This is a genomic window from Streptomyces sp. NPDC058665, assembly GCF_042714995.1.
Classification (GTDB): Bacteria; Actinomycetota; Actinomycetes; order Streptomycetales; family Streptomycetaceae; genus Streptomyces.
Genome location: NZ_JBHXRX010000001.1, coordinates 176,260 through 232,623 on the forward strand (window position 1 = coordinate 176,260; position 56,364 = coordinate 232,623).

Annotated in this window: 55 protein-coding genes and 3 pseudogenes (2 of these 58 cut by a window edge); 48 read left to right on the plus strand and 10 right to left on the minus strand. The window is 68.2% G+C overall.

The window, feature by feature from the left end:
• From fusA to ACFWV8_RS00900, 7 genes are all read left to right on the plus strand, one after another.
• Positions 1–1,440, plus strand: the 3' portion of a protein-coding gene (gene fusA, locus ACFWV8_RS00870; protein ID WP_384196773.1) for an elongation factor G. It extends 690 nt beyond the left edge of the window; only the last 1,440 of its 2,130 coding nucleotides appear in the window; its start codon lies off the left edge, out of view; its stop codon occupies positions 1,438–1,440.
• A 165-nt stretch (positions 1,441–1,605) separates the two neighbouring features.
• Complete coding sequence (tuf, locus tag ACFWV8_RS00875) at positions 1,606–2,799, plus strand: elongation factor Tu (RefSeq protein ID WP_189107662.1); 1,194 nt, start codon at positions 1,606–1,608, stop codon at positions 2,797–2,799.
• A gap of 364 nt (positions 2,800–3,163) precedes the next feature.
• On the plus strand, positions 3,164–7,345 hold the full coding sequence (locus tag ACFWV8_RS00880) for a LamG-like jellyroll fold domain-containing protein (protein WP_384196908.1): 4,182 nt from the start codon (positions 3,164–3,166) through the stop codon (positions 7,343–7,345).
• Between the two features lie 294 nt (positions 7,346–7,639).
• Positions 7,640–14,338 carry an RHS repeat-associated core domain-containing protein gene (locus ACFWV8_RS00885; protein WP_384196775.1) on the plus strand — a complete coding sequence of 2,233 codons (6,699 nt, stop codon included), beginning with the start codon at positions 7,640–7,642 and terminating at the stop codon, positions 14,336–14,338.
• A gap of 33 nt (positions 14,339–14,371) precedes the next feature.
• A complete protein-coding gene (locus ACFWV8_RS00890; protein ID WP_384196776.1) occupies positions 14,372–14,788 on the plus strand; it encodes a DUF2750 domain-containing protein in 417 nt (138 codons plus the stop codon).
• Positions 14,789–15,155: 367 nt separating this feature from the next.
• Positions 15,156–16,862: an RNA ligase family protein gene (locus ACFWV8_RS00895; RefSeq protein ID WP_384196778.1), complete on the plus strand. Its 1,707-nt coding sequence runs from the start codon at positions 15,156–15,158 to the stop codon at positions 16,860–16,862.
• Positions 16,862–19,672: a poly(A) polymerase gene (locus ACFWV8_RS00900; RefSeq protein WP_384196780.1), complete on the plus strand. Its 2,811-nt coding sequence runs from the start codon at positions 16,862–16,864 to the stop codon at positions 19,670–19,672. Before ACFWV8_RS00895 ends, ACFWV8_RS00900 begins: the two co-directional genes overlap by 1 nt.
• A gap of 20 nt (positions 19,673–19,692) precedes the next feature.
• On the opposite strand, the pseudogene ACFWV8_RS00905 reads toward ACFWV8_RS00900, so the two are convergent.
• Positions 19,693–20,517 (minus strand): annotated as a pseudogene (locus ACFWV8_RS00905) (helix-turn-helix domain-containing protein); the annotation flags it as partial.
• Between the two features lie 382 nt (positions 20,518–20,899).
• Here ACFWV8_RS00905 and ACFWV8_RS00910 point away from each other — a divergent pair.
• Both ACFWV8_RS00910 and ACFWV8_RS00915 read left to right on the plus strand, forming a co-directional pair.
• A complete protein-coding gene (locus ACFWV8_RS00910; protein ID WP_384196781.1) occupies positions 20,900–21,583 on the plus strand; it encodes a GPP34 family phosphoprotein in 684 nt (227 codons plus the stop codon).
• 97 nt (positions 21,584–21,680) lie between these two features.
• Positions 21,681–22,298 (plus strand): hypothetical protein, encoded by a 618-nt coding sequence (locus tag ACFWV8_RS00915; protein WP_384196783.1) that lies wholly within the window; start codon positions 21,681–21,683, stop codon positions 22,296–22,298.
• A 36-nt stretch (positions 22,299–22,334) separates the two neighbouring features.
• Here ACFWV8_RS00915 and ACFWV8_RS00920 read toward each other — a convergent pair whose 3' ends face one another.
• From ACFWV8_RS00920 to ACFWV8_RS00930, 3 genes and pseudogenes are all read right to left on the minus strand, one after another.
• The gene (locus ACFWV8_RS00920; protein ID WP_384196785.1) at positions 22,335–22,982 is read right to left on the minus strand and encodes an HD domain-containing protein; all 648 of its coding nucleotides are present in this window, start codon (positions 22,980–22,982) and stop codon (positions 22,335–22,337) included.
• 117 nt (positions 22,983–23,099) lie between these two features.
• The gene (locus ACFWV8_RS00925; protein WP_384196787.1) at positions 23,100–23,984 is read right to left on the minus strand and encodes a hypothetical protein; all 885 of its coding nucleotides are present in this window, start codon (positions 23,982–23,984) and stop codon (positions 23,100–23,102) included.
• 133 nt (positions 23,985–24,117) lie between these two features.
• Positions 24,118–24,552: pseudogene (locus tag ACFWV8_RS00930) on the minus strand (ATP-binding protein); the annotation flags it as partial.
• A 91-nt stretch (positions 24,553–24,643) separates the two neighbouring features.
• On the opposite strand from ACFWV8_RS00930, the pseudogene ACFWV8_RS00935 reads away from it, so the two are divergent.
• The 3 genes and pseudogenes from ACFWV8_RS00935 (at position 24,644) to ACFWV8_RS00945 (ending at position 25,928) form a co-directional block, all read left to right on the plus strand.
• A pseudogene (locus tag ACFWV8_RS00935) lies at positions 24,644–25,531 on the plus strand (helix-turn-helix domain-containing protein).
• A complete protein-coding gene (locus ACFWV8_RS00940) occupies positions 25,528–25,737 on the plus strand; it encodes a DUF397 domain-containing protein (RefSeq protein WP_384196789.1) in 210 nt (69 codons plus the stop codon). Before ACFWV8_RS00935 ends, ACFWV8_RS00940 begins: the two are co-directional and overlap by 4 nt.
• A 5-nt stretch (positions 25,738–25,742) precedes the next feature.
• Positions 25,743–25,928, plus strand: coding sequence for a DUF397 domain-containing protein (locus ACFWV8_RS00945; RefSeq protein WP_384196791.1), 186 nt, complete (start codon positions 25,743–25,745; stop codon positions 25,926–25,928).
• Here ACFWV8_RS00945 and ACFWV8_RS00950 read toward each other — a convergent pair.
• Together ACFWV8_RS00950 and ACFWV8_RS00955 are read right to left on the minus strand one after the other, a co-directional pair.
• Positions 25,906–26,619 (minus strand): class I SAM-dependent methyltransferase, encoded by a 714-nt coding sequence (locus ACFWV8_RS00950; RefSeq protein ID WP_384196792.1) that lies wholly within the window; start codon positions 26,617–26,619, stop codon positions 25,906–25,908. The genes ACFWV8_RS00945 and ACFWV8_RS00950 overlap by 23 nt on opposite strands.
• A 73-nt stretch (positions 26,620–26,692) precedes the next feature.
• Positions 26,693–26,884, minus strand: a complete 192-nt coding sequence (locus ACFWV8_RS00955) for a DUF1059 domain-containing protein (RefSeq protein WP_329383134.1) — start codon at positions 26,882–26,884, stop codon at positions 26,693–26,695.
• 684 nt (positions 26,885–27,568) lie between these two features.
• Here ACFWV8_RS00955 and rpsJ point away from each other — a divergent pair.
• The 31 genes from rpsJ to truA all read left to right on the plus strand — a co-directional run bounded on the left by rpsJ (position 27,569) and on the right by truA (position 45,003).
• Positions 27,569–27,877, plus strand: a complete 309-nt coding sequence (gene rpsJ / locus ACFWV8_RS00960) for a 30S ribosomal protein S10 (RefSeq protein ID WP_003948644.1) — start codon at positions 27,569–27,571, stop codon at positions 27,875–27,877.
• A gap of 14 nt (positions 27,878–27,891) precedes the next feature.
• Complete coding sequence (gene rplC / locus ACFWV8_RS00965) at positions 27,892–28,536, plus strand: 50S ribosomal protein L3 (protein ID WP_384196794.1); 645 nt, start codon at positions 27,892–27,894, stop codon at positions 28,534–28,536.
• Between the two features lie 4 nt (positions 28,537–28,540).
• Positions 28,541–29,203 carry a 50S ribosomal protein L4 gene (gene rplD / locus ACFWV8_RS00970; protein ID WP_384196796.1) on the plus strand — a complete coding sequence of 221 codons (663 nt, stop codon included), beginning with the start codon at positions 28,541–28,543 and terminating at the stop codon, positions 29,201–29,203.
• A complete protein-coding gene (gene rplW / locus ACFWV8_RS00975; protein ID WP_078075546.1) occupies positions 29,203–29,520 on the plus strand; it encodes a 50S ribosomal protein L23 in 318 nt (105 codons plus the stop codon). The genes rplD and rplW overlap by 1 nt, the downstream gene beginning before the upstream one ends.
• Positions 29,521–29,567: 47 nt before the next feature.
• Complete coding sequence (gene rplB, locus ACFWV8_RS00980) at positions 29,568–30,404, plus strand: 50S ribosomal protein L2 (RefSeq protein WP_329383126.1); 837 nt, start codon at positions 29,568–29,570, stop codon at positions 30,402–30,404.
• Between the two features lie 14 nt (positions 30,405–30,418).
• Entirely contained in the window at positions 30,419–30,700 is a 282-nt protein-coding gene (rpsS, locus tag ACFWV8_RS00985; protein WP_003966956.1) for a 30S ribosomal protein S19, read from the plus strand.
• A 43-nt stretch (positions 30,701–30,743) separates the two neighbouring features.
• A complete protein-coding gene (gene rplV / locus ACFWV8_RS00990) occupies positions 30,744–31,091 on the plus strand; it encodes a 50S ribosomal protein L22 (RefSeq protein WP_189107821.1) in 348 nt (115 codons plus the stop codon).
• Complete coding sequence (rpsC, locus tag ACFWV8_RS00995) at positions 31,091–31,951, plus strand: 30S ribosomal protein S3 (protein WP_329383124.1); 861 nt, start codon at positions 31,091–31,093, stop codon at positions 31,949–31,951. The genes rplV and rpsC overlap by 1 nt, the downstream gene beginning before the upstream one ends.
• A gap of 5 nt (positions 31,952–31,956) precedes the next feature.
• Positions 31,957–32,376, plus strand: coding sequence for a 50S ribosomal protein L16 (gene rplP, locus ACFWV8_RS01000; RefSeq protein ID WP_023539339.1), 420 nt, complete (start codon positions 31,957–31,959; stop codon positions 32,374–32,376).
• Positions 32,376–32,600, plus strand: coding sequence for a 50S ribosomal protein L29 (rpmC, locus tag ACFWV8_RS01005; protein WP_031230018.1), 225 nt, complete (start codon positions 32,376–32,378; stop codon positions 32,598–32,600). Before rplP ends, rpmC begins: the two co-directional genes overlap by 1 nt.
• Complete coding sequence (rpsQ, locus tag ACFWV8_RS01010) at positions 32,600–32,890, plus strand: 30S ribosomal protein S17 (protein ID WP_329383121.1); 291 nt, start codon at positions 32,600–32,602, stop codon at positions 32,888–32,890. The genes rpmC and rpsQ overlap by 1 nt, the downstream gene beginning before the upstream one ends.
• Before the next feature lie 79 nt (positions 32,891–32,969).
• Positions 32,970–33,338: a 50S ribosomal protein L14 gene (gene rplN, locus ACFWV8_RS01015; RefSeq protein WP_023539336.1), complete on the plus strand. Its 369-nt coding sequence runs from the start codon at positions 32,970–32,972 to the stop codon at positions 33,336–33,338.
• A 2-nt stretch (positions 33,339–33,340) separates the two neighbouring features.
• A complete protein-coding gene (rplX, locus tag ACFWV8_RS01020; RefSeq protein WP_114659657.1) occupies positions 33,341–33,664 on the plus strand; it encodes a 50S ribosomal protein L24 in 324 nt (107 codons plus the stop codon).
• Entirely contained in the window at positions 33,664–34,221 is a 558-nt protein-coding gene (gene rplE / locus ACFWV8_RS01025; RefSeq protein ID WP_384196798.1) for a 50S ribosomal protein L5, read from the plus strand. The genes rplX and rplE overlap by 1 nt, the downstream gene beginning before the upstream one ends.
• A gap of 2 nt (positions 34,222–34,223) precedes the next feature.
• Entirely contained in the window at positions 34,224–34,409 is a 186-nt protein-coding gene (locus ACFWV8_RS01030) for a type Z 30S ribosomal protein S14 (protein ID WP_003948630.1), read from the plus strand.
• A gap of 208 nt (positions 34,410–34,617) precedes the next feature.
• The gene (rpsH, locus tag ACFWV8_RS01035; RefSeq protein WP_023539333.1) at positions 34,618–35,016 is read left to right on the plus strand and encodes a 30S ribosomal protein S8; all 399 of its coding nucleotides are present in this window, start codon (positions 34,618–34,620) and stop codon (positions 35,014–35,016) included.
• A gap of 21 nt (positions 35,017–35,037) precedes the next feature.
• Entirely contained in the window at positions 35,038–35,577 is a 540-nt protein-coding gene (rplF, locus tag ACFWV8_RS01040) for a 50S ribosomal protein L6 (protein WP_329383113.1), read from the plus strand.
• 2 nt (positions 35,578–35,579) lie between these two features.
• Positions 35,580–35,963 (plus strand): 50S ribosomal protein L18, encoded by a 384-nt coding sequence (rplR, locus tag ACFWV8_RS01045; RefSeq protein ID WP_329383110.1) that lies wholly within the window; start codon positions 35,580–35,582, stop codon positions 35,961–35,963.
• Positions 35,964–36,009: 46 nt separating this feature from the next.
• Positions 36,010–36,612, plus strand: a complete 603-nt coding sequence (gene rpsE / locus ACFWV8_RS01050) for a 30S ribosomal protein S5 (RefSeq protein ID WP_023539330.1) — start codon at positions 36,010–36,012, stop codon at positions 36,610–36,612.
• Positions 36,612–36,794, plus strand: coding sequence for a 50S ribosomal protein L30 (gene rpmD / locus ACFWV8_RS01055; RefSeq protein ID WP_329383108.1), 183 nt, complete (start codon positions 36,612–36,614; stop codon positions 36,792–36,794). The genes rpsE and rpmD overlap by 1 nt, the downstream gene beginning before the upstream one ends.
• A gap of 1 nt (position 36,795) precedes the next feature.
• A complete protein-coding gene (rplO, locus tag ACFWV8_RS01060; RefSeq protein WP_023539328.1) occupies positions 36,796–37,251 on the plus strand; it encodes a 50S ribosomal protein L15 in 456 nt (151 codons plus the stop codon).
• A 265-nt stretch (positions 37,252–37,516) separates the two neighbouring features.
• Complete coding sequence (gene secY, locus ACFWV8_RS01065; protein ID WP_078075536.1) at positions 37,517–38,836, plus strand: preprotein translocase subunit SecY; 1,320 nt, start codon at positions 37,517–37,519, stop codon at positions 38,834–38,836.
• Positions 38,836–39,498: an adenylate kinase gene (locus ACFWV8_RS01070; protein ID WP_384196801.1), complete on the plus strand. Its 663-nt coding sequence runs from the start codon at positions 38,836–38,838 to the stop codon at positions 39,496–39,498. Before secY ends, ACFWV8_RS01070 begins: the two co-directional genes overlap by 1 nt.
• A gap of 168 nt (positions 39,499–39,666) precedes the next feature.
• Complete coding sequence (map, locus tag ACFWV8_RS01075) at positions 39,667–40,503, plus strand: type I methionyl aminopeptidase (RefSeq protein ID WP_384196910.1); 837 nt, start codon at positions 39,667–39,669, stop codon at positions 40,501–40,503.
• A gap of 343 nt (positions 40,504–40,846) precedes the next feature.
• A complete protein-coding gene (gene infA, locus ACFWV8_RS01080) occupies positions 40,847–41,068 on the plus strand; it encodes a translation initiation factor IF-1 (protein WP_003956442.1) in 222 nt (73 codons plus the stop codon).
• Between the two features lie 55 nt (positions 41,069–41,123).
• Complete coding sequence (gene rpmJ / locus ACFWV8_RS01085; protein WP_003956441.1) at positions 41,124–41,237, plus strand: 50S ribosomal protein L36; 114 nt, start codon at positions 41,124–41,126, stop codon at positions 41,235–41,237.
• 188 nt (positions 41,238–41,425) lie between these two features.
• Complete coding sequence (gene rpsM / locus ACFWV8_RS01090) at positions 41,426–41,806, plus strand: 30S ribosomal protein S13 (RefSeq protein WP_384196802.1); 381 nt, start codon at positions 41,426–41,428, stop codon at positions 41,804–41,806.
• Between the two features lie 64 nt (positions 41,807–41,870).
• Positions 41,871–42,275, plus strand: a complete 405-nt coding sequence (gene rpsK / locus ACFWV8_RS01095) for a 30S ribosomal protein S11 (protein WP_003956432.1) — start codon at positions 41,871–41,873, stop codon at positions 42,273–42,275.
• A gap of 116 nt (positions 42,276–42,391) precedes the next feature.
• Positions 42,392–43,414, plus strand: a complete 1,023-nt coding sequence (locus ACFWV8_RS01100; RefSeq protein ID WP_003956430.1) for a DNA-directed RNA polymerase subunit alpha — start codon at positions 42,392–42,394, stop codon at positions 43,412–43,414.
• Between the two features lie 81 nt (positions 43,415–43,495).
• Positions 43,496–44,011 carry a 50S ribosomal protein L17 gene (gene rplQ / locus ACFWV8_RS01105; RefSeq protein WP_384196803.1) on the plus strand — a complete coding sequence of 172 codons (516 nt, stop codon included), beginning with the start codon at positions 43,496–43,498 and terminating at the stop codon, positions 44,009–44,011.
• A gap of 83 nt (positions 44,012–44,094) precedes the next feature.
• The gene (gene truA, locus ACFWV8_RS01110; RefSeq protein ID WP_384196805.1) at positions 44,095–45,003 is read left to right on the plus strand and encodes a tRNA pseudouridine(38-40) synthase TruA; all 909 of its coding nucleotides are present in this window, start codon (positions 44,095–44,097) and stop codon (positions 45,001–45,003) included.
• Here the strand turns inward: truA and ACFWV8_RS01115 are convergent.
• A complete protein-coding gene (locus ACFWV8_RS01115; protein WP_329383096.1) occupies positions 44,971–45,852 on the minus strand; it encodes a hypothetical protein in 882 nt (293 codons plus the stop codon). The two genes, truA and ACFWV8_RS01115, sit on opposite strands and share 33 nt — an antisense overlap.
• Positions 45,853–45,927: 75 nt before the next feature.
• Between ACFWV8_RS01115 and ACFWV8_RS01120 the strand changes: the two genes are divergently transcribed.
• The 4 genes from ACFWV8_RS01120 to glmM all read left to right on the plus strand — a co-directional run bounded on the left by ACFWV8_RS01120 (position 45,928) and on the right by glmM (position 50,505).
• Positions 45,928–47,559: an ABC-F family ATP-binding cassette domain-containing protein gene (locus ACFWV8_RS01120; RefSeq protein ID WP_384196806.1), complete on the plus strand. Its 1,632-nt coding sequence runs from the start codon at positions 45,928–45,930 to the stop codon at positions 47,557–47,559.
• A 345-nt stretch (positions 47,560–47,904) separates the two neighbouring features.
• Positions 47,905–48,348: a 50S ribosomal protein L13 gene (rplM, locus tag ACFWV8_RS01125; protein WP_189107638.1), complete on the plus strand. Its 444-nt coding sequence runs from the start codon at positions 47,905–47,907 to the stop codon at positions 48,346–48,348.
• Positions 48,349–48,390: 42 nt separating this feature from the next.
• The gene (gene rpsI / locus ACFWV8_RS01130; protein WP_384196809.1) at positions 48,391–48,918 is read left to right on the plus strand and encodes a 30S ribosomal protein S9; all 528 of its coding nucleotides are present in this window, start codon (positions 48,391–48,393) and stop codon (positions 48,916–48,918) included.
• A gap of 219 nt (positions 48,919–49,137) precedes the next feature.
• Positions 49,138–50,505, plus strand: a complete 1,368-nt coding sequence (gene glmM, locus ACFWV8_RS01135; RefSeq protein ID WP_384196811.1) for a phosphoglucosamine mutase — start codon at positions 49,138–49,140, stop codon at positions 50,503–50,505.
• 18 nt (positions 50,506–50,523) lie between these two features.
• On the opposite strand, the gene ACFWV8_RS01140 is transcribed toward glmM, so the two are convergent.
• The 3 genes from ACFWV8_RS01140 to ACFWV8_RS01150 all read right to left on the minus strand — a co-directional run bounded on the left by ACFWV8_RS01140 (position 50,524) and on the right by ACFWV8_RS01150 (position 54,481).
• Complete coding sequence (locus ACFWV8_RS01140) at positions 50,524–51,480, minus strand: DUF389 domain-containing protein (protein WP_384196813.1); 957 nt, start codon at positions 51,478–51,480, stop codon at positions 50,524–50,526.
• Positions 51,481–51,507: 27 nt separating this feature from the next.
• On the minus strand, positions 51,508–52,515 hold the full coding sequence (gene coaA / locus ACFWV8_RS01145) for a type I pantothenate kinase (RefSeq protein WP_384196815.1): 1,008 nt from the start codon (positions 52,513–52,515) through the stop codon (positions 51,508–51,510).
• Positions 52,516–52,603: 88 nt separating this feature from the next.
• Positions 52,604–54,481 (minus strand): hypothetical protein, encoded by a 1,878-nt coding sequence (locus ACFWV8_RS01150; protein ID WP_384196912.1) that lies wholly within the window; start codon positions 54,479–54,481, stop codon positions 52,604–52,606.
• Between the two features lie 187 nt (positions 54,482–54,668).
• Here ACFWV8_RS01150 and glmS point away from each other — a divergent pair, with 187 nt between their 5' ends.
• Positions 54,669–56,364, plus strand: the 5' portion of a protein-coding gene (glmS, locus tag ACFWV8_RS01155) for a glutamine--fructose-6-phosphate transaminase (isomerizing) (RefSeq protein WP_384196817.1). The gene runs 152 nt beyond the window's last position; 1,696 of the gene's 1,848 nt are visible here — the first part of the coding sequence; the start codon lies at positions 54,669–54,671; the stop codon falls past the right edge of the window.

Below are 56,364 nucleotides of genomic sequence, written 5' to 3' on the forward strand. Positions count from 1 at the left end.
GAGATGATGGAGCTGTACCTGGAGGGCCAGGAGCCCACCGAGGAGCAGCTGCACGCGGCGATCCGCCGTATCACCCTCGCTTCCAAGGGCGCGGCCGACTCCGTCACCGTCACGCCCGTGTTCTGCGGTACCGCGTTCAAGAACAAGGGCGTTCAGCCCCTGCTCGACGCGGTCGTGCGCTACCTGCCCTCCCCCCTCGACGTCGACGCCATCGAAGGCCACGACGTCAAGGACCCGGAGCAGGTCATCAAGCGCAAGCCGTCCGACGACGAGCCCTTCGCCGGGCTCGCCTTCAAGATCGCGAGCGACCCGCACCTGGGCAAGCTCACCTTCGTCCGGATCTACTCCGGTCGCCTGACGGCCGGCACCGCGGTGCTGAACTCCGTGAAGGGCAAGAAGGAGCGCATCGGCAAGATCTACCGTATGCACGCGAACAAGCGTGAGGAGATCGAGTCGGTGGGCGCCGGTGACATCGTCGCCGTCATGGGCCTGAAGCAGACCACCACCGGTGAGACGCTGAGCGACGACAAGAACCCGGTGATCCTGGAGTCCATGGACTTCCCGGCGCCGGTCATCCAGGTCGCGATCGAGCCCAAGTCCAAGGGTGACCAGGAGCGTCTGGGTGTCGCCATCCAGCGCCTCGCGGAGGAGGACCCCTCCTTCCAGGTTCACTCGGACGAGGAGACCGGCCAGACCATCATCGGTGGTATGGGCGAGCTTCACCTCGAAGTGCTTGTCGACCGCATGAAGCGCGAGTTCCGCGTGGAGGCGAATGTCGGTAAGCCGCAGGTCGCTTACCGTGAGACGATCCGCAAGGCCGTCGAGCGTATCGACTACACGCACAAGAAGCAGACCGGTGGTACCGGCCAGTTCGCGAAGGTGCAGATCGCGCTTGAGCCCATCGAGGGCGGCGACGCGACCTACGAGTTCGTGAACAAGGTGACCGGTGGCCGTATCCCCCGTGAGTACATCCCCTCGGTGGACGCGGGCGCGCAGGAGGCCATGCAGTTCGGCATCCTCGCCGGCTACGAGATGGTGGGCGTGCGCGTCACCCTTCTCGACGGTGGCTACCACGAGGTCGACTCCTCCGAGCTCGCCTTCAAGATCGCCGGTTCGCAGGCGTTCAAGGACGGCGCCCGGCGGGCGTCTCCCGTGCTTCTCGAACCGATGATGGCCGTCGAGGTCACCACGCCCGAGGACTACATGGGCGATGTCATCGGCGACCTCAACTCCCGCCGTGGCCAGATCCAGGCCATGGAGGAGCGCAGCGGCGCTCGCGTCGTGAAGGGCCTCGTGCCCCTCTCGGAGATGTTCGGCTACGTCGGAGACCTCCGCAGCAAGACGTCGGGTCGCGCAAGCTACTCGATGCAGTTCGACTCCTACGCCGAGGTTCCCCGGAACGTCGCCGAGGAGATCATCGCGAAGGCCAAGGGCGAGTAGCTCGTCCCGAGCACGCTTTAGGCTTGTCACCGGCAAGCCCTGGGGCCGCCGGACAACGCGTACGGGAGACCGTGCGAGTGTCCGGTGCCCCGGGCCCCGGCATCCCAGCAAAGATCACCTGGCGCCGATGAGTAAGGCGTACAGAACCACTCCAGGAGGACCCCAGTGGCGAAGGCGAAGTTCGAGCGGACTAAGCCGCACGTCAACATCGGCACCATCGGTCACATCGACCACGGTAAGACGACCCTCACGGCCGCCATTACCAAGGTGCTGCATGACGCGTACCCGGACCTGAACGAGGCCTCGGCCTTCGACCAGATCGACAAGGCTCCCGAGGAGCGCCAGCGCGGTATCACCATCTCCATCGCGCACGTCGAGTACCAGACGGAGTCGCGTCACTACGCGCACGTCGACTGCCCCGGTCACGCGGACTACATCAAGAACATGATCACGGGTGCGGCGCAGATGGACGGCGCCATCCTCGTTGTCGCCGCGACCGACGGCCCGATGCCGCAGACCAAGGAGCACGTGCTCCTGGCCCGCCAGGTCGGCGTGCCGTACATCGTCGTCGCGCTGAACAAGGCCGACATGGTGGACGACGAGGAGATCCTTGAGCTCGTCGAGCTCGAGGTCCGTGAGCTCCTCTCCGAGTACGAGTTCCCGGGCGACGACCTGCCGGTCGTCAAGGTCTCGGCGCTCAAGGCGCTCGAAGGCGACAAGGAGTGGGGCCAGACCGTCCTCGACCTGATGAAGGCCGTCGACGAGTCGATCCCGCAGCCCGAGCGTGACGTCGAGAAGCCGTTCCTCATGCCCATCGAGGACGTCTTCACGATCACCGGCCGTGGCACGGTCGTCACCGGTCGTATCGAGCGTGGTGTGCTCAAGGTCAACGAGACCGTCGACATCGTCGGTATCAAGACCGAGAAGACCACCACCACGGTCACCGGCATCGAGATGTTCCGCAAGCTGCTCGACGAGGGCCAGGCCGGTGAGAACGTCGGTCTGCTCCTCCGTGGCATCAAGCGCGAGGATGTCGAGCGCGGCCAGGTCATCATCAAGCCCGGTTCGGTCACGCCGCACACCGAGTTCGAGGCCCAGGCCTACATCCTGTCGAAGGACGAGGGTGGCCGTCACACCCCCTTCTTCAACAACTACCGCCCGCAGTTCTACTTCCGTACGACTGACGTGACCGGCGTCGTGACCCTCCCCGAGGGCACCGAGATGGTCATGCCGGGCGACAACACCCTCATGACGGTCGCGCTGATCCAGCCGGTCGCCATGGAGGAGGGCCTGAAGTTCGCCATCCGCGAGGGTGGCCGGACCGTGGGCGCCGGCCAGGTCACCAAGATCAGCAAGTAGTCGCTGATCCCGGGGCCGACCGCTCGCCGGTCGGCCGCTGGACCTGGTAGCTCCGACACGAGCACCAAGAAGTGGGCCCCGCACCGAAGTTGGTGCGGGGCCCATTTCTCTTTCCTGCGTGCCGCGTACGGAAGTGACGCGGCACACATGCCGGATCGTGATCAACGTCTTACTTTGTGTCGTTATGGCGATCTGGACCGCCCCTTTGCTCGATGGATACATTCTCCACCATTCATTCATGTGATCTTCATTTTTGTGGGTGGGGTGTGTGGTCGTGTCTGGGGGGCGTATCCGTGTGCGGAGCGTGCGAGGGGCGCTGGGCGTCGCGTTGAGCGTCGGAATGGTGCTCGGGTGGCTCCCCTCCATGGCGTCCGCGTCATCGGTGCACCCCGGTCGGGCAACCGCGACGGCGGAGAAGTCCGACGCCGAGACACCGGCTCTCTCGGAGGCGGACGCGTTCGCGCGGGCCAAGCGGTCGGGTGAGGACGTCGAGGTCGTATCCCTGCGGGGCGAGAGCAGCGAGACGTTCGCGACGCCCGAAGGAAGTCTTGAGGGACGCGAGTACTTGCGCCCCGTCTGGACTCGTGTGGGCGGCGAATGGAAGCCCGTCGACACCGATCTGGCCCCGTCCTCCGACGGCACGGTCCGACCTGGGGCGACGACGGTCGGCCTGGCCTTCTCCGGCGGTGGCGATGGCCCGCTGGTACGGATGGATCGGGCAGGCCGGGCGCTGGCGCTGTCCTGGCCCCTGGGGGATGTGCCCGTACCGGAGACGGACGGTGCGACGGCCATCTACCGGGAGATCCTGCCCGATGTGGATCTGCGCCTCGGTGCGCAGGAGGACGGCTTCACCCAACTGCTGGTGGTCAAATCAGCCGAGGCGGCGCAGACCGAGGCACTCGCGGAACTGAGGCTGTCTCTCGCGACCGCGGGCATGCACGTACGAACGACTGAGTCAGGCGGGCTGGAAGCGGTGGATGCCGGCGCCGCGGGGACCGTCTTCGAGGCCGCGACACCCGTGATGTGGGACTCCAGCCCGAGCGCCGGAGCCGTCGAGACCGCGGCCCCGCGCACGCGTACGGCCGACGAATCGGACGTCGCGGGTCAGGCGGAGCCCGGCCCCGGCGAGTCGGGGAAGCTCGCGCCCGTCGGCGTGGAAGTTACAGCCGACGGCGATGAGTTGTTGCTCAGGCCCGACGCCGATGTCCTCACGGGTGAGGACACGGTGTATCCGGTCTTCATCGATCCGCAGTGGTACTCGCCCAAGGCTTCGGCCTGGACGATGGCCTCCAAGTACTGGGCCTCGTCGCCGCAGTGGAAGTTCAACGGCAAGTCCGACGAGGGTTTGGGCTACTGCGGCTGGGACTACTGCGCACCGCAGGACACGAAGCGGCTCTTCTACCGGATCCCCGTCTCCAAGTTCGCTGGAAAGTCCGTTCTCAGCGCCGAGTTCGTGGTGCGGAACACATGGTCGGCCTCGTGCACGGACCGCAGCGTGGAGCTGTGGCGTACCAAGGACATCTCCTCGTCGACGACATGGAACTCGCAGAATGCCTCTGGCTTTTGGATCAAGGAGCTGAGCGCGAAGTCGTTCGCTTACGGATACGAGGGGTGCGCGGCGAAGGACGCCGAGTTCAGCATCAAGTCGGCGGTGCAGGAGGCTGCGGACAAGAAGTGGTCAACCATGACGTTCGGCCTGCGGGCGGCGAGCGAGGGCGACCGTGTGGCATGGAAGCGCTTCTCGGAGAAGGCGTTTCTGCGGGTTGAGTACAACCGCGCGCCTTCCCAGATCAAGATGTCGCAGTTGGCGATGGAGTACGGAGGCACCTGCAAGAAGCCGGCGACCGCCGCGCGCGTACGCACGCTGGGAAAGATCTACGCGAACAAGGTGACGGACCCCGACGGTGACAGCGTTCGGGTGCAGTTCCAGGCCAAGTGGGACTCCGGCGACGGCAAGGGGCTGATCGCACGCTGGAGCCCGTCACTGACCACCGCGAAGAAGTCGGGCTCGAGCTTCTCGATCACGCTGCCGACCTCGGTGCCGACCAACAAGCAGATCAACTGGTACGCGCGGACCTATGACGGCGCGCAGTACTCGCCTTGGTCGTACTCCGGCGACGACCCGACGGGCTGCTACTTCGTCTACGACACCAGTGTCCCGAAAGCCCCCGCTGTGTCGTCCGGCGAATACCCGGCATCCGACCCCGAGGACCCCGACGACCCGTGGTTCGACGGAGTGGGCAAGTACGGAGCGTTCTCGCTGAAAGCGGCCGACTCCGACGTGACGAAGTACTGGTATGGCGTGAACGGTGACCCGAGTTCGAAGAACACACTGGCCACGTCGGGCGGTGCGGCGAAGAGCGTGCAGGTGCTGCCGCCGGAGCCCGGACTCAATTTCGTCACCGCTCAGGCATTCGACGCCGCAGGCAACGGCAGCGAGATCCGCACCTATCAGTACCGGGTCAAGGCGGGCCAACCGGAGCGCGCCGCCTGGCAGCTCGACGAGAACGCGGGGGCGACGGCTGCGCAAGGCACTTCCGGTGCGAGGGTGGCCGCGTTGCGCGGTGGCGCCGCCACCGGGGTTCCCGGGGTGAAAGGGAGCGCGGCGTCCTTCGACGGGGTGGACGACTATGCCGTCACGGACATTCCCACGGTGAACACAGAGATCGGCTTCTCCGTCTCCGCCTGGGTGAAGTTGTCCAGCGTGCCCGATCACGCGGCGATCGTGGCGGCCCAGCCGGGCAACCACTCACCGGGATTCGAGCTCTACTACTCGCACTCCTACGGCCGTTGGGTGTTCAACCAGTACACCTCGGACACACCCGGTGCCCCGGTCGCGAGGGCGATGGCTGCGCAGCCGGGTGGAGTGGTGGCCGACCGGTGGACACATCTGGTGGGTGTCTACAGCGGGAGTACCGAAGACCTGCATCTCTACGTGGACGGCGCGTTGATGGGCTCGACCCCGTACTCCACTGCCTGGGACGCCCGACGAGGGTTGCAGATCGGCGCCGGTTCCTACAGCGGGAGCCCGGCCTCCTTCCTGCCGGGACAGATCGACGAGATACGGATGTTCGACAAGCCGGTCAGTGCGACCGAGGTGGGGCGTCTGCTCCGTAACGAGTCGATCGGCTCCGGGCGGACCGCTCGTACGGTGTTCCCGCTCGATGAACCCGCCGGTGCCACGGAAGTGACCGGGCACGCTGACACCCAGCCACTCAGCCTCGTGGGCGACGCGCGGCTCGGATCGTCAGGAGTGGCCGGCAAGGCACTGAAACTGGACGGGACCGGGGACTACGCGCACACGGCTGCTCCGCACGTTGATACCCAGCGCCCCTTCACAGTCTCCGCGTGGGCGAAGCTCGACCGAACCCCCGGCCAGGCGGCCACTGTTGTTGCACAACTGGGCCAGAACCGGCCGGGTTTCGAGCTGTACTACTCCAAGACCTTCAACCGCTGGGGCTTCACCCAGTACTCCGGTGACGTTTCGGGCGCCACGCAAGTCCGCGCCGTTCAGCCAGAAGGAACCTCCGCGCGGGTGGGGGAGTGGGTCCATCTCGTAGGCGTGCACGACGCGACCGCCAACATGCTGACCCTGTACGTCAACGGTGTGAAATCCGCCAGTGTCGCTCAGTCCGCCGCCTGGTACGCGGGCGGCCGTGTCCAGGTCGGTGCGCTGACCATCGACGGAGGTGATCTGATCCAGCACTTCCCGGGCACCATCGACGACATCCGCTTCTTCGACCGTCCGGTCGCCGATGACGAAGTACGGCAGATGTTCCAGCAGCGTCCGCTCGTCAAGGCGCGCTGGAAGTTCGATCAGCCCGGAGCGACAACCTCACCGGACGACTCCGGCGAGGGGAACGACCTGAAGCTCGGCGGTGGCACGCAGATCGGGTCCGGGTGGGTGGACGGAGGCCTGGTCCTCGACGGTGTCAACGACTACGCCTCCAGTGCGGCGGCCCCCGTGGACACGAGCACCAGCTTCACCGTGACCGCATGGGCCCAGGCCGCGGCCGTGCCGCAGTCCGGCGTGACGTTGCTGAGTATGCCCGGGACACAGCAGAACGCCTTCGCGGTCCGGTATCTGCCGAGCGCGACACCTGAGACGGATCCGGGACGCTGGCGGATCTCTGTCCCGGATCAGGACGCCACGGGCGCCGGGTCCGCCGATGTCGAGAACGGCCAGTTCTACAGCGCGGCCGACTGGACCCATCTCGCGCTCGTCTACGACGGATTCGCCAAGCGGCTGCAGCTCTACGTGAACGGAGAGCTGGAGGAATCGGCCTGCGTCGATGCCGACGGCAATGGCGAGGGCGATGACGGCGCCTGCCGCGACAGGATCTCGTGGTCCGAGAACGTGATCTCGTTCAAGACCACCCAGCCTCTGCAGATCGGCAGGCTCAAGAGCGGAACGTCCTGGGAGCAGTACTGGCCCGGTGTCCTCTCCGATGTCTGGGCATTCCAAGGCACTTTGACCGCAGAGCAGGTACTTCAGCTTGCGTACGGTATGCCCGGCCTGCCCACGGAAGTCCCTGCGGGCGACTGATCCGTAAGCGTTGTTGAACGGCGCATCTCCCGGTTCGGAACGCCATTCGGAATCTCACCGAATGCCCGTAGTGAGGAATTGATGGACGGCATGGACGGTAGACCGAGCTCACGTTTTCGGCACTGGAGGGGGCGCGTCGCGCTCGCTTCCTCGGTGGTCCTGATCGGAACCCTGCTCCAGGGCGCGGCTCTGCCCGTTGCGGCCGCAGCGGACGACCGCGGTGTGGGGTCGGCCATCCCCGCCTCGGAAAGCCCGATCGAGGGCAGTGCCGGCTCGGTTGAACCACGCACGGCCATGAAGGAGCCGCGGACGCCGAAGAAGCGTCCTAACGAGGCGTGGCCCAAGGCCGCGTCCGATCACCTGAAGCTGCCTGCCGCCTCCAACGGCGCCGCCGTCGCTTCGCCCGCCGGGCTGCCCGTCGCGTTGAGCGTCCCGAAGGGCACGGACGAAGTTACGGCGCGTGGCGAGGTCGAGGTGCGAGTACTGGACCGGAAGACGAGTGAGCGGGCGGGGTTGAACGGACCTCTGTTCGCCCTGCGACCGGTGCCCGGGAAGGCCGGTGGAGCGGTCGAGGACGAACGGGCGACGACATCCCCGGCCGGGGACGTGAAGGCCCGCATCGACTACTCCACCTTCGCCCAGGCCTACGGCGGCGGGTACGCGTCCCGCCTCACCCTCGTCGAACTCCCCGCGTGCGCGGCCTTGACGCCGGAGAAGTCGGAGTGCCGCACCGGCGAAGCGGTGCCAACCGTCAACGACATGGAGAAGCAGACTCTTACCGCAGAGCGTGTCGGCCTCCGGGTCGGCGTACCGACCGTCCTCGCCGCCGTGGCAGACGCGGAAGGCGGGACAGGCACGTACAAGGCCACGCCGCTCTCGCCGTCAGCCACCTGGAACACCAATCTCAACACCGGCGACTTCAACTGGACCCACGACATTCCCGTACCGGACGTGCCGGGCAGCCTGAAGCCCAGCTTCGGACTCTCCTACGCCTCGGGCGCCATCGACGGCCGCACCGGCTCGACGAACAACCAGTCGTCCTGGGTGGGTGACGGATTCGACCTTTCCCCCGGATTCATCGAGCGACGCTACAAACCCTGCGCCGAGGACGGCGTCAAGCACGCGGACGGCAACGAACCCGGCGATCAGTGCTGGGGCTATGACAACGCCTTCATCTCCTTCAACGGCAAGGGTGGTGAGCTTGTCCCGGTGGGCGACGACGCCTGGAAGCTGAAGGGCGACGACGGTACGAAGATCGATCGCCTCACGTCCACCAACCGGGGCAACGGCGACGCCGACGGCGAATACTGGCGGCTGACCGACCCGCAGGGCGTTCGCTACTACTTCGGCTACCACCGGCTGCCCGGCTGGGCCGAGGGCAAGGAAGCCACCGACTCCGCTTGGACCGCGCCGGTGTTCGGCGACGACACGGGTGAGCCCTGCCACGCGGCGACCTTCGCCACCTCTTGGTGCCAGCAGGCCTGGCGGTGGAATCTCGACTACGTGGTGGACACGCGCGGCAACGCCGTCGCGTACTACTACGACAGGGAGGAGAACTCCTACGGCCGTAACCTCGAAGCGGCCGACAACACCCGCTACGCGCGCGGCGGATATCTCGACCGGATCGAGTACGGCCTGAAGTCGTCGTCGATGTACGGGACCAAGGCGCTCGCCAAGGTGGACTTCACCAGTTCCGAGAGGTGCATTCCGAACGAGCAGACGGATTGCGGGTCCATCAGCACGGACTCGGCCCACTGGTACGACACTCCGTGGGATCTGAACTGCGACGCGGGCGAGGAGTGCGACGAAGGCCGTCTGTCCCCGGCCTTCTTCACTCGTAAGCGGCTGACAGCCATCACCACCGAGGTCCTCAAGGCCGGCGCCTACCACAGCGTCGACTCCTGGAAGCTGACCCATCGATGGGGCATGGCCGACATCGACTACCAGTTGCTGCTCGACTCGGTTCAACGCACCGGTCACTCCGCGAGCCCGGCGGTCACGCTTCCCAAGACCACCTTCGCGTACACCCAGCACGCCAACCGTCTCGACAAGGCCGGTGACGGGTACGCCCCGTTCATCAAGAGCCGACTGTCCTCGGTCGATGACCCGACGGGCGGACAGCTTGCCGTCAGCTACACGGCGGCGGCCTGCGACTGGGACGCTCTGCCGACACCTCAGTCGAACACGACACGTTGCTTCCCCCAGTACATCGGCGGCAGTTCCTCCGATGATCCGGAACGCCAGTGGTTCAACAAGTACGTGGTCGACTCCGTCACCTCGTCCGACCGGACCGGTGGTGCGCCGGACCAGGTCACCCGGTACCAGTACCTCGGCAATGCCGCCTGGCACTACGACGATGACGACGGCCTGACAAAAGAGAAGCACAAGACCTGGTCGCAGTGGCGGGGATACGGTCAGGTTCGGGTTCTGACCGGCGGCCAGGGCGGCGCTGACGCGATGAAGTCGCAGCAGGACCACTACTTCCTGCGGGGCATGGACGGTGACCGCAAAGAACCGTCCGGCGGCACGAAGAGTGTGTCCGTCACCCTCGCGGGAGGTGAAGGCGACCCGATCCCCGACCATGAGTCGGCGGCCGGCTTCGCCTACAAGACCGCCACCTACTCCGGACCGGGCGGCAAGATCCTGGCCAAGACGGTCAGCCGGCCGTGGCATCACCAGACCGCCAAGAAGGAACGGGACTGGGGCACCGTCACCGCGAACTTCACAGGGACCACAGCGTCGAAGAAGTGGACATCGCTCGACGACGGAGCGAGCACCGAATGGCGTACGACATCAACGGGCGCGACCTACGACACCGTCGCCGGCCGGGTCACCGAGTCCGACGACTTCGGGGACACCTCGACCTCCGCCGACAACAGATGTGTCCGGACCACCTACGCCACGAACACCGAGAAGAACATACTCTCGCTGCCCTCCCGGTCGGAGACCGTTGCCACTTCCTGCGAAGCCACCGCGGAGCGGCCCACCGATGTGCTCTCCGACTCGCGCACCGCATATGACGGAGGCGCCTACGGCGCAGCACCGGACAAGGGTGATGCCACCGCGACCGCGGTGCTGAAGAAGTACAACGGCGCCGTGCCCGCCTACCTGGAGTCGGGCGCGACATATGACAGTTACGGCCGTGTGCTCACCAGCACCGACATTACGGCCGACGTGACCATGGACTCCTCTGGTGTGGTGGTGAGGACACCACGCACCGACGGCCGGACGACGACCACCCTGCGCACGCCCGCCACGGGCTTCGCGACCGACACCACCGTAACCGGCCCGTCGGCGAAGGCCGGGGACGCGACGACGGCGCAGAAGACGACGAGCACCTTCGAGGTCTCGCGTGGCCTGCCACTGACACAGACCGACACCAATGGAAAGATCGAATCCTTCGCCTACGACGCCCTCGGCCGCTCCACCAAGGTCTGGCTGGCGGACCAGCTGACCGGACAGACCCCGGCGTACGAGTTCACCTACCGCATGGTCGAAGGCCACCCGGTCGCGGTGGGGACGAAACTGCTCGGCAACAGAGGTGTTCAGCGCACCTCCTACACGATCTTCGACGGGCTGATGCGGGAACGCCAGGCGCAGGAGCCGGGCCCAGACGGTGGTCGTATCCTCACCGACGTCTTCTACGACGAACGGGGGCTGACAGCCAAGAGATTCGCGCCCTACTACGTCACGGAACCGCCCACCACCACACTCTTCGAGCCGGACAACGCCCTCTCCGTCGAGACGCAGTCCCGGCACACCTTCGACGGTCTGGGACGTGAGACCGAGGTGCGCCAGATCGCCGGAAACGGTGACGGCGGCGCGGTCGTGAGCACCGCGAGAACCATCTATGGCGGCGACCGCGTCACGGTGATCCCGCCAGCGGGCGGTACGGCCACCACCACCCTGACGGACGCGCGGAACAGAACGACAGAGCTGCGCCAGCATCACCAGCGATCCGCCGGTTCGGCGTACGACACGATGGCGTACCAGTACACGCCGCGCGACGAACTGGCGAAGGTCACCGACGCTGCGGGCAACCGATGGAGCTACACCTACGACATGCTCGGTCGGCAGATTGAGAGCGTCGATCCGGACAAGGGCACCAGCACCAGCACATACGACGACCGCGGCCTGCGTACATGGACCACGGATGCCGAGGACACCACACTCGCATACGTCTACGACGGCCTCGGCCGCCAGACGGAGCTGCGCGAGGGCTCCAACAGCGGTGCCCTGCACGCGAAGTGGGTCTACGACACGATCAGCGGAGCCAAGGGACACCTTTCCGAGTCCATCCGCTACGCGGGCGGCGAGCAGTACACGTCCAAGGTCGTCGCCTACGACCGGCTGTACCGGGTGCAGCGTTCCAGCATCACGATCCCCGGCGCGGAGGACGAGCTGGCAGGCACCTATGTGAGCGGCACCGAGTACAACGTCTCCGGCTCTGTGCAGAGCGTGGGATACCCCAAGGCAGGGGCGTTGGCGCCGGCGGTTGTCGGTTACGCGTACGAGGACGCCACGGAGAGGCTCCTCTCGGTGACTGGTATGGGCGGACTGTCGTCCACCGCGACGTACAGCCTGACCGGCAAGCCGCTTCAGTTCCGGCTCTCCGCCGGAGGCAAGGCCACCCAGGCGACCAACACGTACGAGTGGGGCACCCAGCGGCTGGCGACCTCCCGGGTGGACCGGGAAGACATCGCCGGGGTCGACCAGTTCAGTACCTTCCGCTACGACGAGGCGGGCAACGTCCTGTCGGTCTCGGACACCTCTCGCGCGGGCAACGACACGCAGTGCTTCACGTACGACTACCTGCGCCGCCTGACCGAGGCGTGGGCGCAGGGGCAGTCCACCTGTCCGGCGGAGCCCGCTGGCGGGGCCGCCGGAGGCCCCGCGCCGTACCGGCACTCGTACACGTACGACAAGGTCGGCAACCGCCTGACCGAAACCATCCACGACCCGGCCGGCGACAGCGCCAAGAACACCCGCCGTACGTACGCCTACCCGGAGCCTGGGACCCCTCAGCCGCACAAGCTCACCTCGATCACTCAGACGGGACCGACCGGCACGGCGCGGGACACCTTCGGATACGACGCCAACGGCGGCACCACCAGTCGGACGGTGGCCGGTGACGAACAGACCCTCACCTGGGATGCCGAGGGCCGACTGGCCACGCTGTCCGAGCCCGTCGAGGGCGGACCGGCGAAGGTCACGTCGTATCTGTACGACGCCGACGGCAACCGTCTGATCGGTCGCACCGCGGAAGAGACCAGGCTCTACCTGGGCACCACGGAGATCGTGCTGCCCAAGGGATCGACCACACCGAAGGCGACCCGCTATGTCGACCTCGGCGGCGGCCACCAGGCCGTGCAGCAGAACACCGGAACCATCTCGCTGACGATCGCGGACCACCACGGCACCGCTCAGCTCGCCGTCGACGCGACAACTCAGCAGCTCACGCAGCGCCGCACGCTGCCCTTCGGTGGTAACCGCGGCGAGCCAACGGGGACATGGCCGGGGACCAAGGGATTCGTGGGCGGCACCCTGGACGCCGGCACCGGCCTCACCCACCTGGGCGCCCGGGAGTACGACCCCTCGACGGGCCGCTTCCTGTCGGTCGACCCCGTCATGGACCTCTCCGATCCACAGCAGATCCACGGCTACGCCTATGCCAACAACAACCCACTGACCTGGTCCGACCCGACGGGTCTGTGGTGCGACTCGTGCAACGGCGGTGCGGGATGGCCGTCGGAGGACGGCTACACGGACGAAGTGCCGTACCAACCGAACAATATTCCCAACGTGGGTTCGGGCGGGGGCGGTTCGGGCGGTGGTGGCGGTTCGGGTGGAGGTGGAGGCGGGAGCGGCAAGAAACCGGTGCTGGCCGGCATCGAGATTCCTACAGAGAAGGAACTCCGCGCCTGGACGGGCTATGGAGATCGCAGCTACACACAACTGCTCGTCCTCTGGGGCAATGGTCGGTGCAGCGACGATCCGACCAGTGAGCTCTGCGCCGCGGCGAACGAACTCGGCTGGATAAGTCCCACCAAGGACTTCCTTGAGGTGATCGGAGTCCGTGACGCACAGAGATGCTTCGGGGGGAGTGTCAGCGCGTGCGTCTGGACAGTTGCTGGATTTATCCCGATCGGGAAGATTGGAACCGCCTCCAAGCTTCTGAAGAAGGGCGACAACGCGGGTGCGGCGAGGCTCAGTTGCCCCACGCCGCACAGCTTCCCCCCGGGAACCGGAGTGCTCCTCGCGGACGGCACCGCCAAGCCGATCGAGGACGTCGAACTGGGTGACCTGATTACCGTCACCGATCCGCTGACCGGAGGGACCACGACCCGCCAGGTTGTGGCCACCATCGTCACCGAGGACGACAAACTGTTCGTCGATCTGACGGTGCGCTCGGAGGGCGGTGATTCCTCTCAGCTGATCTCGACGGTGACCCACCCGTTCTGGGTGGAGTCCTCGGACAGTTGGGTCAACGCCGGCGACCTCAAGGCTGGTATGACCCTCCGCACGGCGAACGGCGACACCACCGAGGTGGAGGCGGTACGTTCATTCGACAAGCGGCTGCGGACGTACGACCTGACTGTCCAGGGCATACACACGTACTATGTGCTGGCGGGGGAGACGCCGGTACTCGTTCACAACAGCAACTGCGGTGGGCGTTGGAAATTGGGCGAAGACTATTCCAAGTCCAATAAGAATGGCGATGCGCCATCCTTGTCCACCATGCGTAAGCGATTTTGGAAGAACGAAGCCGCAGAGCCGGGCGTCGCAGACCAATACGGTGCCGCGAATATCGGTCGTATGAAGCGGGGGTCGGCGCCACAGCGACAGCGTACCGACGGATCGTGGGAATCGATGGAGTTGAGCCATGAGCCTATTCCCGAGCGGGATGGTGGTATGTTGCTAACACCGCGATGGCCAGAGGACCATGTAATTATGGATCCTGGCGGATACCGTAGGCTCCCGCCCGGTTATTAACGCTGTGGACGGGTGCGGTGCTAGTGCACTCTGATGCCGCGTTCAAGCGTGCCGCTCAAGTCAGGACGATTTAGGAGGATTCAAGTGAGCGCAAGTGGGGCTCAGGCGGCGGCCTTCTTCCGCGAGATCGTTCAGACACGTACCATTTGGTGGGTTCGAGATGACGACGGCAGTCCTACGCCGGTCTCAAGTTCTGGGCGACCAGCATTTCCCTATTGGTCATCGGAGGCCCGTGCGCAGCGAGCTGCTCAGCTGTGGGGTCCTCAGTTTCGTGCTGTTTCAATGCCGCTGGATCATTGGCGAAGCGCAGCTTTGCCGGATCTGGCAAAGGATGACTTCCGGGTAGGGATCAATTGGAGTGGGCAGCGCCTAACTGGATGGGATTTCAGCGTAAATGAAGTAACCAATCGTCTCATTCACGCGCTTCGTGAACCACCGTACGACCGATAGATTCGGTTGAGTGACGGCGCTCGGCGCAGCTTGATTTGTCTTCTTTAGAGCCGTCAGAAGCCCCACCAATATTTGTTCAGGGTGGGGCTTCTGCGGCGTTTGACGGCAGCGCCGACGGCAACGTAAGCGGACGACGGCTGGGGCGGGTGAGTTGGTGGGGTCGAGCGGCTGGGCGGGACAGGGCAGCGGGCGCGCCTGCCTGGTGCTGCCGTACGCGGTGGACGGGAGCTGGCCCCGTGGGGCAGGAGGATGGCGCCACGGCTTTCGGACCCGGCGCCGGGTGCCGTCCTACCAGCTGCCTTATTCGATGGATCGGGTTACGCCGCGCTCCTAGGGTTGGCGGGCAGGCAGGCACGGGGGAGTGGGCATGCGTACGGCGTATCCGAGGAGCGCTCATTTGGCGTGGTCGCCCGGGGTTGCCTCGGACGATGTGCGGGTTGGGGATCTGGGTGGGCTGCGGGGGCGGGAAGTTGTCGTCACCGAGAAGTTGGACGGGGAGAACACCACGCTGTACGGCGACGGGCTGCACGCCCGGTCGCTGGATTCCGGGCATCATCCGTCGCGGGCCTGGGTGAAGGCGTTGCAGGGGCGGATCGGGGGGTTGATCCCGGACGGGGTGCGGGTGTGCGGGGAGAACATGTATGCGCGGCACTCGATCGCGTACGAGGACTTGGATAGTTGGTTCTACGGGTTCTCCGTGTGGGACGGCGAGTGGTGTCTGGGGTGGGACTCGACGGTGCGGTTTCTGCGGGGGCTGGGGGTTCCCGCGGTGCCTGTGCTGTGGCGGGGTGTCTTCGATGAACGGGCCCTGCGGGGGCTGAAGTTGGACCCCGCGCGGCAGGAGGGGTACGTCGTACGGACCGTGGAGGGCTTCGTACGCGAGGAGTTCGGGCGCCGGCTCGCCAAGTGGGTGCGGCCCCACCACGTACAGACCGATACGCACTGGATGCATGCCGCCGTGGTCGAGAACGGACTCGGGGCCCGTGCCGCGTTGTGGGATGTGCGGTCGGGGGGTTCGGTGGACGCCGGGGCCCTGGCGAGAGCCGTGGGTGTGGAGGGGGACGAGCACGCGGCTCGCGAGGTCGTCGGGCGGCTCGACGCCGCCGGGCGGCACGGGGACGACCGGCTGAACGGGGTCCTCGCGGCGCTCTGCCACGACGTGCCGCGCGGCCGGCTCGCGGGCGCGCTCGCAGCGCCCCTCGGGATGGGGCAGGCGCGCCGTGTCGCCGATCTGGTGGGTTTGTATGAGGGGTTGCACCGGCCCTTTCCCGACGACGGCCGTCGCGCCGGGCTCGCGCGGATGGCCCTCGCCGCCGACTTGGGGGTGCTGCACGCCGTCGCCGCCGTCCGCGCCGAGGACACCCGGGCGCGCGAACAGGTCGAGTGGTCCGCGCTGCACGCCGAGGAGGCGGGGCTGCTGGACCGCGAGCCGTTGGAGGCGCTGCGGCGCGGGTTGCGTTCCGCGCTCGAAGGGCTCGGCCCGGCCGCCGTCGGGCGGTGCTGGGCGCAGGCGCGGGACGCGTGGGTCGACGGGCGGCTGACGACCGTCGAGGAGGCGGTGGCCGCGACCTGGCGGTGGCGGTCCGGGGACTTCCCGTCGCTGATTCAACTCGTCGGGCCTTCGGGGAGCGGGAAGAGCACCTTCGCAGGAGGGCTGACGGGAGTCGGGACGCGCGTCTCGCTGGACGAGCTGCGGGAGTCCCGTGGTTCGCGGGCGGACCAGCGTGACAACGGGGACGTGCTGAGGGAGGGGCTGGACCGGCTGGACGCCGCGCTCGCGCGGGGAGGCACGGTCGTGTGGGACGCCACCTCGCTCAACCGCCAACAGCGGTCGCTGGTCGGGGCGTTGGCGCGGCGGCGCGACGCGTTCGTCACGCACGCGGTGTTCCTCGTGGACGAGGCTGAGCTGGTCGGACGGAACGGCGTACGGCCGCACCCGGTGCCGGCCGACGTGCTCACGGGGCAGATACGGCGCTTCGTACCGCCGTATCCGGGGGACGCGCACCGGACGTGGTACGTCGGGGCGGGCGGCGGCATTGAGGACGTGGACGGCATTGAGAGCGGGGGAGTCTGATGCGGACCAGCGATCAGCTTTACCACCAGGTGCGTTGGGACCCGCGCTTCGATCCCGCGCGCTTCGTGCTCGGCGTCAGCCGGCGCGGTACGACTCCTGGGCGGATCCCGCTGCCCGCGTTCGTGCCGGGTGGCGACATTCCGTGGCACCGCGTGCTGTTCGTAGAAGCAGACGGGGAGTTGGTCTGGGACCGGGCGACGGGAGTCGACCGCATCGACGCGACGCGGGCGGGGCGGGTACGGCACGCGCGGCTGCTGCGGGCGCCGTTCTTCACGGCGGGTACTCCTTATGCGTACGGCTCCGAAGGCTGGCGCCCGGCGCAGGCCGCGCCCGCTCCCGCGCCCGCCTCCCTGCGCGTCCTCACCTGGAACACCCTCTGGGACCGCTACGACAGCGACCGTGTCCGCACCTCCGAGCGGCGTCCCCTGCTGCTCGCCGCCCTCGCCGAGTCCGACGCCGACGTCATCGCGCTCCAGGAGGTCGAGCGGGACCTCCTTACGATGCTGTTGAACGCACCCTGGGTGCGGGCGAGTTACACCGTCAGCAGCGACCCGCGCGGGCGCGACGTGGACGACAACGGGCTGCTGCTCCTCAGCCGGCTGCCTGTACGCGAGGCGGGCCACCATGTCCTCGGTCCGCACAAGGCCGTCACCGCGCTCACCGTGGAGACGGCCGCCGGGCCGGTCGTCGTGGCCGTCACGCACCTGAGCAGCGACCACTCCACGGACGGCGCGGAGCGGCGCCGTACCGAACTGGCCGCCCTCGCCGAGGGGTTGGCCGGTATCGACACGCAAGCCGTGATCCTGCTCGGCGACTTCAACGACGGCGCCGGCGGGGGCGAAGGCCCGGCCGCCGCGCTCGCGCTGCGGGACGCCTGGAGTGAGGTGTACGGCTCCGAGGACCGCACGCCAACGTTCGATCCGGTCGCCAATCCGCTGGCTGCGGTGGCGTCTCTGTCGGGCCGCGCCGGGCGACTGGACCGGGTGCTGCTGCGGGGGAGCGCGGTGGTGACGCGGGCAGCGCTGCGTGGCGATACGCCGGACGCGAGCGGGCTCTACATCTCCGACCACTACGGCGTGGAGGCGGAGGTCAACCTCGTTGAGGTGGGCGGGAGTTCGGCTGGGGACGTCCTGGACGTGGCCGCCACCGCCCGTACCGCCGTCGGGTGGATACCGCCCCGCGAGCTCTGGGCCCCCATCGAGGCCGTCCGGCGCGAGCACGATCCACAGGCCGACCGCTGGCCGCCGCATGTGAACGTGCTCTTCGGCTTCGTCCCCGAGTCCGACTTCGAGCGCGCGGCGCCGCTGCTGGCGGCTGTCGCCGCCCAGACGGCGCCGTTCACCGCGCGGCTGGGCGGGGTGCACACCTTCGGGCACCGCGAGGACGCCACGCTCTGGCTCGACCCGGCGGCGGGTGGCGGCTCGGAATGGGCGGAGCTTCGCCAGGCGCTGGAACGGCGGTTCCCACGCTGCGGCGGGCGGCGGGCCGAGGGCTTCACGCCGCATCTGACGCTGGGGCGGAGCCGGGATCCGCGGCGGGTCGCGGCGGGTATCGAGGCGCGGCTCGGCGAAGTGTCGGCCGGAGTCGGCGAGTTGGCGTTGCTGTCACGCAGGGGTGAGGAGCCGATGCGCGTACGGGCGACGGTCGCGCTGGGTACGGGGATGATCAGTTGGCTCGTTGATGATCAGCCACTGACGAAGCCCACCGCCGACACCGATGAGACCGCAGGGCTGCTCGCGCGCATTCTCGCCGAAGGCGCCGTACACGTCGTGGGCTCCCGTCGCATGGGCTGCGCGTCCGCCGGCGCGGACCTGGATCTGGTGGCGGCGCTGCCCGGCGCGGCGGTGGACATGGACGAGATACGGCGACGGGTGACAGCCGCGCTCCCGGACGGCGCGTCTCCCGTACGAGAGGTGGTCGGCGCACGCGTGCCCGGACTCCGGTTCACGGTGGGCGAGTTGGGCGTCGACCTGGCGGTTGTCGCGACGGGGGACATTCATCCGTCCTCGGCCGTGGAGCACCGGGCCGAACTGGGCGATTCTGCGGCCGTCGCGCTGAGCGCGGTGAGCGACGCGGTGGCGGTACGGGCCGCGGTGGGCGATCGCCAGGGTGCCTTCGCCGCGCTGGCGAGGGAGGTGAAGACCTGGGCGGCGGCGCGCGGCCTGGACTCCGCCCCGTTCGGCGGGCTGCCCGGCCTGGCCTGGGCGGTGCTGGCGGCGCGCACGGTCATGGAGGCGGACACGCTGGAGCCGGACGACCTGCTCCGGCACTTCTTCGGTGCGTGGGCGGCCTGGGACTGGCGCGACCCGGTCTCCCTCCCAACGGCCGTACGCAGTACGGGAGTCACCGCCCCCGTCACGGTTCTGACCCCGACCGCCCCGATCCGCAGCTGCACGGAACAGGTCGGCCCCGGCCACCGCGACCTCCTGGTCCAAGAGCTGTACCGAGCCTGGGAACTCCTGGAGACCGGCGCCGCGCCCACCGCCCTGTCGGCGCCCCCACCCCTCCACCGCCGCCACGCGGCCTGGGCGGTGGTGACGGTGGACACGGGCCGTCCGGACACCCTGGGCCGGTTCCGGGGCCGCGTACGGGCGCTGCTCACCGCGCTCGAAGAGGCGGGAATCCGGGACGCGCACGCCTGGCCACGCCCGCACGCGACGGAGGGAGACCGCGTCCGCTACGCGATCGGCCTGGGCGCGGCCCCACCGGACGCGGCGACACTCGCGGGCATCGTGGCGCGCTGGGGGTACGGCCTGCCCGGGGTCGAGGTCGCGTGGGCGCGGGGCGGCGACGTACCGACACTGTCCTGAGCCGCCCCGCCGGTGTCACCGCAGTCGCGGCAGCACCCGGGCTCCGGGGCGCGGAAGGCGCGTTCACAGCGCTCGCAGGTCTGGAAGGGGTGCGGGCGTACGACGGCGGGCGTGGGCGGAAGCGGAGGTGGGAGCAGCGCGGTGAGACGGTGGGCCAGCAGGGCGGCCGGATGGCGCGGGTCCCCGGGCAGGTTCGCGGTCAGCGCGCGGCAGACGGAGGCGGGGGCCGCGCCGCGCTCCAGCCACGCGGCAACACCGGGCGCCAGCCGCTGTACGTCGCGCTCGGCGAGTAGCAGGCGCGGGTCGTGGCGCCGTAACCCCGCGAGTAGATCGGTGGCGGCACGGTGGCGGTCCGGGTCGGGCAAGAGGGGCTGGGGGAGGGGTGGTTGGGGCTCCGGTGGTACGGGTACGGGCTCCGGACCTGGTACGCGTACGGGCTCCGGGCCCGGCCGAGGCACCGGCCCCGGTGCCGCCTTCCCCACCCCCGGCTGGTTGTGCGACACCGTACGCGTGACGATCCGACCGCCCGCCAGCCGCTCACGCGTCCGCTCCAGATAGCCCGCCGCCTCCAACTCCCGTAGCGCGGAGGCGATCCGCGTCTCGCCCTCCGGGAAGCGGGCCGTGAGGCACTTGATGCCGACCCGGGCCCCGGCCGGCAGCGACTGGATGTGGACGGCGAGCCCGATCGCGACGAGGGTCAGTTCACGGTGCTGCGCGAGGTGGTTGCCGACGACCGTGTAGCGCTTGGTGTGCCGGGTGTTGGCGTGAACGACACCGGATCGGGCGACGGGTCGGGGAACTCCGGACGTGGCGCGCGGGGGCGCGCTAAGGTGCTGAGCATCCATGGGGAAGGTTGTGCTTCCTTGGTGGTGAGGCCCTCGTTCGGGATGCCAGTCCCGGCCGGGGGCCGCTGTATGTGGTTGAGCTGTCGCCGCGAGCATATGCCCGCCAACCCGTACGAAATCCAGCCCAGTTGCCCGAGTTCACCCATGCGAGTGATGGGAGGCTGGTGGGGTTGGGAAGGGTCTTCTCCCTTCACGTACTTGAGATCTTTTACGTCGCGCGCGACCGGGTCGTGGAGGGCCGCGACCCGGTCGCGGGGTCCTCATGACATCTGTCATGAACAGTGATGACAAGCCGCCCTGCTCCCACCGTCCATCCGGCCTTAGCGTGGCCACAGGCCCGCTCCTGACGGCCATCCCGATGCCGACGGTTGGATGAAAGACCATGCAGAACGAAACGGTGCAGAGCGAAACGCTCATCGTCGAAGACCTGACGCTGCTGATGTTCGACGACAAGTCGGGGACGATCGCGGGAGAGGGCACGCTGTACTACACCCTGGGCGGCGCCGTTCTCGTGGAGCTCGGCCTCGGTGGGCACATCACGGTGGATGAGAACGACGCGGGAATGAACGGTCTGAACGTGCTCCCCGTCGTCGGCGATCCGCTGCCGGATCCCGTGCTCCGGGCCGCCCACGAGAAGATCGCCGAGCGAAAGCGCGGTGTCCAGACGCTCCTCATCGAGATCGGCACCGGGATGCGGGAGACCGTGCTCGACCGGCTGGTGGAGCGGGGCATGCTGCGCCGGGAGAGCAGGAAGAGGCTGGGGGTGTTCCGTACGACCGCCACGGTCGCCGGGGACACCGGGCACAAGAAGGCCCTCATGGAGAGGGTCCGTGCCGCTCTGATCGACGGCGCGGAGCCCGATACCCGTACGACAGCTTTGATCGGGCTGCTCTCCGCGAGCGGCACACTGCCGACCCTGAACCGCTCCATCCCGTGGTCGGGCACGGTCTACCAGCGTGCGAAGGAGCTGGAGCAGGTCAGTTGGGGCGCCGAGGCGGTGAACACCGCGGTGATGCGGACCGTGGCGGCGGTGTCCATCGGGACGGCCATCGCGGTCAGCAGCTAGCGTCCCGCCTCCCCTCCCCCCCCCGGCGAATATCCAGGCGTCCCGTACCGGCATGTCGTGGAACGATGCCGTTCGAAACCCAAAGGGGGTGGGATGTATGGGGCTTGACTACGCCTATCAGGTGATCGTGCCCGCTCAGAACGTCACCAGGGCGCTGGGCGCGCTCACCGAGCTGGCGCCACGCACCCTTCGCCCGCCGCCGCTCGCGCTCACCCTGCCCGGCGGTGCCGAGGTCGTCGTACCGTTCACGTCCCACTTCAAGAGCGAGCCGGTCGACTGCTCCGCGAGCGGCACGCTCGAACTCGACACCTCGATCATGTTCGGTGTGGACGACGTGGTGCGCGAGTACTGCGAGGGCCGTGACCTCGAACTCGATGAGCTCCGGCGGGTCGCGATCGGGTACATCTACCTCACGGTGCGGTTCGCGCCCGAGCAGCACCCCGGCTACGCCTCGCTGGAGTTCATGGCGGCCGCGTCGGGGATGAGCCGGATGTTCGAGCGGTCCGCAGCCGTCAGAACGGTGTTCACCGACCTCACCGCCGCCGTCGGCGGAGTGTGCTGCCTGCTCGACACCGAGAGCGACTCCGTCCAGGTCTGCTGGCTCAACGGCCGGCCGACCCAGGACACGGTCCCCGGACCCCGCTTCCCGAACTACCGTGATCTTGTGGCGACTTGGCCGGGTGAGGCGCGGCTCCTCCTCGGTGCCGTGCTGTAGGGCGTCGCTCCTGGTCCGGCGGGGGCCCGAGGGTGATCACTTCTCGCGCGGCCGGGAAGTTTCGCCGGATGGTGGCTCGCGGTTGGTGTCGAGCGCATGGGAAGTGGTCCGTTCCGCCCAGCCTCCCGCGACCAACTCCGCGGCTGCGCAGCCGGGTTTGCGCTGCGCCTGGTCCTGGAACAGGCGCACGAAGGAATGGGCGAAGCCCAGCCGGGGGTATGCCCTGACGAGCGCGTCCGTGAAGGAAGGGGCGAAGGCTTCCAAGCCCGTCCCGGACACGTCCGCGCTGGTCCCCACCTGCAACAGCCTGCTCTCCACGTCCACTTCTGGCGCGACGCCGTCCCGCATGTGGAGCACGATCAACTCGGCCGTCCGGTCGCGCCGCTCGGTCGGCCAGCCGAGACCGGCGGTGAAGACGCGGGCGAGATGGCCGCCGGCCTCTTCGAAGGCGAGCGTGTAGCTGTCGAAGGGCGGGGTGAGGGCCAAGTCGTGCAGCATCGCCGCGACGAAGAACAGTTCACGGTCGAAGTCGAGGCCGCGCGCCTCGGCCCAGGCCGCGCCGAAGAAGTAGGACCGTACGGAGTGGTGGTACAGCGCGGCGTCCGCGTACTCCGCACAGACGATCCGCGCGGCCTCCACCGCCGCCCCGACGGGCGCTCGCACCCCGGCGACCTCGACCAGCATTCGGCAACTCCTCACAGGCGAGCGCTGTTCCGACGGCCCATGGTGGTGCATGGCACTGACAGGACACGTGGCAGGGCCGACCGCAGGGTGCGGGCGGCCCTGTCGGTGGGGTGGGAGTCACTCCGTGCTGAAGATCTCCTCGGCGGAGGACACAGTGATGGAGCGCAGGAACCACTCCCGCAGGGAGTCGGAGTCCTCGCAGCTCGTGATGCGTTCGCGAGCATCGTCCGAGATCTCGACACCGCGCTGTTCAAGGATCAGCAGGATGTCCTCGGCCCGGCTGGCCGCCCGGCCCTCTGCCCGGCCCTCGTCGCGGATCTCCTCCGAGAGCGGTGAGGTGTAGAAAGAAAGGTCCACGGCCACCAGGTTCCTCCACTGTTGTGCGGCTGGGCGCTTGCCCAAGCCCTGTGCGGTGAGTTCGACGAGTGGGCCGGTGAGGGATTCCGGCGCCTCCCGCAGTGCGGCGGACAGCGATTTCAGTATGGCACCGATGTCCGGATCGTCGGCGTGTGTGATCGCTGAAAGAGTGGCAAGCGCCAGGTCCTTGCGCGCCTCGGCCGCGTTCGTGATCAGGGGCATGTTGTGCGGGCCGGCGACGAGTGGGCGCAGTGTGAGCGACGACCACTGTCTGGGCCCGATGTGTACCGGGTGGGCCGCCCATTCCGCCGTCGCGCGGTCCTGGCACACGACCAGAAGTACCGGCTGCACCTTGTACTTCGCGTACAGATACGACAGGTAGTACATCCAACTGGCGGGCTTGTCCAAGTCCTTCTTCCCCTGTGCTTCCACAGCGAGAAGTAAGGGCTCGTCGTTCTCGGTCTCCAGACGCATAAGCGTGTCCACCCGGCGCTCCACCGGTCGGGACTCGGTGAGGTCGGTCGGCAGGATCGTCACCGAGGTGGGCGGGGAGAAATTGACACCCAGCACCTCGGAGACGCGGGAGAACAGCCCCGGGTACTCCTGGAAGATGCGGTGCATCGCCTCATGAGGCGCGCTGACCATGCGGGTTCCTGTGGGTGAGTCGATGGGGGCAGGATCCGCCTTTGGCATATGCCTTTGTCTCGCCGAGCCTAGGCAGATAATCCGGCCCATCTCTCACCCAGTTGGACATGTTCACCCGGACGGATGATGCCGCCCGTACCAGGTCCAGCTCCGCCCGCACCGTCTTCCGCGGCACCGGCCCCGACGCCACCCCCCACCGGTCCGCGAGCACCTCGACCAGCAGCAGCCCTCTGCCCGACTCGTCGTCCGGGGGCGGCAGTTGGGGGTTGAGTCCGGGGAGACGGTCGCCCCGGGTGTCGGTCACCTCGATACGGAGGACGCTCCCGTCCTCCGCCCCACGCAGCTCCAGCAGGAAGTCCCGCCCGGACAGCCGGCCGTGCGAGGCCGCGTTGTTCGCCAGCTCGGCGGTGACCTGTTCCGCCGTCTCGATCGTCCGGGGCGGCACGTCCCAGGCGAGCAGATGCCCGGTGGCCAGCCGCCGGGCGAGGCGTGCGCCGCGTGGCGTGGGGGACAGGAGTACGCCGAAGTGGCGCTCCGAAAGGCCAAGTTGGGTGATTTGTTGATTCACGTCACTCAGCGTGGCGGTCCATGCATACGCTGACCAGTGATGACTCCGGTACGTACGGTGACTGTCCGGGGATTGTCCAGTGCTGTCCAGCCTGTCCGGAGGGGGCAGCGGTACGAAGGAGGCGGATGTGGACACGGAAGGCACGGACGAACCGGGCTGGGAGGTCGACCCCGACGACGAGTCGGGCGCGGCGGTCATCGCGACGGTGGGCCGCTAACTACGGCTCCGCCGCGAGGCGGCCGGCCTGCGAGCGTCGGAGTTCGGCCACGCGATCGGCTACGGCGAGGACCTGGTCTACAAGGTGGAGTCGGGCGCACGGATTCCCCGCCCCGAGTACCTGGACAAGGCGGACAGGGTGCTGCGGGCGGAGGGGATGATCTCCGCGATGAAGCAGGACGTGGCGGAGGTCCGGTATCCGAAGAGGGTTCGGGATCTGGCCAAGATGGAGGCGAAGGCCGTCGAGCTCTTGTCGTACGGCAACCACAATCTGCACGGGCTGTTGCAGACCGAAGCGCACGCTCGGGCGCTGCTCGGAACGCGTCGCCCCGCGTACTCGCAGGACGAGTTGGAGCGGATGCTGAGCGCACGCATGACGCGGCAATCCATCTTTGAGCGGTCACCCGCTCCGGATCTGAGTTTTGTCCTGGAAGAGGTGACAGTCCGCCGCTGTATCGGGGGGACAATGGTGGCACGCCAACAACTGCAAAACCTGCTGGAGGTAGGGCAGTTGCGGAACGTCGAGATCCAAGTGATGCCGACCGACCGATGGGACCACCCCGGAACAGGTGGGAAGATCCAAGTGCTTAAGTTCCACGACGGTTCAGCGGTGGGCCGTACCGATGACGAGTACGGAGGCCGCCCTGTCTCTGACCCGCGCTATCTTCGGATCCTGGAACTGCGACATGGCATCATCCGGGCGCGGGCTCTCAGCCCACGGGAGTCACACGCCTTCATCGAGCGAGTGCTGGGGGAAACATGATCCGCAAGATCTCTGTCGAGAACGCTCCCGAGCTGGAATGGTTCAAGAGCAGCTACAGCGACAGCAGTAACGGCAACGACTGCGTCGAGGTCGCCACCACCCTCACGGCCATCCACGTCCGTGACTCCAAGAACCCCCAGGGGCCCCGCCTCGGCGTCTCACCCACCGCGTGGGCGAGCTTCGTGGCGTACGCGTCGGAGCGCTGACGGACATGGCTCACGGGCTGGCGTGGTTCAAGAGCAGCTACAGCGACAGCAGCAACCCCAACGACTGCGTCGAGGTCGCCACCACCTCCACCGCCGTCCACGTCCGCGACTCCAAGAACCCCCAAGGCCCCCGCCTGGCAGTCGACTCCGCCGCGTGGGCGAGCTTCCTCACGTACGCGTCGGAGCGCTGATTCGCCGGAAGGCCGTCACGAGCAGCGTGTCAGCCGTGCGAGGCCCGCTCGCGGCGGCCGGCAGCAGGTCGATGGTGATCCCGGTGAATCCCGCCTCGTCCAGGATCTTCGTCCACACGTGCTCCTGAAGCACCCAGCGGCGCATGGTGGTTGCCTCACCCTCCGGCGTCCTCGCAGAGAGCTCGGCAGCCACCGCATCCGCCTCCGCGGGCTCGCCGCCCAGGTAGTGGGCGAGGGTCGAGAACACCAGCCGCCCGCCAGGCCGTAGTGCGGCGGACGCCGCTCGGGACAGCTCGTACGGCTCGGTGAAGTCGACCGCCCCGAACACGCTGTACAGCACGTCGTAGGTGTCCGGCACCGCAAGCAGGTGCGCCACCGCATCGGCGTGCACCAGGCGCAGGCGTGGTGTGAGTTCGGCGTACAGGTCGGTGGCCATGGCGTGCTGGGCGGCAGAGGCGTCGACCGCCACCACCTGGGCGGGCCCGTGAAGGGCCGCCAAGTGGGCGGCGTGCCTGGCGGACCCGGCACCGAGGTCGGCGACGCGTTGGCCGGTGACATCGCCGAGGGCTTCCGCGCCTGGACCGCCGTCCTGGCTCCAGATCCAGTGGAAGGACTTGGGGACGGCGCGGTCGCGCTCGGTGCGGGTGCGGCCGTAGTGGTGCCAGAGGTCCGTGGTTGTCACACGCCTCATCGTGACGGGCGCCGCCCGGTGGCGGGCCGGTTCGCCGGAATCTCACCCGCCCGGGACCTCGGATCTTCGGATCTCACACCTGCTGCGGCATCTCGTCCTTCAGGTTGGACCGGATCTGGGCTCGCAGTTCCGCCGTGTTCTCGTGGCCGTGCACCGAAGTCGCGTGTTCGCTCGCGGCGCGGACGACCTCGTCCTCCTCGCCCGTGATGGCGAGGGTGCAGTTCGTCTCGCTCGGCATGTCCCGGGAGTCGACTACTTTCCGCATGATGCACACCTCCACCCCCCATTTTCCTCCGTTTCGGGGAGGCATGGGCAGCGATGGGTGGCTGTCAGCAGCCGTAGTGGCAGCGGCAGGCCGCGATCTGTGCCGCCGCCCTTTTCGAGCTGGTCGATCGAGGCCAGTAGTCTGCGGGCGTTCTCCGGGCTCGCGAGCAGGTGGGCCGTTTCGTTGAGGGACCCGTAGTCGTCCAGTGCCGCCATCACGACCGCACCGTACAGGCGGGCCCGTGCCGACAAGAGCATTCCGCGTCAGCCCCAGGGTTCGCCCCTCCCCCCGTGGGGTACGCTCTCTCGCCGCGATTGGCCAGGGCTCCGGGCCATATGGCACACTGCTCAGGTTGCTCGGTTGAGTGCCGATGCTGCGCGCCTCCCGCCGGGGGGACCGGAAGCGAGTCCCACAGTACTCGTCGTCCCATCTGCCTCTCACGGCAGCGCTGGGGCGGACGTACGGGAATCTTCCGGGAAGTGTCAGCGGGGTACCGGCCAGGCACCCGGTGGGCGTTCGTCCCCGGTCTCGTGGTCTATGAGGGCCGCACCCCTTGGCAGGGAAATCCTTCGGGATTCATCCGAAAAGGGAATGCGACACGCCCGACCGCGTGGGTCGGAGATGGGCAGTGCACAGGCCCCCCGGGAGCCAGAGCGTTTCGAGAGACAGGACTACTGAGTAGCCATGGCGGGACAGAAGATCCGCATCCGGCTCAAGGCCTACGACCACGAGGTCATCGACTCTTCGGCGAAGAAGATCGTCGAGACGGTGACTCGCACTGGTGCGTCGGTCGCGGGCCCGGTGCCGCTGCCCACTGAGAAGAACGTGTACTGCGTCATCAAGTCGCCGCACAAGTACAAGGACTCGCGCGAGCACTTCGAGATGCGCACGCACAAGCGCCTGATCGACATTCTCGACCCGACGCCCAAGACCGTTGACTCGTTGATGCGCCTGGACCTTCCGGCCGGCGTCGACATCGAGATCAAGCTCTGAGAGGCGCGGAAGAGATGGCAAAGCAGATCAAGGGTGTCCTGGGCGAGAAGCTCGGCATGACCCAGGTCTGGGACGAGAACAACCGTGTCGTCCCGGTGACCGTGGTCAAGGCCGGACCCTGCGTCGTTACCCAGGTCCGTACGAATGACTCCGACGGCTACGAGTCGGTCCAGATCGCCTTCGGCGAGATCGACCCGCGCAAGGTGAACAAGCCCCTCAAGGGCCACTTCGCCAAGGCCGACGTGACCCCCCGCCGCCACCTGGTGGAGCTCCGCACCTCCGACGCCGGCGAGTACACGCTCGGCCAGGAGGTCACCGCGGCCGTGTTCGAGTCCGGCGTCCGCGTGGACGTCACGGGCAAGAGCAAGGGCAAGGGCTTCGCCGGTGTCATGAAGCGTCACAACTTCAAGGGCCTCGGCGCCGGTCACGGAACCCAGCGCAAGCACCGCTCTCCCGGCTCCATCGGTGGCTGCGCCACCCCGGGCCGTGTGTTCAAGGGCCTCCGTATGGCGGGTCGCATGGGCAACGAGCGGGTCACCACCCAGAACCTGACCGTTCACGCCGTTGACGCGGAGAAGGGCCTGCTCCTCATCAAGGGCGCGGTCCCCGGTCCGAACGGCGGCCTCGTCCTGGTCCGCACCGCGGCGAAGGGGGCCTGAAGACATGAGCAGCACCATCGACATCATGTCGCCCTCGGGCGACAAGACCGGGACCGTCGAGCTCCCGGCCGAGATCTTCGACGCCAAGGTCAGCATCCCGCTGATCCACCAGGTCGTCGTCGCGCAGCTGGCCGCCGCCCGTCAGGGCACGCACAAGGTCAAGCGCCGTGGCGAGGTCCGTGGTGGTGGCAAGAAGCCTTACCGCCAGAAGGGCACCGGCCGCGCCCGTCAGGGTTCGACCCGTGCGCCGCAGTTCGCCGGCGGTGGCGTCGTACACGGCCCCACCCCGCGTGACTACTCGCAGCGGACCCCGAAGAAGATGAAGGTCGCCGCCCTGCGCGGGGCCCTCACCGACCGGGCCCGCAACGCCCGTATCCACGTCGTCTCCGACGTGGTCGAGGGCGTGGCGTCCACCAAGGCCGCCAAGACCCTGCTCGGCAAGGTCAGCGAGCGCAAGAACGTGCTCCTGGTCGTCGAGCGGAGCGACGAGACCGCGTGGCTGTCCGCGCGCAATCTCCCCGAGGTCCACCTGCTGGACCCGGGACAGCTCAACACGTACGACGTGCTTGTCTCCGACGACGTGGTCTTCACCAAGGCCGCCTTCGAGTCCTTCGTGTCCGGCGGGGCTGCGCGACAGACTGCCGAGACCGAGGGGAGCGAAGCCTGATGGCCGAGATCACCAGCAAGACCTTCACGGACCCGCGTGACGTTCTCGTCAAGCCCGTGGTGTCCGAGAAGAGCTACGCGCTGCTCGACGAGAACAAGTACACGTTCATCGTCGCGCCCGGCTCCAACAAGACCCAGATCAAGCAGGCCGTCGAGGCGGTCTTCTCGGTCAAGGTCACCGGGGTCAACACGATCAACCGGCAGGGCAAGCGCAAGCGCACCCGCACCGGTTTCGGCAAGCGCTCGGACACCAAGCGCGCCATCGTGACCCTCGCCGAGGGCGACCGTATCGACATCTTCGGCGGCCCGACTTCCTAACGGAAGTCGGATCGAATCGAAGTCCGGAATATTCCGAGGACTGAGAAATGGGTATCCGCAAGTACAAGCCGACGACCCCGGGCCGTCGTGGCTCCAGCGTCGCCGACTTCGTCGAGATCACGCGGTCCACGCCGGAGAAGTCGCTGGTCCGCCCGCTGCACAGCAAGGGCGGCCGTAACAACGCCGGTCGTGTGACCGTTCGCCACCAGGGCGGCGGCCACAAGCGCGCCTTCCGTCTGATCGACTTCCGTCGTCACGACAAGGACGGTGTGCCGGCCAAGGTCGCCCACATCGAGTACGACCCGAACCGCACCGCGCGCATCGCGCTCCTGCACTACGCGGACGGCGAGAAGCGCTACATTCTCGCGCCGCGTGGCCTGGCGCAGGGCAGCCGTGTCGAGAACGGCCCGTCCGCCGACATCAAGCCCGGCAACAACCTGGCGCTGCGCAACATCCCGGTCGGTACGACCATCCACGCCATCGAGCTGCGTCCCGGCGGCGGCGCGAAGTTCGCCCGTTCCGCGGGCACTTCCGTACAGCTGCTGGCGAAGGAGGGCTCCATGGCCCACCTTCGTATGCCGTCCGGAGAGATCCGGCTGGTCGACGTCCGCTGCCGCGCCACCATCGGTGAGGTCGGCAACGCCGAGCAGTCGAACATCAACTGGGGCAAGGCCGGCCGTATGCGCTGGAAGGGCGTCCGCCCGACCGTCCGCGGTGTCGCCATGAACCCCGTTGACCACCCGCACGGTGGTGGTGAGGGCAAGACCTCCGGTGGTCGCCACCCGGTCAGCCCGTGGGGTCAGAAGGAAGGTCGTACGCGTTCGCCGAAGAAGGCGAGCAACAAGTACATCGTCCGCCGCCGCAAGACGAACAAGAAGCGCTAGGAGCGGGTTTTCAGATGCCGCGCAGTCTCAAGAAGGGGCCCTTCGTCGACGGCCACCTCATCAAGAAGGTGGACGTCCAGAACGAAGCTGGCACCAAGAACGTCATCAAGACCTGGTCCCGTCGCTCGATGATCGTCCCGGCAATGCTGGGCCACACCATCGCGGTGCACAACGGCAAGATCCATGTCCCGGTGTTCGTCACCGAGTCGATGGTCGGCCACAAGCTCGGCGAGTTCTCGCCGACTCGCACCTTCCGCGGCCACGTCAAGGACGACCGGAAGTCGAAGCGCCGCTAACCGCGGGGTGGAAACGACTATGACTTACACCGAAGGGACAACCATGGAAGCCAGGGCCCAGGCGCGGTACATCCGCGTCACGCCCATGAAGGCCCGCCGCGTGGTGGACCTCATCCGTGGCATGGACGCCACGGAGGCTCAGGCGGTCCTGCGTTTCGCCCCGCAGGCCGCGAGCGTGCCGGTCGGCAAGGTGCTGGACAGCGCCATTGCCAACGCCGCGCACAACTACGACCACTCCGACGCCACTTCGCTGGTCATCAGCGAGGCGTACGTGGACGAGGGTCCGACCCTGAAGCGGTTCCGGCCGCGTGCCCAGGGCCGCGCCTACCGGATCCGTAAGCGGACCAGCCACATCACCGTGGTCGTCAGCAGCAAGGAAGGAACCCGGTAATGGGCCAGAAGGTTAACCCGCATGGGTTCCGGCTCGGTATCACCACGGACTTCAAGTCCCGCTGGTATGCCGACAAGCTGTACAAGGACTACGTCAAGGAAGACGTCGCCATTCGTCGCATGATGACGAAGGGGATGGAGCGTGCCGGTATCTCCAAGGTGGAGATCGAGCGCACCCGTGACCGCGTCCGCGTGGACATCCACACCGCACGTCCGGGCATCGTCATCGGCCGCCGCGGCGCCGAGGCCGACCGTATCCGCGGCGAGCTGGAGAAGCTGACCGGCAAGCAGGTCCAGCTGAACATCCTTGAGGTCAAGAACCCCGAGGTGGACGCTCAGCTGGTGGCCCAGGCCGTCGCCGAGCAGCTGTCCTCGCGTGTCTCCTTCCGTCGCGCCATGCGCAAGAGCATGCAGTCGACGATGAAGGCCGGCGCCAAGGGCATCAAGATCCAGTGCGGTGGCCGCCTCGGCGGCGCCGAGATGTCGCGCTCGGAGTTCTACCGCGAGGGCCGCGTGCCCCTGCACACGCTCCGCGCCAACGTCGACTACGGCTTCTTCGAGGCCAAGACGACCTTCGGCCGTATCGGTGTGAAGGTCTGGATCTACAAGGGCGACGTCAAGAACATCGCCGAGGTGCGCGCCGAGAACGCCGCGGCGCGCGCGGGCAACCGTCCGGCCCGTGGCGGCGGCAGCGACCGCCCCGCCGGCCGCGGTGGCCGCGGTGGCGAGCGCGGCGGTCGCGGTGGCCGCAAGCCGCAGCAGGCTCCGGGTGCCGAGGCTCCCGAGTCGGCGAAGGCCGGTGCCACGGCTGCTCCGGCAGCGGAGGCCGCGCCCACTTCTACCGGCGGAACGGAGGCCTGACCGAAATGCTGATCCCCCGTAGGGTCAAGCACCGCAAGCAGCACCACCCGAAGCGCAGCGGAATGTCCAAGGGTGGTACGCAGGTTGCGTTCGGCGAGTACGGCATCCAGGCGCTGACCCCGGCCTACGTGACGAACCGCCAGATCGAGGCGGCCCGTATCGCGATGACCCGCCACATCAAGCGTGGCGGCAAGGTCTGGATCAACATCTACCCGGACCGTCCGCTCACGAAGAAGCCCGCCGAGACCCGCATGGGTTCCGGTAAGGGTTCTCCCGAGTGGTGGATCGCGAACGTCAAGCCCGGCCGGGTGATGTTCGAGCTGTCCTACCCGAACGAGAAGGTTGCCAAGGAGGCGCTCACCCGCGCCGCCCACAAGCTTCCGATGAAGTGCCGCATCGTTCGGCGCGAGGCAGGTGAGTCGTGATGGCGGCCGTTACCAAGGCGTCCGAGCTGCGTGAACTGGGCAACGAGGAGCTTGTCGACAAGCTTCGCGAGGCCAAGGAAGAGCTGTTCAACCTCCGCTTCCAGGCGGCGACCGGTCAGCTTGAGAACCACGGCCGGCTGAAGCTGGTCCGGAAGGACATCGCGCGGATCTACACCCTGATGCGTGAGCGCGAGCTGGGCATCGAGACGGTGGAGAGCGCCTGATGACTGAGAGCAACGTGACCGAGACGACCGCGAAGAGCGAGCGCGGATTCCGCAAGACCCGTGAGGGTCTCGTCGTCAGCGACAAGATGGACAAGACCGTCGTCGTCGCTGTCGAGGACCGCGTGAAGCACGCCCTGTACGGCAAGGTCATCCGCCGTACGAACAAGCTCAAGGCGCACGACGAGCAGAACGCCGCCGGGATCGGCGACCGTGTCCTCCTCATGGAGACCCGGCCGCTGTCCGCGACGAAGCGCTGGCGCATCGTCGAGATCCTTGAGAAGGCCAAGTAACACAAGGCCCAGCAATCCCTCCCAGGGCATTCTCTGGGAGTAGTTCCGCCGGGAACCGGCAGACGATCAGGAGATAGACGTGATCCAGCAGGAGTCGCGACTGCGTGTCGCCGACAACACTGGTGCCAAGGAGATCCTTTGCATCCGTGTTCTCGGTGGCTCGGGTCGCCGCTACGCGGGTATCGGTGACGTCATCGTCGCCACCGTCAAGGACGCGATCCCCGGTGGCAACGTGAAGAAGGGTGACGTCATCAAGGCGGTCATCGTTCGCACCGTGAAGGAGCGCCGCCGCCAGGACGGCTCGTACATCCGCTTCGACGAGAACGCCGCCGTCATTCTGAAGAACGACGGCGACCCTCGTGGCACCCGTATCTTCGGCCCGGTGGGCCGTGAGCTGCGCGAGAAGAAGTTCATGAAGATCATCTCGCTCGCGCCGGAGGTGCTGTAAGCATGAAGATCAAGAAGGGCGACCTGGTTCAGGTCATCACCGGCAAGGACAAGGGCAAGCAGGGCAAGGTCATCGTGGCCTACCCCACGCAGGACCGCGTCCTCGTCGAGGGTGTCAACCGGGTCAAGAAGCACACCAAGGCCGGCCAGACCGCTCGTGGTTCGCAGACCGGCGGCATCGTGACGACCGAGGCCCCTGTCCACGTCAGCAACGTTCAGCTGGTCGTGGAGAAGGACGGCAAGAAGGTCGTCACCCGCGTCGGGTACCGCTTTGACGACGAGGGCAACAAGATCCGCGTTGCCAAGCGGACCGGTGAGGACATCTGATGACGACCACCACTGCACCGCGTCTGAAGCTGCGCTACCGCGAGGAGATCGCCGGCAAGCTGCGTGAGGAGTTCTCGTACGAGAACGTCATGCAGATCCCCGGTCTCATCAAGATCGTGGTCAACATGGGTGTGGGCGACGCCGCCCGCGACTCCAAGCTGATCGAGGGTGCCATCAAGGACCTCACCACGATCACCGGCCAGAAGCCGGCCGTGACCAAGGCCCGCAAGTCGATCGCGCAGTTCAAGCTGCGCGAGGGGCAGCCGATCGGCTGCCACGTCACCCTCCGCGGTGACCGCATGTGGGAGTTCCTGGACCGTACGCTGTCGCTCGCGCTGCCGCGTATCCGTGACTTCCGCGGCCTGTCGCCGAAGCAGTTCGACGGCCGTGGCAACTACACCTTCGGTCTCACGGAGCAGGTCATGTTCCACGAGATCGACCAGGACAAGATCGACCGGGTCCGGGGCATGGACATCACCGTGGTGACCACGGCGACCAACGACGACGAGGGTCGTGCCCTCCTTCGTCACCTCGGCTTCCCGTTCAAGGAGAACTGACCGTGGCGAAGAAGGCTCTGATCGCTAAGGCCGCCCGCAAGCCGAAGTTCGGCGTGCGCGGTTACACCCGCTGCCAGCGCTGCGGGCGCCCCCACTCCGTCTACCGCAAGTTCGGCCTCTGCCGTGTCTGCCTTCGTGAGATGGCACACCGCGGCGAGCTGCCGGGCGTCACCAAGAGCTCCTGGTAATTCCCCACTTCGGGAATTACCAGACGCTCTCGGTAAGCAACTGGTCGGCGGATGCCCTGCCCCACATGCCGTAGGCTTGCGGGGTTGGGCGTCCGGCGCCCAAAACTTACTACGCCGTAGGTCCCCGCACCGCACCCGTCCCGCCATCGAGCGGGGAGAGGGATGGCGCATACAGGAAACCCCGGCGAGAGAGGCCGAAGGCCAATTCATGACCATGACTGATCCCATCGCAGACATGCTCACGCGTCTGCGTAACGCGAACTCGGCGTATCACGACACCGTCGAGATGCCGCACAGCAAGATCAAGTCGCACATCGCGGAGATCCTCCAGCAGGAGGGCTTCATCACCGGCTGGAAGGTCGAGGACGCCGAGGTCGGCAAGAGCCTCACCCTTGAGCTGAAGTTCGGCCCGAACCGCGAGCGTTCGATCGCCGGCATCAAGCGCATCTCGAAGCCGGGTCTGCGCGTGTATGCCAAGTCCACCAACCTGCCCAAGGTGCTCGGCGGCCTGGGCGTGGCGATCATCTCCACGTCCCACGGTCTTCTGACGGGCCAGCAGGCAGGCAAGAAGGGCGTAGGTGGGGAAGTCCTCGCCTACGTCTGGTAGTCGGGAACGGAGGAAAAGCTCATGTCGCGAATCGGCAAGCTCCCCATCCAGGTTCCCACCGGTGTGGACGTCACCATCGACGGCCGTACGGTCGCGGTGAAGGGCCCCAAGGGTTCCCTCTCGCACACCGTGGCGGCGCCGATCGAGGTCACCAAGGGCGACGACGGCACCCTCAAGGTGCTGCGCCCGAACGACGAGCGTCAGAACAAGGCCCTCCACGGCCTGTCCCGCACGCTGGTGGCGAACATGATCACCGGTGTGACCCAGGGATACACCAAGGCGCTCGAAATCAGCGGTGTCGGCTACCGCGTCCAGGCGAAGGGCTCCAACCTGGAGTTCGCGCTCGGATACAGCCACCCGATCACCGTCGAGGCGCCCGAAGGCATCACCTTCAAGGTCGAGTCCCCGACGAAGCTCAGTGTCGAGGGCATCGACAAGCAGAAGGTCGGCGAGGTCGCGGCGAACATCCGCAAGCTGCGGAAGCCCGACCCGTACAAGGCCAAGGGCGTCAAGTACGCCGGCGAGGTCATCCGCCGCAAGGTCGGAAAGGCGGGTAAGTAGCCATGGCATACGGTGTGAAGATCGCCAAGGGCAAGGCCTACAAGGCCGCTGCCATCAAGCGCCGGCACATCCGCGTACGCAAGAAGGTCTCGGGCACGCAGGCGCGCCCCCGGCTCGTTGTGACGCGTTCCAACCGCCACATGGTGGCCCAGGTCATCGACGACATCGCGGGCCACACGCTCGCGTCGGCGTCGACCCTGGACACCTCGATCCGCGGTGGCGAGGGCGACAAGAGCGCCCAGGCACAGCGGGTGGGTGCCCTGGTCGCCGAGCGCGCCAAGGCCGCCGGTATCGAGGCCGTCGTGTTCGACCGTGGTGGCAACCAGTACGCCGGGCGGATTGCCGCTCTGGCTGACGCCGCCCGTGAAGCCGGGCTGAAGTTCTAAGCCCCGGTTCCGGAGCTAGCGGACGTAACAGAGAGAGGTAAATCCAATGGCTGGACCCCAGCGCCGCGGAAGCGGTGCCGGTGGCGGCGAGCGGCGGGACCGGAAGGGCCGTGACGGTGGCGCTGCCGCCGAGAAGACCGCGTACGTCGAGCGTGTCGTCGCGATCAACCGTGTCGCCAAGGTCGTGAAGGGTGGTCGTCGCTTCAGCTTCACCGCGCTGGTCGTGGTGGGCGACGGTGACGGCACCGTGGGTGTCGGTTACGGCAAGGCCAAGGAGGTGCCGGCCGCCATCGCCAAGGGTGTTGAGGAGGCCAAGAAGCACTTCTTCAAGGTCCCCCGTATCCAGGGCACCATCCCGCACCCGATCCAGGGTGAGAAGGCGGCGGGCGTCGTCCTGCTCAAGCCCGCGTCCCCCGGTACCGGCGTCATCGCCGGTGGCCCGGTGCGTGCGGTACTTGAGTGCGCCGGCGTCCACGACATCCTGTCGAAGTCGCTCGGTTCGTCGAACCCGATCAACATCGTGCACGCGACCGTGGCGGCCCTTCAGGGTCTGCAGCGTCCCGAGGAGATCGCGGCCCGCCGCGGTCTGCCCCTTGAGGACGTCGCCCCCGCGGCTCTGCTCAGGGCGCGTGCGGGAGCGGGTGCGTGATGGCCCGTCTCAAGATCACGCAGACGAAGTCGTACATCGGCAGCAAGCAGAACCACCGCGAGACCCTTCGTTCGCTCGGCCTCAAGCGGGTCAACGACGTGGTTGTCAAGGAAGACCGTCCCGAGTTCCGCGGCATGGCCAACACCGTGCGGCACCTCGTGACGGTTGAGGAGGTCGACTGACATGGCGGAGCAGAAGCCGCTGAAGGTCCACAACCTCCGTCCTGCCCCCGGAGCCAAGACCGCCAAGACCCGTGTGGGCCGTGGCGAGGCGTCCAAGGGCAAGACCGCGGGTCGTGGCACCAAGGGCACCAAGGCCCGTTACCAGGTTCCGGAGCGCTTCGAGGGCGGGCAGATGCCCCTCCACATGCGTCTCCCGAAGCTCAAGGGCTTCAAGAACCCGTTCCGCACCGAGTACCAGGTCGTGAACCTGGACAAGCTGGCCGAGCTCTACCCGCAGGGTGGCGAGGTCACTGTGGCCGATCTGGTCGACAAGGGCGCGGTCCGTAAGAACAGCCTCGTCAAGGTCCTGGGCCAGGGCGAGATCTCCGTGGCACTGACGGTTTCGGTTGACGCCGCTTCCGGCTCCGCCAAGGAGAAGATTGCCGCCGCCGGCGGCTCCGTCACCGAACTCGTCTGAGACGTCTCGGACGAATTCGATGGACTGAACACCAACCGGGGGTGCCTCTCAAAAGGGGCATCCCCGGTTGGTCGTTCCTAGGGGAGCAGGTACGCCGGTAAGGTGGCGTGCACTATTGCTGTATGAACCCGGGGGTCCGCCCCCGGACCCCGAGCCACGCGGACTCTCCGCAGGGGTGGTCGCGTGGCTTTTTGCCTGATATGTATCCGTCGATCCTCAAGACCGTCACCCTTGACGCGCGAGCGCGGGGGTCGCAGGAGGCACCGTGCTCACCGCGTTCGCCCGGGCGTTCAAGACGCCCGACCTGCGCAAGAAGCTGCTCTTCACGCTGTTCATCATCGTGCTGTACCGGTTCGGGGCGCACATCCCCGTCCCGGGCGTCAGCTACGAGAACGTGCAGACGTGTGTCGACGCAGCCCAGAAGGGCAACAACAGCCTGTTCGGCTTGGTGAACATGTTCAGCGGCGGAGCGCTGCTGCAGATTACGATCTTCGCGCTCGGCATCATGCCGTACATCACGGCAAGCATCATCCTGCAGCTGCTGACCGTGGTCATCCCCCGACTCGAAGCCCTCAAGAAGGAAGGGCAGTCCGGTCAGGCCAAGATCACTCAGTACACCCGATACCTGACAGTCGCCCTCGCGGTGCTCCAGGGCACCGGTCTGGTGGCTACCGCGCGCAGCGGCGCGCTCTTCAGCGGCTGCCCCGTCGCCTCGGAGATCGTTCCGGACCAGTCGATCTTCATCACCGTGACGATGGTCATCACGATGACCGCCGGTACGGCCGCCGTCATGTGGCTCGGTGAGATGATCACCGACAAGGGCATCGGCAACGGCATGTCCATCCTGATGTTCATCTCCATCGCCGCCGGCTTCCCCGGCGCGCTGTGGGCCATCAAGGAGAGCGGCAAGCTCGCCCAGGGCTGGATCGAGTTCGGCACGGTCATTCTGATCGGCTTCGTGATGGTGGGTCTCGTCGTCTTCGTCGAGCAGGCGCAGCGCCGGATCCCCGTCCAGTACGCGAAGCGGATGATCGGCCGCAGGTCCTACGGCGGTACGTCCACGTACATCCCGCTGAAGGTGAACCAGGCGGGTGTGATCCCCGTCATCTTCGCGTCGTCGCTGCTCTACATCCCGGCGCTGATCGCGCAGTTCTCCAGCTCGCAGTCTGGCTGGAAGACCTGGATCGAAGCCCACTTCATCAAGGGTGACCATCCGTACTACATCGCGACCTACTTCGTGCTGGTCGTGTTCTTCGCCTTCTTCTACGTGGCCATCACGTTCAACCCCGAAGAAGTAGCGGACAACATGAAGAAGTATGGTGGCTTCATCCCGGGCATCCGGGCCGGTCGACCTACTGCCGAGTATCTGAGTTACGTACTCAACCGGATCACTTGGCCGGGCTCGCTGTACCTGGGGTTGATCGCTCTCGTCCCAACGATGGCGTTGGCAGGCTTCGGCGGCGCGAACCAGAACTTCCCGTTCGGCGGGACAAGCATCCTGATCATCGTGGGTGTGGGTCTGGAGACTGTGAAGCAGATCGAGAGCCAGCTCCAGCAGCGTAATTACGAAGGGTTCCTCCGCTGATGCGAATCGTCCTCGTCGGACCGCCCGGTGCCGGCAAGGGAACGCAGGCTGCGTACCTCGCCGAGAACCTCTCCATTCCACACATCTCCACCGGTGATCTGTTCCGCGCCAACATGAGCCAGGGCACCGACCTCGGCAAACAGGCGAAGAGCTACATCAACGCCGGGAACCTGGTTCCCGACGAGGTCACCATCGCGATGGCGCTGGAACGGATGGGGCAGCCGGACGCCGCGAACGGCTTCCTTCTGGACGGCTTTCCCCGCAACGTCTCGCAGGCCGAAGCGCTCGACAAGGCGCTCACGGCCGAGGGGCTGCATCTGGACGCCGTGCTGGACCTGGAGGTCGACGAGGACGAGGTGGTCAAGCGGATCGCCGGTCGGCGCACCTGCCGCAAGGACAGCTCGCACGTCTTCCACCTCACCTACAGCCCGCCGAAGGAGCAGGGCGTGTGTGATGTGTGCGGCGGTGAGCTGTACCAGCGGCACGACGACTCCGAGGAAACGGTCCGCACGCGGCTGGAGGTCTACCACACGCAGACCGAGCCGATCATCGACCACTACCGGGAGCAGGGCCTCGTGGTCACCATCTCGGCGCTGGGCAAGGTCGCCGAGGTGACCAAGCGCGCGATGGCGGCTCTGGAGGAGGGGGGCCGGGCCGCCTAGGTCCGGTTCTCAGCGCGGTACCACCTTGTACGGCACAGTGATACGGCCGGGGCGCCCGAGTGGGCACCACGGCCGTACTGCTGTCCGGGCGACTACCGTAGATGTGCCCGCGCGGACGCCGCGCGGCTGAGACAACGTTTCTTCGACCGAGTGAGGCAGGCCGCCGTCATGGTGGAGATCAAGACCCCCGAGCAGATCGCGAAGATGCGCGAGGCCGGGCTGGTCGTGGCCGCGATCCACGCGGCCACCGGCGAGGCCGCGGTGCCCGGCGCCACCACGAAGGACCTGGACGAGGTCGCGCGCAAGGTCCTCGCCGACCATGGCGCGAAGCCCAACTTCCTCGGTTACGGCGGGTTCCCCGCGACGATCTGCACCTCGGTCAACGAGGTGGTGGTGCACGGGATCCCGGACACCACGACCGTACTGAAGGACGGCGACATCATCTCGATCGACGCCGGCGCGATCGTGGATGGCTGGCACGGCGACGCGGCCTTCACGGCGTTCGTGGGCGGCGGTCACGCCCCGGAGCTGATCGAGCTCTCGCGTGTGACGGAGGGGTCGATGTGGGCGGGGATCGCGGCGATGCGCGGCGGTGCCCGGCTGGTGGACGTCTCGCGGGCGATCGAGACGTACATCCGCCGCCAGCCGAAGCCGGGCGGCGGCAAGTACGGCATCGTCGAGGACTACGGCGGCCACGGCATCGGTACCCAGATGCACATGGACCCGCATCTGCTGAACTACGTTTCCCGCAAGCGCGGCAAGGGCCCGAAGCTGGTCCCCGGCTTCTGCCTGGCGATCGAGCCGATGGTCTCGCTCGGCACGCCGCACACGGAGGTCCTGTCCGACGAGTGGACGGTCATCACGACCGACGGCACGTGGTCCTCGCACTGGGAGCACTCGGTGGCGGTGACGGAGGACGGTCCGCTGGTCCTGACGGCGGTCGACGGGGGCAAGGCGAAGCTGGCGGAGCTGGGCGTGACGGCTGCGCCGGATCCGCTGGCGTGAGCGGGCTCGTCGGCCCGGTCGGCCGGACGGAGTCCGGCACAGCCGCGCGAAGCTTGTGAGGCGCCCCGGCGCCGAGCCCGCGAGCGGGGCGTTGGGAGGATCAGTCGGGGGCAAGGCGAAGCTGGCGGAGCTGGGCGTGACGGCTGCGCCGGATCCGCTGGCGTGAGCGGACCCCCGGGGCATCCGGGGGATCAGGGGATTGACGATCTCCAAGGGTGGGCAAACTCACCGATTCGTGTTTTCGAGAGCCCTGCCGTAGACTGACGCGTCGGCTCTGGTGTACCCGTGTGTCCGCATTCGGGGGTCCAGAATCGATCAAGGTAGCCGATTCGAAGGGCGAAGCGTGGCCAAGAAGCAAGGTGCCATCGAAATTGAGGGCACCGTGATCGAGTCCCTCCCGAACGCCATGTTCAAGGTGGAGCTCCAGAACGGTCACAAGGTCCTCGCGCACATCAGTGGCAAGATGCGGATGCACTACATCCGAATCCTTCCCGATGACCGGGTAGTGGTGGAGCTGTCTCCCTACGACCTGACGCGTGGCCGGATCGTCTACCGATACAAGTAGATCTTGCCTCGCCCCCTTCCCGGGGTGCCGGCACTGACCCGGAGAACCTCACACCATGAAGGTCAAGCCGAGCGTCAAGAAGATCTGCGACAAGTGCAAGGTGATCCGCCGCCACGGTCGGGTCATGGTCATCTGTGACAACCTGCGCCACAAGCAGCGCCAGGGCTGACGCACGACCCCCTCTGCATCTCGCAGTACTTCGCGCGACGCGAGCGACAACGTATATACGCAGTGTCCGACGCCATCCGCACCAGCTGATGGCGCCGACACCTCCGGCGGAGGCCGGGGACCCGGAGAGAGCACAGCGGTCCGGGAGAGTCACTGCGGAAGACCTCCGAAATCACTCAGGAGCCATGAATGGCACGCCTCGCAGGCGTTGACCTCCCGCGCGAAAAGCGCGTCGAGGTCGCCCTCACCTATGTCTTCGGCATCGGGCGCACCCGGTCCAAGGAAGCCCTCGCCGCCACCGGCGTCGACCCCAACGTGCGCGTCCGCGACCTTGCCGAGGACGACCTCGTCAAGCTCCGCGAGTACGTGGACACCAACCTCAAGACCGAGGGTGACCTCCGTCGCGAGATCCAGGCCGACATCCGCCGCAAGGTCGAGATCGGCTGCTACCAGGGTCTGCGCCACCGTCGCGGCCTGCCGGTCCACGGCCAGCGCACGAGCACGAACGCCCGTACCCGCAAGGGTCCGCGTCGCGCCATCGCCGGCAAGAAGAAGCCGGGCAAGAAGTAGTCCTCAGCGGACGCTCATCAGCGGTCTTCGCTGTAGGACCGACCACCTCCCGTAGGAGTAATAGATGCCCCCCAAGGGTCGTCAGGGCGCTGCCAAGAAGGTGCGCCGCAAGGAAAAGAAGAACGTCGCTCACGGGCACGCCCACATCAAGAGCACGTTCAACAACACCATCGTCTCGATCACCGACCCCTCGGGCAACGTGATCTCCTGGGCCTCCGCCGGCCACGTCGGCTTCAAGGGCTCGCGCAAGTCCACCCCCTTCGCCGCGCAGATGGCCGCCGAGTCGGCCGCCCGCCGGGCGCAGGAGCACGGCATGCGCAAGGTCGACGTCTTCGTCAAGGGTCCCGGCTCCGGCCGTGAGACCGCGATCCGCTCGCTCCAGGCCACGGGCCTGGAGGTGGGTTCGATCCAGGACGTCACCCCCACCCCGCACAACGGCTGCCGCCCCCCGAAGCGTCGCCGCGTTTGATCTTCCGTACCCCCTAGGGGTACGGGTCGCGGGCGGTACGGGGCCTTCGCCCCGTGCCGCCCGTATCCTTGTTCTGTTGGCATCAAATAGCGGGTGCCAAGACTGGAGGCATTTTCATGCTTATCGCTCAGCGTCCGTCGCTGACCGAAGAGGTCGTCGACGAATACCGTTCGCGGTTCGTGATCGAGCCCCTGGAGCCGGGTTTCGGCTACACGCTCGGTAACTCCCTGCGCCGTACGCTCCTCTCCTCGATCCCCGGAGCCGCTGTCACCAGCATCCGGATCGACGGGGTCCTGCACGAGTTCACCACCGTGCCGGGCGTCAAGGAGGACGTCACCGACCTCATCCTCAACATCAAGCAGCTGGTCGTCTCATCGGAGCACGACGAGCCGGTCGTGATGTACCTGCGCAAGCAGGGCCCCGGCCTGGTCACCGCCGCCGACATCGCGCCTCCGGCCGGTGTCGAGGTCCACAACCCGGACCTCGTGCTGGCGACGCTGAACGGCAAGGGCAAGCTGGAGATGGAGCTGACCGTCGAGCGCGGTCGCGGCTACGTCTCCGCCGTCCAGAACAAGCAGGTGGGCCAGGAGATCGGCCGTATCCCGGTCGACTCGATCTACTCGCCGGTGCTCAAGGTCACGTACAAGGTCGAGGCGACCCGTGTCGAGCAGCGCACCGACTTCGACAAGCTGATCGTCGACGTCGAGACCAAGCAGGCCATGCGCCCCCGCGACGCCATGGCGTCCGCCGGCAAGACGCTGGTCGAGCTGTTCGGTCTGGCGCGCGAGCTCAACATCGACGCCGAGGGCATCGACATGGGCCCGTCGCCGACGGACGCGGCGCTCGCCGCGGATCTGGCGCTGCCGATCGAGGAGCTTGAGCTCACCGTCCGGTCGTACAACTGCCTCAAGCGCGAGGGCATCCACTCCGTGGGTGAGCTCGTGGCGCGGTCCGAGGCGGACCTGCTCGACATCCGTAACTTCGGCGCCAAGTCGATCGACGAGGTCAAGGCGAAGCTGGCCGGCATGGGCCTGGCCCTCAAGGACAGCCCGCCCGGATTCGACCCCACCGCCGCCGCTGACGCGTTCGGCGCGGACGACGACGCGGACGCCGGGTTCGTGGAGACCGAGCAGTACTGATTTTCTTTCCGTGGACATCCGTCCGCGGGGAACTGACACCGGTACCTGATACGGCCGGTGCAGATATGAAGGAGTAACACCATGCCGAAGCCCGCCAAGGGTGCCCGTCTGGGCGGCAGTGCCGCGCACGAGCGGCTGCTTCTCGCGAACCTAGCGAAGGCGCTGTTCGAGCACGGCAAGATCACGACGACCGAGGCCAAGGCCCGCCGGCTGCGTCCGGTCGCCGAGCGTCTGGTCACCAAGGCGAAGAAGGGCGACATCCACAACCGTCGCCTCGTTCTCCAGACGATCACGGACAAGAGCATCGTGCACACGCTCTTCACCGAGATCGCTCCGCGGTACGAGAACCGCCCCGGTGGCTACACCCGCATCACCAAGATCGGTCCCCGTCGTGGCGACAACGCCCCGATGGCGGTCATCGAGCTGGTCGAGGCCCTGACCGTGGCACAGAAGGCCACCGGTGAGGCCGAGGCCGCGACGAAGCGCGCCGTCAAGGAAGACGCCCTCAAGAAGGAGGCGGACTCCACGGAGGACGCCCCCGTCGAGGACGCCAAGGCGGTCGAGACCGAGGCCAAGGACGAGTCCAAGGACGCCTGAGCGTCCCCATGACGTGTCCGGCCGACGGACGGGCCCGCTCCCCTCACGGGGGCGGGCCCGTTCCGTTGCGAGAGGAGCTGCGGGTGAGTGAGGACATCGAGGGGGCGGCGCCCGGGTTCGTACGGGTGCGGCTGGACCTCAGTTACGACGGGAAGGACTTCTCCGGCTGGGCGCGGCAGGCCACCCGGCGGACCGTCCAGGGGGACATCGAGGACGCGCTGAAGGTCGTGACCCGGTCCGCGCGATCGTACGAGCTGACCGTCGCGGGGCGGACCGACGCGGGCGTCCACGCGCGCGGCCAGGTCGCGCACGTCGATCTGCCCGTCGAGCTGTGGGCCGAGCACCGGGAGAAGCTGCTGCGGCGCCTCGCGGGGCGCCTCGCGCACGATGTGCGGGTGTGGCGGGTCGAGGAGGCCCCACCGGGCTTCAACGCCCGTTTCTCGGCGGTCTGGCGGCGCTACGCCTACCGCGTCACCGACGGCCCCGGCGGCGTCGACCCGCTGCTGCGCGGTCATGTCCTGTGGCACGACTGGGCGTTGGACGTGGACGCGATGAACGCCGCGTCGGCGGGGCTGCTCGGGGAGCACGACTTCGCCGCGTACTGCAAGAGGCGCGAGGGCGCGACGACCATCCGTACGCTCCAGCGGCTGGACTGGGAGCGGGACGCGCACGGCGTCGTCACCGCGACCGTGCGCGCCGACGCCTTCTGCCACAACATGGTGCGCTCGCTGGTGGGCGCGCTGCTGTTCGTCGGCGACGGGCACCGGCCCGTGGAGTGGCCGGCGAAGGTGCTGGCCGCCGGGGTGCGGGACTCGGCCGTCCATGTCGTACGGCCCCATGGACTCACCCTGGAGGAGGTCGGCTACCCGGCCGACGACCAGCTCGCCGAGCGCAACCGGCTGGCCCGCAACAAGCGGACCCTGCCGGCTGCCGGGGGGACGGGCACGGGTGCTACGACGTCACTGGTCGACGGGTGCGGTGGCTGCTGCTGAGGCCTGCGTCTCGCCGCGCTTGCGGATCTGGAGGAAGGTGAACTCCGCGACGTCGTCCCCGGTGGTGTAGACGTCCTTGTCGGTCTTCACGACGTCCTTGCCGTTGGTGAAGCCGCCGACGGTGAAGTACACGTACCGGCCCACCGAGTTGGTGGTCTTGCGGCAGATCGTGCCGCCCCGGCAGAACGTCGGGACACCCGACCCGGAGAGCGAGGCCAGCCCGCCGCGCGCCTCCTTCTTCGCCTTCAGCGCCTGCGTCTCGGTGGAGAAGACGGCGACGCCAACGGTCACGGCCGTGCCCTCGCGGGTGTACGTGGCGCGGATGACCTGGTCGCAGGTGTTGGAGGCGAGGATCGAGCCGAGGTCGCCCTGGGTCGCGCCCGCGCAGTTCGTGGTGCGGTTCGTGGCGCCCTTCGTGTACTCGCGGTCGCCCATCGTCAGCTTGGAGCCGGGGAAGAGGGTGTCGGCGCCGAGAGGCGCCGTGTCCTTGTCCTCGGTGGAGATGAAGTCCTTCGGGTCCGGCGGCGGCAGCGGCACGGCCTCGGAGAAGGACGGCTCGGGCTCGGCGCTCTCGCTGGGCAGATCGGGCGGCGCGGGCAGGTCGCTCGCGTTCTTGCCGCCCGCCCGGTCACCGTCGCCGTTCGTGGACACGACGGCCGTCGCGACGATCGCCGCGACGGCGGCGGTGGCGAGCGCGCCGCCGCCTATCAGCATCCACCGCCTGCGCCTCGCCCGCTGCGCCGAGGCGTCGGCGAGCGCGGCCCAGTCCGGTGTCTGTCCCTGCGGGTCGCGCGATCCGTACGGCCCTTGCGGGGGCGGTCCGTAGGGCCCCCCTTGACCAAAGCTCATGGCGGGAGTTTAGCGCCGGACGAGCCCGCCGCCGTAAGCGGAATTCGGTTGGAGAGCGGGACCTTGGCGGTGACAATGCGGAGCATGGGACATCTAGAGGCCGCGCATCTGGAGTACTACCTACCGGACGGACGGGTGCTTCTCGGCGATGCCTCGTTCCGGGTCGGCGAGGGCGCCGTCGTGGCGCTCGTGGGGGCCAACGGCGCGGGTAAGACGACGCTGCTGCGGCTGATCGCCGGGGAGCTCCAGCCGCACGGCGGCACGGTGACGGTCAGCGGCGGGCTCGGTGTCATGTCGCAGTTCGTGGGCTCGGTGCGCGACGACCGTACGGTCCGTGACCTGCTGGTCTCGGTCGCGCAGCCGCGGATCCGCGAGGCGGCCCGCGCGGTGGACGAGGCCGAGCACCTGATCATGACGGTCGACGACGAGGCCGCGCAGATGGGGTACGCGCAGGCGCTCAGCGACTGGGCGGAGGCGCGCGGGTACGAGGCCGAGACCCTGTGGGACGTGTGCACGACGGCCGCGCTGGGTGTCCCGTACGAGAAGGCGCAGTTCCGCGCGCTGACCACGCTGTCGGGCGGCGAGCAGAAACGGCTGGTTCTGGAGGCGCTGCTGCGCGGGCCCGACGAGGTCCTGCTGCTGGACGAGCCGGACAACTACCTCGACGTGCCGGGGAAGCGGTGGCTGGAGGAGCGGCTCAAAGAGACGCGCAAGACTGTGCTGTTCGTCTCCCACGACAGGGAGTTGCTGGCCAGGGCGGCGGAGAAGATCGTGAGCGTGGAGCCGAGCCCGGCCGGGTCGGACGTGTGGGTGCACGGCGCCGGCTTCGGTACGTATCACCAGGCCCGGCGCGAGCGCTTCGCGCGCTTCGAGGAGCTGAAGCGGCGCTGGGACGAGGAGCACGCGCGGCTGAAGGCGCTGGTGCACCGGCTGCGGCAGCAGGCGGCGATCAGCCCCGACATGGCGTCGCGCTATCGCGCCATGCAGACGCGCTTCAAGAAGTTCGAGGACGCAGGGCCGCCGCCTGAGCCGCCGCGCGAGCAGGACATCCGGATGCGGCTCAAGGGCGGACGTACCGGCGTACGGGCGGTGACCTGCGAGAACCTGGAGCTGACCGGTCTGATGAAGCCGTTCTCGCTGGAGATCTTCTACGGCGAGCGGGTCGCGGTCCTGGGGTCGAACGGCTCCGGCAAGTCGCACTTCCTGCGGCTGCTCGCGGGCGACCCGTCGGTCGCGCACACGGGCAGCTGGAAGCTGGGCGCGCGTGTCGTACCAGGCCACTTCGCGCAGACCCACGCCCATCCGGAGCTGCTGGGACGGACCCTGGTCGACATCCTGTGGACCGAGCACGCGAAGGACCGGGGCGGCGCGATGAGCGTGCTGCGGCGTTACGAGCTGGAGCGGCAGGGGGACCAGCCCTTCGAGAAGCTGTCGGGCGGGCAGCAGGCGCGCTTCCAGGTCCTGCTGCTGGAGCTGGGCGGGACGACGGCGCTGCTGCTGGACGAGCCGACGGACAACCTGGACCTGGAGTCGGCGGAGGCCCTTCAGGACGGGCTTGAGGCGTACGAGGGGACGGTGCTCGCCGTCACGCACGACCGGTGGTTCGCCAAGTCCTTCGACCGCTATCTGGTCTTCGGGTCGGACGGGGTGGTGCGGGAGACGGCGGAGCCGGTGTGGGACGAGCGGCGGGTGGTGCGGGCGCGGTAGTGGCGCCTGCGGCGGGCCTGTTCCCCTACCCGCCCCTTCCCGAAACCGGGGCGCTGCCCCGGACCCCGTACGGCCTTCGGCCGTGCCCTCAAACGCCGGGCGGGCTGATTTCGGGCCGGGGCCCGGTGGCCTCGTTTTGACCCGTACGGCGCACCCTGGGTATCCTTCTGGTTCGTTATGCGTATTGGCTTGTTCATTCTCACGTGAGAGGCCCTTACGCCGGTCCACCGGGCCGATGATCCAGCGGCAGGCACGGGTTGCGTCCCCGTTTGTCTGCCAGGGCTGTCGTGATCGTCCGGGTGGCCTTGTCAGGACCCACTCACTGAAGAAGCGAAGGCTACGACCGTGCGTACGTACAGCCCCAAGCCCGGCGATGTCACGCGCCAGTGGCACATCATCGACGCGCAGGACATCGTCCTGGGCCGTCTGGCGACTACGGCAGCGAACCTCCTCCGGGGCAAGCACAAGCCGACCTACGCCCCGCACATGGACATGGGCGACTTCGTCGTCATCATCAACGCCGAGAAGGTCCACCTCTCCGGCAACAAGAAGACCCAGAAGATGGCGTACCGCCACTCCGGCTACCCGGGTGGTCTGCGTTCCGTCCGCTACGACGAGCTGCTCGCGAAGAGCCCCGAGAAGGCTGTGGAAAAGGCCATCAAGGGCATGATCCCCAAGAACACCCTGGGCCGTCAGATGCTCTCGAAGCTGAAGGTATACGCGGGGGACCAGCACCCGCACGCCGCCCAGCAGCCGGTCCCGTTCGAGATCACCCAGGTCGCGCAGTAATCCCGGCCACCGCCTAAGACGAAAAGAAATCTGAGGAACATCGTGGCCGAGACCACCGCAGAGACCCCCGTCGACGCCCCCGAGGGCGAGGAGACGTTCGCCGAGGTGACGACCTTCGAGTCGGAGACCCCCGTCGAGGGTGAGTACACCTCCGAGTCGCTGGCTTCCCGCTTCGGCGACCCCCAGCCGGCTGCCGGCCTGGGCCGTCGCAAGAACGCCATCGCCCGCGTCCGGATCGTTCCGGGCACCGGCAAGTGGAAGATCAACGGGCGCACCCTTGAGGACTACTTCCCCAACAAGGTGCACCAGCAGGCTGTCAACGAGCCCTTCAAGGTGCTCGAACTCGACAACCGCTACGACGTGATCGCCCGTATCTCGGGCGGCGGCGTCTCCGGCCAGGCCGGCGCGCTGCGCCTCGGTGTGGCCCGCTCGCTGAACGAGGCGGACGTGGACAACAACCGCGCCCCGCTGAAGAAGGCCGGCTTCCTGAGCCGTGACGACCGCGCGGTCGAGCGCAAGAAGGCCGGTCTCAAGAAGGCCCGCAAGGCGCCGCAGTACAGCAAGCGCTAAACCGCTCGCTCGGCCTTACCGCGCCAGGAACCAGGGCACTTACGGCTTCACGGCGTATGTATGGCATATGTTCGCCCCGGCGGCACTCCGTGCTGCCGGGGCGTTCGTTTTCCGAGCTTCCCGATCCCCTGGATGATCCGCCGGGCAATCCCCGTGTTCTCCTTGGATCTTGGTGGAGCTCTTCGGGGCAATTTCTGAGCGTTTTTCGGAGGGACAGCTGTGGGACGACTCTTCGGCACGGACGGCGTGCGCGGTACTGCCAACGCGGATCTGACGGCGGAGCTGACGCTCGGCCTCTCGGTCGCGGCGGCACACGTACTCGCCGAGGCGGGCACGTTCGAGGGCCATCGGGCGACAGCGGTGGTGGGGCGCGATCCGCGTGCCTCTGGTGAGTTCCTGGAGGCCGCCGTGGTGGCGGGTCTCGCGAGCGCGGGCGTGGACGTCCTGCGCGTCGGTGTGCTGCCCACCCCCGCGGTGGCGTATCTCACCGGTGCGCTGGGCGCCGACCTCGGCGTGATGCTCTCCGCGAGCCACAACGCCATGCCGGACAACGGCATCAAGTTCTTCGCGCGCGGCGGTCACAAGCTGGCCGACGAGCTGGAGGACCGGATCGAGGCCGCGTATCTGGAGAACACCGTGCACCGCACGGGTGCCCCGTGGGCGCGGCCGACCGGCGCGGCCGTGGGCCGGGTCCGGGACTACGACGAGGGCTTCGACCAGTACGTCGCGCATCTCATCGGGGTGCTGCCGAACCGGCTCGACGGGCTCAAGATCGTCCTGGACGAGGCGCACGGAGCCGCGGCCCGTGTGTCGCCGGAGGCGTTCACGCGCGCCGGCGCCGAGATCGTCACGATCGGCGCGGAGCCTGACGGCCTGAACATCAACGACGGCTGCGGCTCCACCCATCTGGACCTGCTGAAGGCCGCGGTCGTCGAGCACGGCGCGGACCTCGGCATCGCGCACGACGGCGACGCGGACCGCTGCCTGGCCGTGGACGCGGCGGGCGAGGAGGTCGACGGCGACCAGATCCTCGCGGTGCTGGCCGTCGCGATGCGCGAGGCGGGGACGCTGCGCGAGAACGCGGTCGTGGGGACGGTGATGTCCAACCTCGGCTTCAAGATCGCGATGGAGCGTGAGGGCATCAGCCTCGTACAGACGGCGGTCGGCGACCGTTACGTGCTGGAGTCGATGAAGGAGCACGGTTACGCGCTCGGCGGCGAGCAGTCCGGGCATGTCATCGTCCTCGACCACGCGACGACCGGCGACGGCACGCTGACCGGCCTGATGCTGGCGGCGCGCGTGGCGAGCACGGGCCGTTCGCTGGCGGACCTGGCGGGCGTGATGCGGCGGCTGCCGCAGGTGCTGATCAATGTGCCGGACGTGGACAAGTCGCGCGTCACGACATCGGCGGAGCTGGCGGCGGCGGTGTCCGAGGCGGAGGAGCAGCTCGGGTCGACGGGCCGGGTGCTGCTGCGGCCTTCGGGCACGGAGCCGCTGGTACGGGTGATGGTGGAGGCGGCCGACATCGAACAGGCGCGCGCGGTGGCGGGGCGCCTGGCGGACGTGGTGAAGTCGGCGCTGGGGTAAGGGAGTCGGGGCGGGAGGTCAGTGGCTCTCGGGCACCGTCCCGGGCACCGGCTTCCCGCGTCCTCCGCCCCAGAGCGCCTTCTGGACCAGCAGGGTGAGCGTCCCGGCGGCGATGATGCCGCCGAGGTTGATCAGGAGCTGGCCGCTGGAGCCCCACACCTGGTTCAGATCGCCGTAGCCGAGGGCGACGGCGGCGTTCGCGGCCGCGGGGACCGTGGTCACCGAGATGGCGACGCCGACGAGCGCCCCGGACTTCGCCGAGGTCAGCGAGAGCATGCCGGCGATGCCCGCGAGCACCGCGACCACCAGGGAGAACAGGTCCGGGTTGAAGATGAAGGACGTGTTCGGGCGGTCCGCCTCCAGCATGGACTCGTGGAACAGGCCGAACGCGTTCATCAGCAGGCTGAAGCCGGTCGTCAGCACCATCGCGGCGGCGAACCCCGCGAGCAGCGCGGCCAGTGAGCGCAGGGCGAGCCGTGCGGAGCGCCGTACCACCGCCGTACAGAGCCCGGCGAGCGGCCCGAACTCGGGCCCCACGGCCATCGCCCCGACGATCAGGATCGCGTTGTCCAGCACCACACCGCAGGCGGCGATCATCGTCGCGAGGGTGAGGAAGGCGAGATACGTGACCGAGAGGGTGGACTCCTCGTGTGTCGCGTCCGCCAATTGCTCCCACAGCACGGCGTCGGCGCCCTCGCCCGGGGCGTCCTTCTCCGCCTGATCGGCGCGCCGGGACAGGGAGAGAGCGATGTTGTCGGCGGCGATCGAGCCCTTCTCGTCGAGTCCGAGCGCGTGCAGTTCGCCGATGAGCCCGTCGCCCGCCTCGCGCGCGACGTCGCACAGCACGAGATCGCCCGCCGGATCGCGGGCGGCGCCCGGGACGACCACCAGATGGGTGGCGCCGACGGTCCGCTCCAGGGTGCTCACGACGCGGTCGGTCAGGTCGGCGGGGACTATCAGGCGCAGATGCAGCACGGCGGCTCTCAGACACTCATACGGAGTTCAGAGTTTACGGAGGGACAGGCGCTGGACCTTGTGGTCGGCGCCCTTCCGGAGGACCAGGGTGGCACGGCTGCGGGTGGGTGCCACGTTCTCCAGGAGATTGAGCCGGTTGACGGTGCGCCAGGTGGTGCGCGCGTAGTCGAGAGCTTCTTCCTCAGAGACCTGGGTGTACTTGCGGAAGTACGAGGACGGGTTCTGGAAGGCCGTCTGGCGCAGTTCGCGGAACCGGTTCAGATACCAGGTCTCGATGTCCTCGGCGCGCGCGTCGACGTACACGCTGAAGTCGAAGAAGTCGGCCAGACCGACGCGGGTACGGCCGTCCTGGCCGGGGAGGGCCGGCTGGAGGACGTTCAGGCCCTCGACGATGAGGATGTCGGGGCGCCGTACGGTCAGTGTCTCGTCCGGCACGATGTCGTACTTGAGATGTGAGTAGACGGGCGCCGTCACCTCGTCCTTGCCGGCCTTGATGTCGGCGACGAAGCGGGTCAGGGCCCGGCGGTCGTACGACTCCGGGAAGCCCTTGCGTGACATCAGACCGCGTGCCTGGAGCTCCTTCATCGGCAGCAGGAACCCGTCGGTGGTCACGCGCTCCACGCGCGGGTGTTCGGGCCAGCGGGCGAGCAGCGCCTGGAGGAGCCGGGCGACGGTCGACTTGCCGACGGCCACGCTTCCGGCGACGCCTATGACGAAGGGGGTGCCGCGCTGGGCGCCGTGGCCGTTGCCGGCGTCCTGGAGGAAGGTGTTGAGCGCGCCCCGGAGTTGGCCGGTGGCCCGCACGTACAGGTTGAGCAGCCGCGAGAGCGGCAGATAGACGTCCCGTACCTCGTCCAGATCGATGACGTCCCCGAGCCCGCGCAGCCGCTCGACCTCCTCGGCGGTGAGCGGCAGCGGGGTCTTGTCGCGCAGCGCGCTCCACTCGGCGCGGCTGAGGTCGACGAAGGGGGTCGGCCCGTGCTCGGCGCGCCGCTGGGCGCTCCGTGGGTGTGCTGACGAAGACGGTGTGATCACGTCGCCATTGTCGGGGGTGGGGGGTGGTTGTGGGGGGTGGGGTGGATCACGTGGCGTCAGATCCCCCTGGCCCGGGGCGGCCCGGGGCTCAGTCCTTCGCGATCCGCCCGCGCCGCCGCCACGCGCCCGTCAGCTGGCCCGCGATGTAGCACGTCGCGATCGTCGACAGGGATGCGCGCAGCCAGCCGATGTCCGGGTCCCACCAGGCGTACGCCGTCACCGGGGTGAACAGCACCAGCGCGGTGACGCGCAGGGCCCACCAGCGACGGCGGCGGGGGAGTGGCGGGCGGCCCGCGGGGTCGCCGGAGAGGGTGTCCAGGATCCCTGCCAGGAAGCCGCGGCGGGCCAGGATCTGGGCGTCGGGGAGGGTGGTGAGGATCTCGTCGCGGGTGCCGAAGCCCGGGGGGACCGGGGGGAGTCCGAGCGCCGCGACCAGGGCCGACTGGCGGCGGGCCGGGGCGTCCGAGCCGCGCAGGAGGTTGGTGAGCGGGCGGGTGTCGGTGACGCCGTACGCCTCCGCCAGCGCGTCCGCCGTGGCGGTGACGGCCGCGTGGTCGGGGACCGGCGCCGCCGGGTCCCAGTTGTGGTCGGCGAGCTTCTTGCCCCGCCGGAGGAGGGTGAAGCCGTAGCGGTCGCCCGTCCGGCGCAGGATCAGCGCCGGCCACGGTTCGCCCGTGGTGATGTTGTCGGCCGCGGCCGTGAGCCGGTCCTCGCCGAGGAGCGTGGCGCGCACGCCGGGCTCGGAGTCGGCGGCGAGCTCGACGTACGAGGATCTTCCCGGCGCCGGGGCTATCCGCAGCGGGACACCGCACATCAGCGCCGCGTCCACGACGGCGTGCGGCGGGGCCGCGACCAGCGCCAGACAGTACGGGGCGGAAGGGGCGGGCAAGGCGGAAGCGGCGGGCTTCGACTCGTACGGCTTCGGGCGGGAGAAGAACGGCATCCGCGCCGCGACATGCATCCGTACGCCCGCCCGGAAGTCCAGGAACTCCCCCCGCGCGTCCCCGAGATACGCCCACGGGTACTCCGTCGCGTGCACCCCCACCGCCCGGAACTGCTCCAGGGCCTCCCCGTGCCGGTCCGCCAGGATCAGCATCAGCGCCAGGTGGTTGCGGACCCCGGCCACCTCCGGGTCGCCGTGCGGGTACGCGTCCGACAGCTCCTGCGCCCGCTTCAGCGCCGCGTGGATCCGGGACCGTTCGATCGGGCCGCCGCCCTCCGACGGGGCGCCGTCGGACACCACGTCGTACTCGACGGCCGCCAGCAGCGGCAGCGCGTGCAGTTTCGAGCCCGGCAGGGCCTCCCGCGCCGCGCGCTCCGCGAAGTCGAACATCTCCTCGTGCGAGCCGTACCACTTGTCGCACAGGTACTGGAGCGCCGAGAGATGGCAGCCGTAATGGTGCGGCGCGCGGGCGGTCGCCTCCGCCCAGTACGCGTCGAAGACCTCGCGCGGCGCCTGGCTGCCGCGCGCGTGGGTGAGTGCGATCTGCCACGGCACGGGGTCGGTGGGGTTCAGCTCGGTCGCCGCGTCGATCACCGGGACCGCGTCGTCGAGCAGCGCGAAGAACGCCCGGAACTGGTCGGGCGAGACATCGCTCGCCCTGGCCCCCGTCCGTATCTCCCACGCCTGCTGGACGCGGTGCTCCGCCTTCACCAGCAGGGCGTCCGGATCCCGCGGCGACCCGGCGAGCCACGCGTCCAGCCAGCCGGGGCTGTGCAGCGCGCTCTCGGCCAGCCGGGGCACGTATCCGCCGCGCCGTTCCCACTCGGCGCCGAGCCGGGTGGCCGCGAGGAGGTCCCTGGCCGGCACATGGTCACCCGCGTACGCGGCGGTGAGCGCGGTGCGCAGCTCCGGCGTCGGCGGGTCGATGACGACGGACGCGTCGGGGGGCAGATACGCGCCGACGGCCGCGCCGTGGCGGAGCATCCGCGGCAGGGTGATCAAGGTGCGCAGCGTCGCGGTCATCGTCACGGTCATCCATTGAAGGCGCTGGGAGGTGGCCGCCACCAGAGGCTTTCGGTGACAAACCCGTATCGCATGGAGTAGTGGGGCAGGACGGTCGCCCCAGGTCGGGGGCGGTCGGCCGACCTTCGCGGATGTCGGGGGCGAGCGTTCCCGGGACCTCGCGGTCCCCCGCCGTAGGCTGCCGCTCATGTGTGGAATCGTAGGATATGTCGGTGGACAGTCAGCGCTCGACGTAGTCGTCGCCGGTCTCAAGCGGCTCGAATACCGGGGGTACGACTCGGCCGGGGTCGCGGTCGTCGCCGACGGCCAGGTGGCCGCGGCGAAGCGGGCGGGCAAGCTCGTCAATCTGGAGAAGGCGCTGGTGGAGAGGCCGTTGCCGAGTGGCCCCACCGGTATCGGCCACACCCGGTGGGCCACCCACGGCGGCCCGACCGACGCCAACGCCCATCCGCACATCGACAACGCGGGCCGCGTCGCCGTCGTGCACAACGGGATCATCGAGAACTTCGCCGCCCTGCGCACCGAGCTGAGCGACCGCGGGCACGACCTGGCCTCCGAGACCGACACCGAGGTCGTGGCGCATCTGCTCGCCGAGGCGTTCTCGGCCTGCGGCGAGCTGGCCGAGTCGATGCGGCAGGTGTGCGGGCGGCTGGAGGGCGCGTTCACGCTGGTCGCCGTGCACGCGGACGAGCCGGACGTCGTCGTGGGCGCGCGCCGCAACTCGCCGCTCGTGGTGGGCGTGGGCGACGGCGAGGCCTTCCTCGCCTCCGACGTCGCCGCCTTCATCGCCCATACGCGCTCCGCGATCGAGCTGGGCCAGGACCAGGTGGTGGAGCTGCGCCGGGACGGCGTACGGGTGACCGACTTCGACGGCGCGCACGCCGAGGTGCGCGAGTACCACATCGACTGGGACGCGTCGGCCGCCGAGAAGGGCGGCTACGACTACTTCATGCTCAAGGAGATCGCCGAGCAGCCGAAGGCCGTCGCGGACACCCTCCTCGGCCGTATCAACGCCGAGGGCTCGCTGACGCTGGACGAGGTACGGATCCCGCCGCGCGTGCTGCGCGCGGCCGACAAGGTCGTCATCGTCGCGTGCGGGACCGCCTTCCACGCCGGTCTGATCGCCAAGTACGCCATCGAGCACTGGACCCGTATCCCCTGCGAGGTGGAGCTGGCGAGCGAGTTCCGCTACCGGGACCCGATCCTGAACACCCGTACGCTCGTCGTCGCGATCTCCCAGTCCGGCGAGACGATGGACACGCTGATGGCGCTGCGGCACGCGCGCGACCAGGGCGCCACGGTCCTGGCCATCTGCAACACCAACGGCTCGACCATCCCGCGGGAGTCGGACGCCGTCCTCTACACGCACGCGGGCCCCGAGGTCGCGGTCGCCTCGACGAAGGCGTTCCTGACGCAGCTCGTGGCCTGCTATCTGGTCGCGCTGTATCTGGGGCAACTGCGCGGCACGAAGTACGGTGACGAGATCCGGGCCGTCATCCGCGAACTGTCGCGAATCTCCCACGAGGTCGAGCGGGTGCTGGCGACGATGGAGCCCGTACGGGAGCTGGCACGCTCCCTGGCCGACAAGCGCACGGTGCTCTTCCTCGGGAGGCACGTCGGCCACCCGGTGGCGCTGGAGGGCGCGCTGAAGCTGAAGGAACTGGCCTACATGCACGCCGAGGGCTTCGCCGCCGGTGAGCTGAAGCACGGTCCGATCGCGCTGATCGAGGAGGACCTGCCGGTGGTGGTCGTCGTACCGTCGCCGCGCGGCCGTTCGGTGCTGCACGACAAGATCGTGTCCAACATCCAGGAGATCCGGGCGCGGGGGGCGCGGACGATCGTGATCGCGGAGGAGGGGGACGAGGCGGTGGTGCCGTACGCGG

Excerpts from the sequence above, each read along its gene's own strand:
- rplR (WP_329383110.1), top strand. The coding sequence starts at position 35,580 with ATGGCATACGGTGTGAAGATCGCCAAGGGCAAGGCCTACAAGGCCGCT.
- ACFWV8_RS00955 (WP_329383134.1), bottom strand. The coding sequence starts at position 26,884 with ATGCGGAAAGTAGTCGACTCCCGGGACATGCCGAGCGAGACGAACTGC.
- rplB (WP_329383126.1), top strand. The coding sequence starts at position 29,568 with ATGGGTATCCGCAAGTACAAGCCGACGACCCCGGGCCGTCGTGGCTCC.
- rplQ (WP_384196803.1), top strand. The coding sequence starts at position 43,496 with ATGCCGAAGCCCGCCAAGGGTGCCCGTCTGGGCGGCAGTGCCGCGCAC.
- rpsS (WP_003966956.1), top strand. The coding sequence starts at position 30,419 with ATGCCGCGCAGTCTCAAGAAGGGGCCCTTCGTCGACGGCCACCTCATC.
- ACFWV8_RS00915 (WP_384196783.1), top strand. The coding sequence starts at position 21,681 with ATGGGGCTTGACTACGCCTATCAGGTGATCGTGCCCGCTCAGAACGTC.
- ACFWV8_RS00940 (WP_384196789.1), top strand. The coding sequence starts at position 25,528 with ATGATCCGCAAGATCTCTGTCGAGAACGCTCCCGAGCTGGAATGGTTC.
- ACFWV8_RS01115 (WP_329383096.1), bottom strand. The coding sequence starts at position 45,852 with ATGAGCTTTGGTCAAGGGGGGCCCTACGGACCGCCCCCGCAAGGGCCG.
- rplW (WP_078075546.1), top strand. The coding sequence starts at position 29,203 with ATGGCCGAGATCACCAGCAAGACCTTCACGGACCCGCGTGACGTTCTC.
- rplC (WP_384196794.1), top strand. The coding sequence starts at position 27,892 with ATGGCAAAGCAGATCAAGGGTGTCCTGGGCGAGAAGCTCGGCATGACC.
- rpsH (WP_023539333.1), top strand. The coding sequence starts at position 34,618 with ATGACCATGACTGATCCCATCGCAGACATGCTCACGCGTCTGCGTAAC.
- rpsC (WP_329383124.1), top strand. The coding sequence starts at position 31,091 with ATGGGCCAGAAGGTTAACCCGCATGGGTTCCGGCTCGGTATCACCACG.
- rpmC (WP_031230018.1), top strand. The coding sequence starts at position 32,376 with ATGGCGGCCGTTACCAAGGCGTCCGAGCTGCGTGAACTGGGCAACGAG.
- ACFWV8_RS00925 (WP_384196787.1), bottom strand. The coding sequence starts at position 23,984 with ATGGTCAGCGCGCCTCATGAGGCGATGCACCGCATCTTCCAGGAGTAC.
- ACFWV8_RS00890 (WP_384196776.1), top strand. The coding sequence starts at position 14,372 with ATGCCGCGTTCAAGCGTGCCGCTCAAGTCAGGACGATTTAGGAGGATT.
- ACFWV8_RS00950 (WP_384196792.1), bottom strand. The coding sequence starts at position 26,619 with ATGAGGCGTGTGACAACCACGGACCTCTGGCACCACTACGGCCGCACC.
- ACFWV8_RS01150 (WP_384196912.1), bottom strand. The coding sequence starts at position 54,481 with ATGACCGCGACGCTGCGCACCTTGATCACCCTGCCGCGGATGCTCCGC.
- rplE (WP_384196798.1), top strand. The coding sequence starts at position 33,664 with ATGACGACCACCACTGCACCGCGTCTGAAGCTGCGCTACCGCGAGGAG.
- rpsJ (WP_003948644.1), top strand. The coding sequence starts at position 27,569 with ATGGCGGGACAGAAGATCCGCATCCGGCTCAAGGCCTACGACCACGAG.
- ACFWV8_RS01120 (WP_384196806.1), top strand. The coding sequence starts at position 45,928 with ATGCGGAGCATGGGACATCTAGAGGCCGCGCATCTGGAGTACTACCTA.
- ACFWV8_RS01100 (WP_003956430.1), top strand. The coding sequence starts at position 42,392 with ATGCTTATCGCTCAGCGTCCGTCGCTGACCGAAGAGGTCGTCGACGAA.
- ACFWV8_RS00880 (WP_384196908.1), top strand. The coding sequence starts at position 3,164 with ATGGCGTCCGCGTCATCGGTGCACCCCGGTCGGGCAACCGCGACGGCG.
- ACFWV8_RS00920 (WP_384196785.1), bottom strand. The coding sequence starts at position 22,982 with ATGCTGGTCGAGGTCGCCGGGGTGCGAGCGCCCGTCGGGGCGGCGGTG.
- map (WP_384196910.1), top strand. The coding sequence starts at position 39,667 with ATGGTGGAGATCAAGACCCCCGAGCAGATCGCGAAGATGCGCGAGGCC.
- ACFWV8_RS00885 (WP_384196775.1), top strand. The coding sequence starts at position 7,640 with ATGAAGGAGCCGCGGACGCCGAAGAAGCGTCCTAACGAGGCGTGGCCC.
- rpsK (WP_003956432.1), top strand. The coding sequence starts at position 41,871 with ATGCCCCCCAAGGGTCGTCAGGGCGCTGCCAAGAAGGTGCGCCGCAAG.
- rpmD (WP_329383108.1), top strand. The coding sequence starts at position 36,612 with ATGGCCCGTCTCAAGATCACGCAGACGAAGTCGTACATCGGCAGCAAG.
- rplX (WP_114659657.1), top strand. The coding sequence starts at position 33,341 with ATGAAGATCAAGAAGGGCGACCTGGTTCAGGTCATCACCGGCAAGGAC.
- rpmJ (WP_003956441.1), top strand. The coding sequence starts at position 41,124 with ATGAAGGTCAAGCCGAGCGTCAAGAAGATCTGCGACAAGTGCAAGGTG.
- rpsE (WP_023539330.1), top strand. The coding sequence starts at position 36,010 with ATGGCTGGACCCCAGCGCCGCGGAAGCGGTGCCGGTGGCGGCGAGCGG.
- rplF (WP_329383113.1), top strand. The coding sequence starts at position 35,038 with ATGTCGCGAATCGGCAAGCTCCCCATCCAGGTTCCCACCGGTGTGGAC.
- ACFWV8_RS00910 (WP_384196781.1), top strand. The coding sequence starts at position 20,900 with ATGCAGAACGAAACGGTGCAGAGCGAAACGCTCATCGTCGAAGACCTG.
- ACFWV8_RS00895 (WP_384196778.1), top strand. The coding sequence starts at position 15,156 with ATGCGTACGGCGTATCCGAGGAGCGCTCATTTGGCGTGGTCGCCCGGG.
- rplP (WP_023539339.1), top strand. The coding sequence starts at position 31,957 with ATGCTGATCCCCCGTAGGGTCAAGCACCGCAAGCAGCACCACCCGAAG.
- rpsQ (WP_329383121.1), top strand. The coding sequence starts at position 32,600 with ATGACTGAGAGCAACGTGACCGAGACGACCGCGAAGAGCGAGCGCGGA.
- rpsM (WP_384196802.1), top strand. The coding sequence starts at position 41,426 with ATGGCACGCCTCGCAGGCGTTGACCTCCCGCGCGAAAAGCGCGTCGAG.
- rplD (WP_384196796.1), top strand. The coding sequence starts at position 28,541 with ATGAGCAGCACCATCGACATCATGTCGCCCTCGGGCGACAAGACCGGG.
- ACFWV8_RS00945 (WP_384196791.1), top strand. The coding sequence starts at position 25,743 with ATGGCTCACGGGCTGGCGTGGTTCAAGAGCAGCTACAGCGACAGCAGC.
- ACFWV8_RS00900 (WP_384196780.1), top strand. The coding sequence starts at position 16,862 with ATGCGGACCAGCGATCAGCTTTACCACCAGGTGCGTTGGGACCCGCGC.
- rplV (WP_189107821.1), top strand. The coding sequence starts at position 30,744 with ATGGAAGCCAGGGCCCAGGCGCGGTACATCCGCGTCACGCCCATGAAG.
- ACFWV8_RS01070 (WP_384196801.1), top strand. The coding sequence starts at position 38,836 with ATGCGAATCGTCCTCGTCGGACCGCCCGGTGCCGGCAAGGGAACGCAG.
- rplO (WP_023539328.1), top strand. The coding sequence starts at position 36,796 with ATGGCGGAGCAGAAGCCGCTGAAGGTCCACAACCTCCGTCCTGCCCCC.